Raw genomic sequence first — 55458 nt, 5'->3', positions numbered from 1 at the left:
ACCGTCAAAGACCGGAATCATGGGCCTGTCCTTATCCTGTTCGTGCTGCACCATGCGCCCGAAGAGCCGGACCCGCAACCGGCGCGGATTTCTCTGGCCCCGTGGGGCGGCTGCGTTATCCTTGGGACAAGCCAGGCAAAGGGAGGCCACGCCATGACCCAGATTTCCGCCGCATTCCAGGGGCAGACCGTGATCTGCACTTTCGAGGTCACGCCGGGCAGCGCCCATGACGTGATCGACGCGCTGAGCGCCGCCTATGAGCAGGTGATCAGCCGCCAGCCGGGCTTCATCTCGGGGGCGATGCATCTGAACGACGCCCAGACCCGGATCGCGACCTATTCGCAATGGCGCGACCGGCGGGATTACCAGGCCATGCTGCGCAGTCCCGAGATGCGCGGTCGCAACCGCGAGATCAACGCCATGTGCCGCCATTTCGAGCCGGTGATGTATGAGGTCGCCGGCATCTGGCAATCCTAGACCGCTTTCGCGCCGCGGTCGCGAAAAGAGGGATGCAATGGCCCGGTCCACCCCCTAAGCTGTGCCGCAAGGCCGGCGGCAGGCCGGCATCTTCCAGTCGGGTAGGGGGCGGCAGGCATGGCGGGACGGATCATCACGGTGGCGCAGCAAAAGGGCGGCTCGGGCAAAACCACGGTCGCGGTGAACCTGGCGGTGGCGCTGCGCGGGCGCGGCCATTCGGTGGCGCTTCTGGATACCGATCCGCAGGGCAGTCTGGGCCGCTGGTTCCTGGAGCGGCTGGCCCGCATCGGCGAGGACGAGGCGCTGGAATTCACGACCTCTTCGGCCTGGGGGGCGAGCTATGAGGCCGAGAAGCTGAAGAAGCGTTTCGATTTCGTGCTGATCGACACGCCGCCGAAGATCGACAGCGACCTGCGCCCCGCGCTGCGCGCGGCCGATCTGGTGGTGGTGCCGGTGGCCACCAGCCAGGTCGATCTTTGGGCGACCGAGGGGGTTCTGGATCTGGCCCGGCGCGAGAAATGCGACACTCTGATCGTGCTGAACAGGACCCGGCCCAATACGCGCCTTGCCATCGAGATCGCCGAGAAGGCCGAGGAGCTGGGCGCCGAGGTGGCGAAATCCCAGGTCGCGAACCGCGTCGCCTATGCCGAGACCCTGGGCCAGGGCCTGGGCGCCGCCGAGGTGGGACGCACCCATCCCGCCCGCGCCGAGTTCGAGGGCCTGCTTGACGAGGTTCTGACCTGGCTGCCCTGAACCGCCCGCCGGGGGGATCGGATGGGGGCGGAAAGCTTTTCGGGCCGCGCGGTCGCGCTGCCGTCGCCTGGCCAGGGAGGTGCCTTGCGGTGACTTCCATTCTGTCCACTCTGCTTTTTGCGCCGCTGATCGTGGCCGGTTGCCTGCGCGCCAGGCGACCGATCCGCAGCCGCTGACAAAGGAAGCCGCCTGTAGACGGGCGCGTCCGGCCCTTGTGGCGATGAGGATGCGGAAGCATGAGTTGCGCGCTGGCGCCTATGGGCCAGCGGGTCCGGGCCGCGACAATTGGACCAAGGGAAATCGTCGCATAGTCCGAGGCCGTCTATTCCCGCATGGCCCAGGCGTGGAGAAACAGATCCCGGCGCCCAAATGCGGGCCACGTCCCTGGATGCAGGGCGGGCCTCATGATGGGATGCGCCGGGTCGATGCGTTGCCCCTTAGCTCCATAAAAGCAAGAGACCATCGGGATTTCCCGGCTCGGCCAGAGTTTCTCGTTGGTGCGAATGGCTCTTGCCGCCATGCCGCAAAAGAGCGAGGCGCCGCTGCGGCAAGAGCAGTCACTGCGAAATCGGTTCGATCCTGCCCATGCCTCATGTTCAGGAAGCCTCTGCCCGATAATAAAGCCGTGGAATTGCGTGCCAGGGATCATCAGGCGCTTGTCGTTGAGGTCGTCGCCCGGATTGCACGGCGGCTTGGAGTTCAGGCCGCTTGCTGCCCCGGCGCGGCCACCCCCAGCTTTCCCAGGAGCGTCGCACGGATCCGGGCAAAGCGCGGGTCGGCGTGATCGCGAGGGGCGGGCAGGTCGATGCGCAGATCCTCGATGAACCGGCCGTGATCCAGCACAAGGATGCGGTCGGCCAAGGCGATGGCTTCGTCCACGTCATGCGTGACCAGCAGCACGGCCGGGCGGTGACGGGCGCAAAGCTCGCGCAGCAGGCCATGCATCTTCAGCCGCGTCAGTGCATCAAGTGCGCCGAACGGCTCGTCCGCCAGCAGCAGGGCCGGGTCGCGCACCAGAGACCGGGCCAGCGCCACCCGCTGCTGTTCGCCCCCTGACAGTTCGATCGGCCATGCCTGTTCGCGCCCCGCAAGGCCCACTTCGGCCAAGGCGTTCCGCCCGGCCTCTTGCCCCTGCGCACCTGGCAGTCCCAGCGTCACGTTCTGGATTACGCTGCGCCAGGGCAGCAGGCGGGCATCCTGAAACACGACCGACAGCCTGTCGGGTGTTTGCAGCAGGCCGCTGCCCTTGACATCATGGTCCAGCCCCGCGAGGGCACGCAGGAAGGTGCTTTTGCCCGATCCGCTTTTACCCAGAAGCGCCACGAACTCACCGCGCGCGATGTCCAGATCCAGCCTGTCAAGGATGGTCTTGCCACCGAAATGGCGGTGCAGCGCGCGCACCTGGACGGCGGGTTCCGCGCTATCGTTCAATGGTCGAGCGTGCGGCGCCATGACAGCAACCTCCTTTGCAGCAGACGGACAGCACCGTCCGAAACCAGGCCCAGCACGGCATAGACGACAAGGCCCACGAAGATGATGTCGATCTGCCCATAAGAGCGGGCAAGGTCGATCATGTAGCCAAGGCCGTTCGTGGCATTGACCTGTTCAACGACCACCAGCGAAACCCAGCAAAGCGTGACGGCGAAGCGCAGCCCCAACAGGAATCCGGGCAAAGAGCCGGGCAGCACCACTTGCAGGATGAAATCCCTCTGACTCATCCGCAGGGTTTCGGCCAGTTCGACGTATCGGCTGTCGATGCTACGCAGCGCATTGTGGGTGTGGATGTAGATCGGGATCAACACGGCCAGCACGATGGTGATGATCTTCATGAACTCGCCGATGCCGAACCATAGGATCATGAGCGGGATCAGAGCCAGCGTCGGCACCGCGCGGTTGATCTGGACCGGGCCATCCACCAGCGCCTCGCCAAGGCGCGACAGACCGGCGATCAGGGCCAGCGTCAGCCCCACGGTGACACCTATGGCAAGACCAAGGAAGGCCCGGCCAGCCGAGACGGTCAGATTGTCCTGCAACCGCCCGTCGGAAATCAGTTTGCCGAAGGTGGCGATCACGGTCCATGGCGCGGGCAATGTCCGGTCATCGATCCACCCCAGCGCCGAGCCGGCAGTCCAGATGACAAGGATCAGGGCCGGTCCAAGGGCAAGGCCGAAAGGAATGGCCGGACCCGGCCCCAGCCTGCGGCGCACGCGTCTTGCGGGGGCATTATGCGGGCTGGCCGCGCCCGCCTCTGGCGCGGCCCCCGGCGGGGTATCGGTGGCTATGTCCGCATAGCTTGTCATCGTCAACTCTCCATCCGGCGGGGCTGCGCCCGGCCTTGCGGTTTCGGACTCATAGAGGGGAAGCCGCGGGTGTATAATCGGCAACCCCGGCCCGCGCGGCATAGGCTGCATAATCGTCCAGAAGCGTGCTCAGCCGGTCGGGTTCTTCGGCGGCCAGGTCATGCACCTCTCCGGGATCGCTGGACAGGTCGTAGAGTTGCCAGACGAAGGCGCCGTCCTGACCCTGCGTGAAGACGGCTTTCCAGTCGCCCCGGCGGATGGCGCGTCGGCCCCACATCTCCCATCCGGTGACGGAATCCTGGCCGTGAACCGTGGGCTCGGCGGCCTGCAACCACGGCAGCCAGGACCGGCCGAAGGGTTCGCGCACCTTGCGGCCACGGTATTCTTCGCCGGGATGCGCCACGCCGGCGATGTCCAGAACGGTGGGGGTGATGTCCATGGCGGTTACGAAATCATGCGCGATACCGTGCCGCCCGGTGATGCCGGGATGGTTGATGAAGGCCACGGTGCGGATGCCGCCTTGCGTGGTATATGACTTGTAAAGCCGCGAGGGTGCCGTTGCCGCCTGTGCCCAGCGGGGACCATACCAGACAAAGGAATTTCCCCGGCCGACATTTTCAAGGCTGTTGTCGAAATGATCGGCGATGACCTGCATGAAGTTGTCGCCAAAGACCGGCTTGGCTTCCAGCAGGGCGCCTTCGGCGCCGTTGTCGGACAGGAAGATGATGACCGTATTCTCGCGCTCACCCTTGGCCTCCAGCCAGTCCAGCACGCGTCCGATATTCCAGTCCATCCGGTCCACCATGCCGGCATAGACCTCCATCGCGCGGGCCGAGAGGCGCCTTTCCCCTTCGGTCAGTTCGTCCCAGGGGGGCGTATCCGCCACGACGGGATGTGCCTCGACCTCGGCGTCGATCAGGCCATGATCCTTCAGCGCCTGAAGCCGGACGGCGCGCAGGGCCTCGGGACCGGCATCGTAGCGCCCGGCATATTTCGCCACGCTTTCCTCGGGGGCCTGAAGCGGCCAATGCGGTGCGGTGAAGGGCAGATAGGCGAAGAAGGGCCGCGCATCGCCACTGTCGCGCAATTCGTCCAGATAAGTGATCAGCTTGTCGGCATATCCATCCGAGGAATAGAAACCCTCGGGCAGTTCCTTGATGTATTCGTCATTCTCGATATAGATCTGCGCGCTTTTGCGCATCAGGAAAGGTTTTTTCTCTACCGTGTCGGGAATGTCATATTCGTAATGATTGGCGGCTCCGGGCAGAAGCGCAAAGCTTTTCTCAAAGCCGCGGGTCGCCGGGCGCGACAGGTCATTTTCGCCCAGATGCCATTTCCCCGCCATCAAGGTGGCATAACCCGCATCGCGCAGGATTTCCGGCAGGGCCACGACCGAGCCGTTCAGATAGCCCTCATAGCCCGGCAGTCCGGCCAGTTCCGGCGGCACGCGCCCCATATAACCCACGCCGGCAACATGGTTGTCCGTGCCGGTCAGCAGCATTGCGCGGGTGGGTGCGCAAACGGGCGCGGTATGAAAGCCGGTCAGCCGCACGCCCCCCAGTGCCAGGCGATCCAGGTTCGGGGTGTCGATCTCGCCGCCAAAAGCGCCGATATCGGAAAAGCCCAGATCGTCGGCCACGATCAGCAAGATATTAGGGGATGTCATTCGTCATGCCTTGGTGCAGAATTGAAGGGGCTGCGCTGATGGGTTCAGCGCGCGCGATGCGTTTCTGTTTTTCTGGATGGATGCCGCGTCATTGCCCGGCAGCGCCCGCTTGCAGCGCATCAGAGGCGATATGCTCGAACCGGCGATCAAAGTTCACGGCGGCGTCATAGACCTTGTTCCCGGTTGTCTCGGCCAGAAGCTCGATGGTTTTTTGATGCAGGGAAATCACCTCGTCCCAGTTTTCGGGATAGGCGTAAAAGCCGTTGGCCTTCACCAGATAGGCGCCCGACTCGGCATCAAGGCCCTCCTTGGCCACCAGGTATTCCTTGATCCAGGTCTCTGGGTTGCTCTGGATCCAGATCGTCGCTTTGGCGCGCGCGGCAAGATATTTGGCCAGAGCGGCGGCTTTTGCCGGATCCTCAAGCGTTTTCTGCGGCGAATAGAAATACGAGATGTCGTCACGTTGCCCATGCGAAAACAGCTTGGCCCCGTCCCTTTCATAAAGCTTCATGTATCTTGCCGTCAGGATCCCATGCAGAGGCGCAATATCAACCTGGTTATTGGCCAGGCTGACGACATAGTCGTCGCCCTTGCTGGGCAGTTCGATCAGGGTCACGTCATCACGCGTCAGCCCGGCCGCAGCCAGCGCGCGCAGTACGACGACGCCATGGATCTGGCTGGGACTGTAGGCGATGCGCTTTCCCTTCAAATCGGCAAGGCTGTTGAATTCGACCCCAGGGGCGATGCCGAATGTCGTGAAGGGGTTGGCGATGGGATCGGTCTTGACCCGGACATCCACCACACCCACCGGCAGGTTGGTCCATGTGGCATGGATCGCGGGAATATCGGCGATCACCGAGCCGTCCAGCGCGCCCGCCCGGAATGCCTCAAGCGATGGTGGACCGCCCGAGATATTCGCCCATTCAATGTCGAACCCCAGATCATCGCCCAGCTCGGTCAGTTCAAATGCGCGCTGCGTGGCCGGATCGCTGATCCGCAGAACGGTGCCTGCGGGCACCTCGTCAACCAGTGGCTGCAGATCCAGCGCGTTCGCGCCATGGGCCGCGCCAAGCAGGGCCAGCGCGGCAAGGGCGGATCGGATAGGTCGGGGCAGAGCCATGGCGGCATCCTTCATTGATTTGCCAAGGACGTTATGGAGCAGATACCGGAATGTCGATAGAGATACTGTAGAATTAAAGCCCATATCGCCGCTATCCGAAGTCGTAAAATTCCCGTCCAGCAGTGCGCGGGGGATCTTTCTTCTCAATGCGGAAAATTGTCTTATATGTCCTTTAGGCGTGGTCCTGGTCAGGAGCGCCAGAGGAATCAAAGGCCAGCCAGCGACGCCGCGCCGTCAGGTCTTGGCGTCATGTGTGTCGCAATGTCCGCAAAGCTGTCGCTGTTTCACAAAGGCCTGTCGCGTAAAATTGACTTTCGCACCTGGCTTTTGCGACGGAATTCCTCCTGTGTGTCATTTCCCATAAATGACTTCAGCAAAAGACCTTTGATTTTGCAGGAAGCGCGGTGCCACACTTCGCTTCAGCAGCGCCCGGATTGCACAGAGGATCGGTCTGCATTTCCAGATATAGCTTCAGCATCGTGCGGATTTGGACCCGGCATGGTGGATTTGGCGACGATTTCGGAGACGCAGTGGATAGAGGCTCGACGCCGCGCTGAATCCGGTCGGCCGCACGGGAGCTTGGGATCGGAGCGTCACGTCTATACGCTGGTGCGGCGCATGAGGGAGGCCGGCGGCGCGGTCAGTGCGCTTCTGCCGAAGGATGGCCGGGGCAGCCGGGGCCGTCTGGCGCATCCGGTGGATCATACCCCGATCTGTCTTATTGTGGTCGATCCCGTCGGATGGCTGCCGATTGGCCGGCCCTATCTGACGGCTATGATGCCACTGGTAGCTTCTTGAGTTTCGGAACCCGTGAGCCGCAGATGGTGAGCAGTTGGATCAGAAAGCCACCTGTCGCCACCCACAGGCAGGCTTCGGCGCCCGACCGGGTGGCCACAAGAGCGCCCAGGGCCGCCCCGATCGGTCTGGCTCCGAAGGTGACGGTCATGATGAGCGCCGAGACGCGCCCGAGCATCGCATGCGGCGTCACGGTCTGCCGCAAGGTGGTGGTGGCGATGCTCCAGAGTATCGGTCCCGCTCCAAACAGGACAAAGCTTATGGCAGGCAGGAAACCACCTGGCATCCAGATCGTGAGCAACATGACGAGCGCGGCGGAGAAACCGCAGAGCGGCCCGATCACGATCACCATGCCGAAGGACAGTCTTCGTGCCACGACAGGGGCCAGAAGCGCCCCGGTCAGCATGCCGCCGCCATAGATTCCAAGAGTGACACCGACCTCCACGGGCGACAAGCCGAGGTGCTGGACGGCATAGGCCACATAGATCGCCTGCAAGACGAACCATGCCGTATTGAAGAAGATCGCGGTTATCATGATCGGTCTAAGCAGGTCGTGGTTCGTGACGAAGGCTACGGCCTCCTTCAACTCGTAAAGCGGGCCGCGCGCGCCTTTTCGACCGGGCAGGCGGCTATTGGGCAGACCGCGCAAAAGCATGACGGCGAGAATGGAAAGGATGGTGGCAAGTACATAGGCGGCCGGCGCTCCGGTCCATCCCACGACTGCGCCGCCGATTGCCGGTCCACCAGCATATGCCGCGCTGCGCGCTAGTTCCAGCCAGCGGTTCGCGTTCCCAAGCTGCGCGCCTGGCACAATGGACGGTATCATTGCCGGCGCCGCGACATTGTAGCAGACAGTGCCGATCGCCCCGAGAAAGCCCAAGCTGGCGAGAAGCGGCAGGTTAAGCAGGCCAGAGGCGATCAATCCCAGGATCGCAGCCAGGGAAACGGCGCGCAATGCTTCAGACCCCACCATGAGCGTGCGGCGCGACGCGTGATCGACCAGAAGTCCGGCCGGGATCGACAGCAGCAAAAAGGGCAGGGTTTGCGCGGTTTGCAACCATCCTGTTTCAGCCGGACCAGCCGAGAGCAGCAACACGGCCGCCAGAGGTGCGGCGGCCAGCGCGATCTGTTCCGAGAACTGGGCGAAGAAATTTGACCAAGCCATGTGCCGGAAAGCCGCCGGTAGTGCCGCGCCGGTTGTGCTTTGCATATCGATCCCCATCATATCGAAGAATGAGCGATCATAGATCACGGCGGAATCGGGCGATGCGATCCGTTTCCTGCTTTCAAATCCTGATCCGTCGCGAAATCATTCCCGCCGAAGATCTTGGAACTGCGCCGTTCCATGGCCGGACGGGGCCCCATCCAGACCTGCGATTGCGACAGGCCACGGATAGGGCTTGTGTCCCATGCCGCTTGGCCAGCCGCTTTCCTGCCGAGGTTTTCGACCACGCCCATCGCGATCACCGGATCGCGATGGGGATCGGCGGCGCCGATGCGGACCTGACCTGCACCTTCGACGGGCAGATCCAGGCATGACGATCCGGCCCGCGTCCAGAAGCGGATTCCATTTGGTGCCGAAGCGCGGAATGTGCATTCTGCTTGGGAAGCAAAGCGATATCGGTGGTGGCCAGCACGGAGCGCCGACAGCCCGTTGCCACCCGGATGCCGCCCCTTTCGATGAATGCGAGCGGAGACCTCATGCATTCCCTGAACGTGAGACATGTCTTGATACTTGGCACGGTATGCGCATTTCTTCCTGCCGTCGGGCTGGCGGAGGCGGTCAGCGAAGGGCCGCGTCGGCCTTGAGGATTTCGAGCGTGCCGTAACCGCCATCCCCGAGGTGCAGGTGGTCCAGCATGTCCTGGGCCAGTTCGATTATCGGCTGCGCATCCATGCCCGCGACATCGCCGATTTCGAGCGCATCCTGCGCCGCCGCATCATGACCCTGCCGAGCGTGGGCCAGGTCGAGGCGAACGTCATGCTGTCCGAGGAACGCCGTCCCGGCCCGCTATAGTCTCGCCGTGATCACGGGGCAGTCCCGGCTTGCCAATCAAGCCCTTTGCTGGAATAATATTCCTGCGGCGCGGTGGGGAGCCACCGCATTTTCAGGGTAAGCGGATATGCCCGGCCCAAGCCGGGTCAGCCGGGTTTAAACGGGAGGGAACCTATGCCTGTATTCAGGGAAATCATCGGCACCGAAGGCGACGACCGCCTTTCCGGCAGATTCTGGCCAGAATATCATACCGAGACCTGGGATGACTATATCGACGGATTAGGCGGAAATGATCGCCTGAATGGCCGCAGGGGCGACGATTATATCCTTGGCGGCGATGGTCACGACACTCTTCTGGGCGATCGGGGATCCGATACGATTTTCGGCGGAGACGGAAATGATGTCATCAGGGATATATCCCGCGAGGAAGACTATACCGGATCCTGGGATTTCGCTGGCCCCGGCGGGCATAACGAACTTCATGGCGGCGCCGGAAATGACCAGATTATACTGGAATTACATTTATTTGATATTTTTTCTGGATTGTCCCGGAACAACAGCATCTATGGCGATCAGGGCGACGACACGATCCGTGTCCTCGGCGCCTCGGCTTACATCGACGGGGGCGACGGGAACGACCGGATAACGTTGCTGGGTGACGGCATTTATGACAATGGGGGAAGTGTCGTGCATGGCGGTGCCGGGAACGACAAGATATTCCTGAGCGGCTACGGATCGGTTTCCGTTTATGGCGGCGATGGCGACGATATTATCTACGGGGCCGCGCGCGACCGGCTGACCGAGGCCGTCATTTGGAACAAATACTCTCCGGGCGGATTGCAGGTCATCGATGGCGGCGCCGGACGCGACCGGATCTTCTGCTTTTCCTATACCCAGGACACCATTGTCATGGATTTCGGCGGCGGCCGCGACGTGGCGCGGAACTTCAACGCCGATCCGGGTGAGGAGTTCGGACCCGTGGATCTGATCGACTTCACGGCCTTTGATCTTGACCTGACCCCCGAGGAGTTCATCGCCACCCGCGTGACCTCGCGCGGCGACCGGGTCGTCCTGCGCCCGGACGAGAGTGCGACGCTGGTGATCTGGGGCGTCGAGGCCGAGGATCTGGTCAATTCGCTGCTGCTTTAGGAACGCGCGCGCAAAGCGGTCACGGCCTTGTTGGCTTGCAATATCCGCGTCTTCGGGCCAAGCAGGCGCGGTCCAACCACCAGGTGAGCGATGGCCAATCCCCGCCCGTTTTCGCGTTATGAGTTCATGATCGCCTGGCGCTACCTGCGCGCCCGCCGCGCCGAGGGCGGGGTCAGCGTGATGACCTGGATCAGCCTCATCGGCATCACGCTGGGCGTCATGGCGCTGATCACCACGCTGGCCGTGCGCGCTGGGTTCCGCGGCGATTTCGTCGACACGATCCTGGGCGCGAACCCGCATAGCACGGTCTATTACGCGCCCACCACGATCTATAACGACCTGACCGAAGAGACCTATGTGACCCATGGCGGGATCCAGGATTACGAGGCCCTGGCCGCCAAGATCCGCAAGATCCCCGGCGTGCTGCGCGCCGATCCCGCCGTGCGCGGCCAGGTCATGGCCCAGGCGAACGGGCAGGCGGGGCTTGGCGATGTCTATGGCGTGACGCTGGACGCGCTGAAGGCGATGCCGCGCATCGCCGATTCCACGACAGCGCAGGGCGATCCGGCGGATTTCGACCGGGGCGTCGCCATCGGCATGGGGCTGGCGCGCGATCTGGGCGTCTTGGTCGGCGACAAGCTGCAACTGGTGTCGCCTGACGGGGCCAAGACCGCCTTCGGCACCACCCCCCGGATCGAGAGCTATGAGGTGGTCTATATCTTCTCGGCCGGGCGCTATGACATCGACAAGACGCGCATCTACATGCCGCTGGCCGAGGCGCAGAGCTATTTCAACCGCGAGGGCGAGGCCAGCGAGATCGAGGTCTATGTCGACAGGCCCGAACAGGTGGATGACTGGACCATGCCGCTTTTGCAGGCCGCGGGCGAGCGGGGGCAGGTCTGGTCCTGGCGCGATGCCTCGGGGTCGTTCCTGGCGGCGCTGGACATGGAGGACGACGTGATGTTCATCATCCTGTCGATCCTGGTGCTGATCGCCTCGATGAATATCACCTCGGGGCTGATCATGCTGGTCAAGAACAAGGGCCGCGACATCGGCATCCTGCGCACCATGGGTCTGACCGAGGGCGCGATCCTGCGGATCTTCTTTCTGTGTGGCGCCTTTACCGGCGTGATCGGGACGCTGGCCGGGCTGGTCCTGGGCGTGGCGCTGTCCCTGAACGTCGATCATGTGATGGCGGCGCTGAACGCGCTGACCGGCGGAAATGCCTGGCAGCCCGAGGTGCGCGGCATCTATGCGCTGCACGGCGAATTGCGCGCCTGGGACATCTTCCGCGCCGTGGCGCTGTCGCTTGGCCTGGCCTTCCTGGTCACGATCTTTCCCGCCCGCCGCGCGGCGCGGATGAACCCGGTCGAGGCTTTGCGCTATGAGTGACATTCTGGTTCTAGACGGGATTTCAAAGACCTACGGCAAGGGCGGTCCGGCCCCCGTGCCGGTTCTGACGGATCTGTCGCTGTCGGTCGCGCGGGGCGAGGTGGTGGCGCTGGTCGCGCCCTCGGGTGCGGGAAAGTCCACGTTGCTGCATATCGCGGGGCTGCTGGACGCCGCCGACGCGGGCCGCGTGCTGCTGAAGGGGCGCGACATGACCGGGCAGGGCGACCGCGCCCGGACCGAGGCGCGCCGCCGCGAACTGGGTTTCGTCTATCAGTTCCACCACCTGCTGCCGGAATTCTCGGCCGAAGAAAATATCGTTCTGCCCCAATTGGCTGACGGCGTTTCCCAGACGGCCGCGCGGGCGCGGGCGGCGGATCTTCTGGGCCGGGTCGGGCTGGGTCATCGCGCCGATCACCGGCCCGCGCAGCTTTCCGGGGGCGAGCAGCAGCGCGTGGCTTTTTGTCGGGCACTGGCCAACCAGCCGGCGCTGCTGCTGGCGGACGAGCCGACCGGGAACCTGGATCCGGCGACCTCGGATAAGGTGTTCGACGTGCTGATGGGGCTGGTGCGGGATACGGGTCTTTCGGCGCTGATCGCCACCCATAATATGGAGCTTGCGGGCCGCATGGACCGGGTGATCCGGCTGGGGGCCTAGATGCGTGCGGCATCTGTCAGGGGCAGGGCGGTTCACCCTGAAATCACTTGGTTTTCCCGTGTGATCCGCATGCAGCGCCTGTGCGCCGGGCGTGCACCGCGCGTCGGACGAACACGATGCTGACGCGCGCCCTGCCGCTTATGGCCGCCCTGGCCTATTCCGGCCCGGCCCATTCCGACCCGTTCGAGCAGTTCGGCACGGCGATGAAATACGGCCTGCCGCTGGCGGCGGCGGCCTGCGCGGCCGATCAGGACCGGCTTGAGGATTTCGCCGTCCGGGGCGTTTTGCAGGCGGCGCTGGTCTGGGGGATGAAGCAGTTCTTCGACGGCCAGCCTATCTCGCGCCGCCCCTCGGGCGAGGGCGAGGGGTTTCCGTCCGGGCATACGGCGGCGGCCTTCTTCGGCGCCTCGGACCTGGCCGGGAAATGTTTCGAGGATCGCCCCTGGGCAGGCGCGGCGGCTTACGGCGCGGCGGGTCTGACCGGCTGGAGCCGGGTCCATGCGGGCGAGCATACGCCGCAGCAGGTGTTCACGGGCGCACTGATCGGGGTCAGCTTTGGGGCGGCAAGTTTCGGGGTCGGGACCGAGGGGGTCGGGTTCCGGTGGGGGATGCGGTTTTAGGTGAATGCAAATTAAGAATTTAAAATTATATGAACTATGTAGTATCGAGTCCGGTGGTGGCGTGGTTTTTATAATAAAAAATATTGGCGTTATTTATTTTTAATTCCGGCCCTGTCATGGAGTATGACGGGAAGGTATTTTAATTTAATAAATATACTCAGTCTTGATTATCTTTGAAATCCCTTAATATTTCATCGACTCTATTTTTTCCTGAAGGTTTGGACGGCAAACTCATGGTGGTCCATGAAGGAACGTCGCCTGGCTTGGTGCCGCCATTGAGTTGCGCGGTATATTTATTTTTGAACTTAACGACAATTGTATTCGATCTCTCGTTATGTCATCCCCGTCCTGCCTCAATATTGGTGCCCAATGTTCCGCCGGACAGAACCGGAGGAGATACATCTTTAGTATCAACTACGATCTTATTGGATCCATCTCTTGAGCTTGTAATATTTAATGTCAGCTCAATTTCATCCAACAGAAGCCCGTTGTTAACCCCTGCTCGTTCATTTATGGCGCGGAACGATGTCAAGCCATTGGCTATATCGGTCAACGCCGCATCCACCGTCACTGTGTCCGGTTTTTGGCCAAGGAATGAACTCTGCGGTCCGCAACTGGATAATGCAGCAAAAAATGTTAAGAGGACCGCCCTGCGCATCATACCCCTCCTGAGTTAATGCATTAAAAGGAGGGTAACGGAAAATCTATTTTTGCATGGGCCTATTTTTCTTGGCCTTAAATTTACATCTTTCAAGTGATTTTTTGAAATAATAAGTTTAGCTCTCTCGTCCCCGGCCAGTAAATCTCAGCACATGGGCACCTGCCCCTCGGTCAGCCTTAACCATGCCCGGAAGGCGAAAGCGGCCTTAGGAAAGCGCCGCCCGCATATGGATGCGAGCGGGCCGGCAAGGGTCACAAGTCCAGCTCGTCCGCATCCGCGAATTGCGCGTTTTCCTGGATGAACTGGAAACGCAGTTCGGGTTTCTTGCCCATCAGCCGCTCGACCAGATCGCCGGTCTCGCCGCCCTCATCCTCGTCGATCGAGACGCGGATCAGCTTGCGCGTGCGCGGGTTCATCGTCGTGTCCTTCAGGTCCTTGGCGTCCATCTCGCCCAGGCCCTTGAACCGCTGCACGTCGATCTTTCCCTTGCCGCCCAGGCCCTTGGCCAGCATCGCCTCTTTCTCGGCATCGTCGGCGACATAGATGCGATGCGCGCCCTGGGTCAGCCGGTAAAGCGGCGGGCAGGCCAGATAAAGGTGCCCCTTGTCGATCAGGGGCCGCATCTGGGTAAAGAAAAAGGTCATCAGCAGGCTGGCGATATGGGCGCCGTCCACATCGGCATCGGTCATGATGATGATCTTGTCATAGCGCAGATCATCGACGTTGAAGCGCGTGCCCATGCCGACCCCCAGCGCCTGGCAAAGGTCGCTGATCTCCTGGTTGCTGCCCAGCTTGGAACTGGCCGCGCCCAGCACGTTCAGGATCTTGCCGCGCAGGGGCAGAAGCGCCTGGGACTGACGCTCGCGGGCCATCTTGGCGCTGCCGCCGGCCGAATCGCCCTCGACGATGAAAAGCTCGGTCCCCTCGCGATTGGTGGCCGAGCAATCGACCAGCTTGCCGGGCAGACGCAGCTTCTTGGTCGCGGTCTTGCGGGCGGTCTCTTTTTCCTGGCGGCGGCGCAGGCGTTCCTCGGCGCGCAGGACCAGGAAATCCAGGATCGCGCCCGCCGATTTCGTGTCGGCGGCCAGCCAGTTGTCGAAATGGTCGCGCACGGCGCCCTCGACCAGGCGCTGCGCCTCGGTCGTGGCCAGGCGGTCCTTGGTTTGGCCGACGAATTCCGGCTCGCGGATGAAGCAGGAAACCAGCGCGCAGCCGCCCGTCACCAGATCGTCGCGGGTGATGTTGGCGGCCTTTTTGTTGTTGATCAACTCGCCATAGCCGCGAATGCCCTTGAGGATCGCGGCCCAGAAACCCGCCTCATGCGTGCCGCCCTCGGGGGTGGGGACGGTGTTGCAATAGGACTGGATGAAGCCGTCGCGGGCGGGGGTCCAGTTGATCGCCCAGTCGACCTTGCCGGGCAGGCCGAATTTCTCTTTGAAATCGACGCTGCCGGCGAAGGGACGGTCGGCATAGGTGGAGCTGCCGGTCAACTGCTCGTTCAGGTAATCGGCCAGGCCGCCGGGGAAATGGAAGGTCGCTTCCAGCGGGGTTTCGCCGTCCTCGATCTCGGATTTCCAGCGGATCTCGACGCCCGAGAAGAGATAGGCTTTGGATTTCACCATCCTGATCAGCCGCGCGGGCTTGAAACGGTGATGGCCGAAGATCTGTTCGTCGGCATGGAAGGTGACGGTGGTGCCGCGCCGGTTCGGGGCGGCGCCGATCTTCTGGACCGGACCCAGCGGGATCCCGCGCGAGAAGCCTTGCTGGAACAGTTCCTTGTTGCGGGCGACCTGCACCACCATGCTGTCGGAAAGCGCGTTGACGACCGAGGCGCCGACGCCATGAAGCCCGCCCGAGGTCTGATAGGCGTCGCCCGAGAACTTGCCGCCCGCGTGCAGCGTGCAAAGGATGACCTCCAGCGCGGATTTGCCGGGGAATTTCGGGTGCGGGTCGATGGGGATGCCGCGGCCGTTGTCGCGGATCACGACGCTGAAATCGGCCAGAAGCTCGACCTCGATGCGGCTGGCATGGCCGGCCACGGCCTCGTCCATCGAGTTGTCCAGGATCTCGGCGACCAGATGGTGCAGCGCGCGTTCATCCGTGCCGCCGATATACATGCCGGGGCGCTTGCGGACCGGCTCCAGCCCTTCGAGCACCTCGATGGACGCGGCTGAGTAGCTGTCACTGGCCTTGTCCGATGTGGGAAAGAGATCGTCTGCCATGCGCCTGCCCGCCTTGTTCTTATGGGGTGGCGTTATCTCATGCCCGGCCGGGCGGGGGCAAGGGAAAGTATCGCGGGGCGTGTGGACCGCAAGGGCTGGTGGAGGGGGCACCTCAAGGCAAATGCGACAAAATGCCTTGGATTTGACACGCATCAATGTCGGGGCGGGACGGGCATGGGAAAATTGCGTGTTTCAAAGATGGTTATTGGCGAGGAGCATGGAGATGCGAATGGAAAGTGATCGGATCGTGGGCGAGTCGGCCCTGGAGATCGAGGAGCCGGTGGCGGCGGAACTGGCCGAGATCGGGGCCGAGATTGTGGCTGAGGTCGGGGCGCAGGCTGGCCCCGAGGTTGAGACGCAGGCTGAGGCGCAGGCTGGGGCCGAGGCTGGGGAGGCGGCTGGGGAGGCGGCTGGGGAGGCGCCCGCCGCCGAGCCGGTCCAGAAATCCGCCGCCGAAGCGCCGGCCGGGCCGCGAAGCTTTCCCAAGATCGACAGCAACGAGATCCGGCTGGCCTTCGAATCCGGCCGCTATCCCTATGCCCGCCGCATGGGGCGCAGCGCCTATGAGCAGGAGAAGGCACGGCTTCAGGCCGAATTGCTGAAGGTGCAGATCTGGGCGCAGGAGACGGGGCAGAAATTCGTTATCCTGTTCGAGGGCCGCGACGCCGCCGGCAAGGGCGGCACGATCAAGCGTTTCAATGAGCATTTGAATCCGCGCTTTGCCCGCGTGGTGGCCCTTAACAAGCCCAGCGAGCAAGAGCGTGGGCAATGGTATTTCCAGCGTTACGTGCAGCATCTGCCCACCGCGGGCGAAATGGTATTCTATGACCGCAGTTGGTATAACCGCGCCGGGGTCGAACGGGTGATGGGCTTCTGCTCGCCCACGGAATACCTGGAATTCATGCGCCAGGCCCCCGAGATGGAGCGGATGCTGGTCCGCTCGGGCATCCGGCTTTACAAATACTGGTTCTCGGTCACGCGGGGCGAGCAGCGCCGCCGCTTCGAGGCGCGCGGCACCGACCCGCTGAAACGCTGGAAGCTTTCGCCCATCGACGTGGCCTCGCTGAACAAATGGGACGACTATACCGAAGCGAAGGAGGCGATGTTCTTTTACACCGACACCGCCGACGCGCCCTGGACCATCGTGAAATCCAACGACAAGAAGCGCGCGCGGTTGAACTGCATGCGGCATTTCCTGTCCTCGCTGGACTATCCCGACAAGGATCTTGAAATCGTGACCCCGCCCGATCCGCTGATCGTCGGTCATGCCAGCCATGTGGTCTATCAGGCCGAGCACATCCTGGGCAACGCGCTGCATCCCGCGCAGCGCAAGGGGCAGCAGGGCTGAAGCCGGCCCTTTCCGGCTCTCTGGCAGGGCGCCGCGCGGTGGGATGTCGCGCGGCTGACCCGGTGTGATCGGGACCCGTGGGGGCGGCCCCAGCGTATCGGCCGGCATGTGAAGCTTGGTGCTCGGCCCGTCTTGGGAACGCTCCGGCGTTTGATCCCTGGCGCCCTTTTTCCGCTCGCTGCCCGCTGATGCGCGCGAAGGATGGTGCCGGCGACAGGATCGTGGCTGTTCCAATGCGCCCCGGAACGGGGAATCCAGGGGCAACCGCTTGCTTGCAGGCGGTTGTCCAGGCCGGATCTTCCCCGGATCACCGACCTGCCCGGCGAAAGCATCGCAATCCTCGCCCGCCGGGCGTCATTCGATTTGCGGCGTTTCGCGACCATCGCCGCCGTCATGGCAAGACATGGAAGCCTGCGACGCGCTCGAATTCCTCCAGTGGGGGTGAGGTTGTGCCGGGACTGGCTCGCTAGGCCGGTTCGGCCTCGCGCTCTTGCCACATGCGTTGAAAGGCCGGGCGGGCGTGGCAATCGGCCAGCCAGGCGCTGACCGCCGGGAACTGCTGGAACAGGGCGTGGTGGCCGCGCGCATAGCGGACCGCCTCGGCCATGTTCAGATCGGCCACGGTGAAGCGGTCTCCGACCAGATGGCCGTGTCGCGCGAGATGGTCCTCCAGCACCTTCAGCGGACGGATCAGCCGCTGGGCGGCTTCGGCCACGGCGGCCTGGTCGGCGCCGTCCTGTGCCTGGCCGGGGCGGTGGCGCTGCATGATCAGAAGTGCGTCGGCCTCGACCGAGGCGGCGGCGTAAAAGCTCCATTGCTGCATCAGCGCGTCCTCGGCCGCATTCGCCGGCCCGACCGTCCCGCCATGGCCGCGCGCGAGGTGCAGGGTGCAGGCGAAGCTTTCCGTCAGCACCAGATCGCCGTCGCGGATGACCGGGATCGCGCCCTGCGGCGAGATTTCAAGGAAGGCGGGCGTCGCGGTGTTCATGGGCGCGTCCGGCGCATGCGGATCGGCCAGGCGATATGCCTGGATCACCGGCACCTGTTCGAAGGGCAGGGCGATCTCATGGCAGAGCCAGATGATGCGCGAGGCGCGCGAGCGGGTGACGCCATAGATGGTCAGCATGATTTCCCTTCGGGTTTGGTCGGCGCAGGGTGCCGCCTTCAGAGCGTCTCGGCAAGATAGCGCATCATGTTGCCGCCCATGACCTTGGCGATCTGGTCCTCGGTCAGGCCCTGGTCCAGCAGCGCCTGGGTCAATTCGACAAGATGCGCGGCGTCGAAGGGTGTATCGACCGCGCCGTCGAAATCCGAGCCGAGCGAAACGCGATCCTCGCCCACCAGGGCGATGGCGGCCCTGATCGAGGTCGCGACATGGATCGCGTGCGGCCCGCAATTCACCTCGGTCCAGAAGCCGATGCCGATCAGCCCGCCCTTGGCCGCGATGGCCCGCACCAGATCGTCGGGCAGGTTGCGGGGGCTGGCGCAATTGCCGCGGATGCCGGTGTGGGAAAGGATCGGCCGGGTTCCCGGCATGGCCAGCACGTCGCGCACCATCCGGGGGCTGGCATGGGCCAGGTCGATGATCATGTGCCGGGCCTGCATCTCGGCCACGACCTGGCGGCCGAAATCGGTAAGGCCCTCGCCCTCGCCCGTGCCTTCGCCGTGCAGGCTGCCGCCCAGTTCGTTGTCGAAGAAATGGGTCAGCCCGATCAGCCGGAAGCCCGCGCCGTAAAGGACGCGCAGGTTGGCGATGTCGCCTTCCAGCGGATGGGCGCCCTCGGTGCCGAGGATGGCGCCCAGGATGCGGGTGCCGTTCCGGCGGGCCGCGAGCAGGGCGTGCAGGTCTTGGGCCGAGCGCAGGATCGTGAGCCGGTCCGGTGCCGCGCGGGCGGCCCGGTCCAGCGCGCGGGCCTGGGTCAGAGCGCGTTCCTTGAGGCTGAACCAGCTTGGCGGCGGGCGTAGCTGGCCGATGAAGAGGGGGGTGATATTGTCCGCCGCCTCGGCCGAGTTATGGCCGTAATTCTGCCCGCGCGGGCTTTTCGTGACCGTGGTGAAGACCTGCACCGCGACATTGCCCTGGATCAGGCGGGGGATGTCGCTATGGCCGCGATCCGATTGCGTGAGCAGGTCGCGGTCCCAGAGAAGGGCGTCGGAATGCCAGTCTCCGATCACCAGCCGGTCGTGCAGCGCCCGCGCTTGGGGTGAGACCGGGTGGGGGGCTTGCACGATGCTGCGGGTGTTGATGCGCCGCTCGACATATCCCGGACCCCAGATCGCGATCATGGTCGCAGCCAGCACGGCCAGCGCGGCAAGACCGATGAGAAGGCGGCGGATCAGCCGCAGCATGGCGTGCCCTTTCTGCTTGGCCGCAGGGTGGCGGCTTTCGGTCAGCATAGGCGCGGGAGGCGGGCGGAGGAAAGGATGGAAGCGGGGCCGGGGGCTTTGCCCCACGCGCTCGCGCCCCCTCAATGGGGGCGCGAGCGCGTTCCCCCAGGATATTTGAGCAAGAAAGAGGGTGGAAGACGAAGGCAGGGCCGCCTGGGCGCGCCGCCGGGGTCGGGCAGGATCGGGGGCGTGCCCAGGCGGGGCCGGGTGGGTTACGCCTCCATCGCCTCAAGCTCGTCTATGAGCTTTTCGATCATCGAAAGTCCCTTGTCCCAGAAGGCCGGGTCCGAGGCATCGAGGCCGAAGGGCGCGAGCAGTTCCTTGTGGTGCTGCGATCCGCCCGCCGAAAGCATGGCGAAATATTTCTTCTGGAAGTCGGGTAGCCCGTCCTCATAGGCCGCGTAGAGCGCGTTCACCAGCCCGTCGCCGAAGGCATAGGCATAGACGTAGAAGGGGGAATGCACGAAATGCGGCACATAGGTCCAGAACGTCTCGTAGCCTGGCATGAATTCGAAGGCGTCACCCAGGGATTCTCCCTGGACCGACATCCATAGCGCGTTGATGTCCTCGGGGGTCAGTTCGCCCTCGGCGCGGGCCGCGTGCAGCTTGCATTCGAAATCGTAGAAGGCGATCTGGCGCACGACCGTGTTGATCATGTCCTCGACCTTGCCGGCGATCAGCGCCTTGCGGGCGGCGGGATCGGTGGTCTTGGCGAGCAGCGCGCGGAAGGTCAGCATCTCGCCGAAGACGCTTGCCGTCTCGGCCAGGGTGAGGGGTGTCGAGGCCAGCAACTCGCCCTGAGCCGCCGCCAGGCGCTGATGGACGCCATGGCCCAGCTCATGTGCCAGCGTCATCACGTCGCGCGGCTTGCCCAGGTAGTTCAGCAGCACATAGGGATGCACGGTCGTGACGGTGGGATGGGCGAAGGCGCCCGGCGCCTTGCCGGGTTTCACGCCCGCGTCGATCCAGCCCAGATCGAAGAACGGCTCGGCCAGTTCCGCGAGCTTCGGCGAGAAGCTGGCATAGGCGTCGAGCACCGTCTTGCGCGCCTCGGGCCAGGGGATGTCCCTGGGCATCTCGGTCGGCAGCGGCGCGTTGCGGTCCCAGATTTGCAGCTTTTCCAGCCCCAGCCATTTCGCCTTCAGCCGGTAATAGCGATGCGAGAGGCGGGGATAGGCGGCCTTGACCGCGTTGCGCAGCGCCTCGACCACCTCGGGTTCGACATGGTTCGAGAGATGCCGTCCGGTCTGGGGCGTGGGCATCTTGCGCCATTTGTCCTCGATCGCCTTTTCCTTGGCGAGCGTGTTGTGGATGCGGGCGAAAAGCTTGATGTTGCTACCGAAAACGGCGGCCAGGGCGCGGGCGCCCGCCTCGCGCCGGGCGCGGTCGTGGTCCGAGAGCAGGTTCAGCGTCGCTTCGATTCCCATCTCGTCGCCCTCGACATCGAAGGTCAGGCCGGCGGTCGTCTCGTCGAACAGGCGGTTCCAGGCGGCGGCGCCGACCACGGAATTGTCGTGCAGGAAACGCTCAAGCTCGTCGGAAAGCTGATAGGGGCGCAGCGCGCGCATGCGGTCGAAGACCGGCTTGTAGCGGGCGGGGCCGTCGGGCTGGGCAAAGATCTCGTCATAACGCTCATCCGAGATGCGGTTGAACTCCAGCGAGAAGAAGACGAGCCTGGTCGTGGCCTGGGTGATGCGGTCTTGCAAGTCGCTCAGCAGTTTCGCCCGCGCGCCGTCTGTGGTGTTCTGGTAATAGCGCAGCCCGGCATAGGACATGATGCGCCCGCTCAGGATGTCGATCCGCTGATAGCGTTCGATGCAGTCGAGCATCTTGGGCCCGTCGAGCGAGGCGAGGCGGCCGTCGTAATCGCGGGCGAACTGGCAGCAGGCGATTTCCAGCGTGGTCAGATCGGCCTGAAGCTCTGGCGCATCCGGTGCCGGGTAAAGGTCGTCCAGGCTCCATTCCGGCAACTCGCCCAGATCGGGCTGGGCGGCGACGACGGGGCGGGCGTTTTCATCGCGCACCGGCGCCTTGCCTGGGCGCGGTGCGAAGGGAAGGTGGGAATGCGAGATGGTCATGGTCGATCCTTTCGGTTGACCAAGATGTGTCTCTTTACGGCCCAGGCTTCAACCCTTGGCACGCGGGCTTCAGCCCGGCGGGCCGAAATGTCGCAGGCAGGCTTGCATGAACTCCTCGCGCAGGCGGGGCTTTTCCATCATCGGTTCGTGCCGGCAGGCGGGCAGTTCCAGAAGCCGGGCGCCGGGCCAGGCGGCGGCGCGGTCGCGGATGGCCTGGGGCGAGACGATCTGTTCCTCGGCTCCCAGGGCGACCAGCATGGGCAGGCCGGGCGAGGGCAGCGCGGCCAGGCGCCGGCATTCGTTCAGCGCCTGGAGCAGCCAGTGATAGGTGACGCCGCCGATGGCATGGTCGGGCCAGGCCGCCGCCTCGGCAACCCTGCGGCCCCAGATCTGCCCGTCCGTGGTCAGCGGGTTGTCCAGGAACCCGTGCTGTAGCACGAAAGGCTCATGGCTGCCCGAACCCATGGCGATGCGGTGCTGGCGGCGCGCGGCGCAGGACAGCACCGCCATGCCGCGGGCGATACGGGTCATCGCCTTGCCGAGGTTCAGCCCCCACATGGGCGAGGAAAACACCGCAGAGTCGACCGGCAGCCCGCCTTCCAGCGCCGCCAGGCCGATGGCGCCGCCCATGGAATGGGCCAGCAGGTGCCAGGGCCGGGGCAGGTCCAGCTCCTGCGCCGCGACGATCAGTTCGACCACGTCGCGCTGGTAATCGGCGAAGCTTTCGACATGGCCGGGCCGGGGATCGGGCAGCAGCCGGTCCGACATGCCCTGCCCGCGCCAGTCGAGGCTGAGCACGTCCAGGCCCGCCGCGTTCAGATCCAGCGCCACGGTGTCGTATTTCTCGATGTATTCGGTGCGGCCGGGGAAAAGCAGGACCGAGCCTTGCGCCCCTCCGGCCGCCCAATGCGCCGCGCGCAGGCGCAGCCCGTCCTCGGTCCGCAGCCAGAAGGCGCGGGCAAGGGGGGGCGGGTCGCCCGGCAGTGTGTTGAAGGGCGCCGGCGTCATCGTGGCGCTAGCCCAGCAGCGCGCCCAGTTTGATCGCCGTGCCCATCGCGCCGTCCACCTTCAGCTTGCCGGTCATGAAGGCCATGGTCGGGTTCACGTCGCCCGAAAGCAGGCCCTCGAAGGTTTCGCGGCTGGCGGTCAGGGTCACTTCGGCCTCGTCATCGGCGGCGCGGGCGCCGGCGGCGTCGATATAGACCGCGCCTTCGCCCTCGATCACGAATTTGGCGGTGCCGTCGAAGCCCTTGGCCTTGGGATCAAGGGCCGCCACCGCGGCATCGACCACTTTGCTCATTTTCTGTTTCCTCGTTCTGTCTCTGGAAATGGGTTGGGTGGAAAGTTACATAGGCATCATGCATTGGCCAGTCCCCCATTTCCAGAATGCCGTGACGGCAGGGTTGATCCTGGGATCGCTTTTGGTTCCGGCTTTCGCCCAGGGTGACCCGCAGCCGCTTCGGGTCCAGGCCGAGGCGCCCGACGCGCAAGCGCCTGACACACAGCCCCCCGAAGCGCAGGACCCCGAATCGCGGGCCGGTCGCTCGGCGCTGGAAACCCCCGCCGCCCCCGACGAGCCGACCGCCGAGGCCCGGCTGCGCGCGCGCGAGGATCTGGATGCGCTGTTCGCCGAACTGGCCCAGCCCGAGGGCGATGCCTGGGCGCGGGCCGAGGCCGACATCCTGCGCATCTGGTCGCGCTCGGGTTCGGCGGCGATGGACCTTCTGGCCAAGCGCGGCGAGGCGGCGATGGATGCGGGCGACCTGGACGCCGCCATCGGCCATCTGACCGCGCTGACCGACCACGCACCCGACTATGCCAATGGCTGGTATCTGCGCGCCGTCGCCTATGAGCTTTCGGGCCGGACTGGACCCGCCGTCGCCGATCTGGCCCAGACCCTGGCACTGGAGCCGCGTCATTTCCCCGCGCTGACGCAACTGGGCGCGATCCTGGAGGAGCTGGGACAGGAAAGCCAGGCTCTGGCCGCCTATCACGCCAGTCTGGAAATCAATCCACATCAGCAGGATGCCGGCGATTCCTTGAAACGGCTTGAAGCCAGCGGCAAGGGCACGGACGCCTGACATGACGGACGCCTGACATGGGGGACAGATCACGGGTCACGGCCGTTCTTGGCCCGACCAATACCGGCAAGACCCATTACGCCATCGACCGGATGCTGGCCCATCGCACCGGGGTCATCGGGCTGCCGCTGCGGCTGCTGGCGCGCGAGGTCTATGACCGTATCGTCAAGGCGCGCGGCCCCAGCGTCGTGGCGCTGATCACGGGCGAGGAGCGCATCGTCCCCGAGCGGGTGCGGTATTGGGTCGCCACCACCGAGGCCATGCCCGAGGTCGGCGCCGATTTCGTCGCCGTGGACGAAATCCAGCTTTGCGCCGATCCCGAGCGCGGCCATGTCTTCACCGACCGGCTGCTGCATATGCGCGGCCTGCACGAGACGCTGTTTCTGGGCAGCGACACCATGCGCCCCGCCATCGCGGCGCTGGTGCCCGGCGCGCAGTTCATGCGGCGCGAGCGGTTTTCGGCCCTGTCCTGGGCGGGGTCGAAAAAGATCAGCCGGATGCCGCCGCGCTCGGCCATCGTGTGCTTTTCTGTCGATGAGGTCTATGCGACGGCGGAACTGATCCGGCGCCAGAAGGGCGGCTGCGCGGTGGTGATGGGGGCGCTTAGCCCGCGCACCCGCAACGCCCAGGTCGCCATGTATCAGAACGGAGAGGTGGATTACCTGGTCGCGACCGACGCGATCGGCATGGGGCTGAACCTGGACATCCGGCATGTCGCCTTCTCGGCCACCGAGAAATTCGACGGGCGGCGCTATCGGCCGCTTTTCCCCCATGAGCTGGGCCAGATCGCAGGCCGCGCCGGCCGCCATACCGAGCCTGGCACCTTCGGCGTGACCGGTGATGCCGGCCCGCTGGACGAAGGGCTGGTCGAGGCCATCGAGAACCACCGCTTCCAACCGATCAGCCGGCTGATGTGGCGCAACCCGGCGCTGGAATACGGCACGGTCGAGCGGCTGATCCAAAGCCTGGAAACCTCGCCGGAAAGTGAGTGGCTGGCGCGCGGGCGCGAGGCGGACGACCTGCGCGCGCTCAAGGCACTGTCGGTCATGCCCGAGATCCGCGACCGGCTGCGCCATCCCAGGGACGTGCGCCTGCTGTGGGATGTCTGCCGGATCCCGGATTTCCGCTCGATTTCGCCGGTCGAGCATTCGACGCTGCTGGCGCGGATCTTCGGCTTTCTTCAGGATGGCGGCGTGCCCGGCGACTGGCTGGCCGAACAGGTTTCCCGCATCGACCGGGTGCAGGGCGACATCGATACTTTGTCCAAACGTTTGGCATATATCCGCACCTGGACCTATGTGGCGCAGCGTTCGGGCTGGGTTTCGGACGAAAGCCATTGGCGCGTCGAGACGCGCGCTGTAGAAGATCGCCTGTCGGACGCGTTACACGCGGCGCTGACGCAAAGATTCGTGGACCGGCGCACTTCTGTGCTGCTGCGCCGGCTCAAGCAGAAGGAGAGCCTTTTGGCCGAGGTGAATGACAAAGGTGAAGTGACGGTCGAGGGCGAGTTCGCCGGCCGTCTGGAGGGATTCCGCTTCCGCACCGATCCGAATGCGACCGGGGAGGAAGCGAAGATGCTGTCCCGCGCCGCCTATGAGGCGCTGCGCCCCGAGTTCCATCTGCGCGCCGACAGGTTCTACAACGCGCCGGATACCGAACTGGACTTTACCGAGCAGGGCGGCCTGATGTGGGGCGCCTCGGCCGTGGGCAAGCTGGTCAAGGGCACCGAGGCGCTGAGGCCCGGCGTCGAGCCTTTCGTCGATGAGGAGGCCGGTCCCGAGATCGCCGAGAAGGTCCGCCGCCGCTTGCAGCACTTCATCGACCGCAAGACCGCCACCGCCTTCGAGCCGCTGCTGGCGCTGAAGAACGACGAGGCGCTGAGCGGCCTTGCGCGCGGCTTTGCCTTCCGCCTGGTCGAGGCGATGGGCGTGCTGCCGCGCGAGGGCGTGGCCACCGAGGTCAAGGAACTGGACCAGGAATCGCGCGGCCTTCTGCGCAAGCATGGCGTGCGCTTCGGTCAGTTCACCATTTTCCAGCCCGCGCTGCTGAAGCCGGCGCCGACCCGGCTGCGGCTGGTGCTGTGGGGCCTGGACCAGGGCCTGAGCGAGTTCCCCGAAAGCCCGCCCGCCGGGCTGGTCACCATCCCGAACCTGGCCGATGTGCCCAAGGGCTATTACACGCTCTCGGGCTATCATCCGGCGGGGGAACGGGCGATCCGCATCGACATGCTGGAACGGCTGGCCGACCTGCTGCGCAACCAGGACAGCCGCGCCGGGTTCGAGGCGACGCCGGACATGCTCTCGATCACCGGGATGACGCTGGAGCAGTTCGCGGGCCTGTTGCAGGGCCTGGGCTACCGTGCCGAGAAGGCCGAGCGTCCGAAGGCCCGTCCCGATGCCGCCGCCGCGCCGGCCCCCGCGCCCGAAGCCACGGATCACGAGCATCCGCTGACCGAAGAGGAAAGCGTTCTGGTCGCCGAGACCCGCGCGAAGTGGGAGGCCGAGCAGGCCGCCCGCAAATCCGCCCAGGACGAATCGGGCGACGAGGCGACGTCGGAGCCTGCCGCGCCCGAGCTTGAGACCTTCTATACCTTCACCTGGGCGCCGCGTCCGCGTGGCCAGCGCCGCCCGGAACGTGGTGAGCGCGGGGGCGAGCGTCCCGAGCGGCAGGCAACTGGCGACCGCCCGGATCGCGGCCCGCGCCGTGAGAACCGGGGCGAAAACCGCAGCGAAAACCGGGGCGAGCAAAAGAGCGAGGATGGCGGGCGTCCCCGCTTTGAGGGCAAGCGCCGTGACGAGAATCGTGGCGAGCGCGGTCCCAAGGGCAAGCCGCATGGCGGCAAGGGCGGCAAGCCCCGCCACGAAGGCCCGAAAAGCTTCGAGGCGCGGCCGCCCAAGGCCGAGAAGAAGATCGATCCCGACAGCCCCTTCGCGATTCTTGCGGCGCTGAAGAACAAGTCGTGATCGGACCCGGCGCGTGAGCGTCCCACAAGCGGCAGCCGGCATCCGCCTGGATCGTTGGCTGCATCACGCACGGTTGTTTAAGACCCGGACGCTTTCGTCCGAGGCGATCCAGCATGGCGGCATCCGTGTCAATGGCCGGCCCTGCACCAAGCCCGCCCAGATGCTGTGTCCCGGCGATGTGATCACGGTCTCGGCCCATGGGCGGGTCCGGGTGCTGCGCGTGGTCGATCTGGGTGAAAGGCGCGGTCCCGCCACCGAGGCCGCGGCACTTTACGAAGAGGTCGCGGACTAGGCACCGGGTGCGCGCGCCGGAATTTCGTTCCGGTCGCGCCGTGCGATTCGGAACGGGCATTCGCTGGGCTGGCCGGCCTCTCGGATGCGGGTCTTTTCGTCGCTGCCGGCCTTGAATGATCAACCCACCGAGCGTAACTAGCCGGGCAGGAAACAGGAATAGACCCGCCATGACCTATGTCGTCACTGATAACTGCATCATGTGCAAATACACCGACTGCGTCGAGGTGTGCCCCGTGGACTGTTTCTACGAAGGCGAGAACACGCTTGTCATCCACCCCGACGAGTGCATCGATTGCGGTGTCTGCGAGCCGGAATGCCCGGCCGACGCGATCCGCCCCGATACCGAGCCGGACATGGAGACATGGGTCGAGTTCAACCGCAAATATTCCGAGCTTTGGCCCGTCATCACCCGCAAGAAAGACCCGATGCCGGGCTATGAAGAGATGGACGGCCAATCCGGCAAGCTGGAAAAATACTTCTCGGAAGCGCCCGGCGAAGGGGATTGAGCTTCTGCCGTGACGTTGCGGAACAGCGATCACCGATGATTGAAGATCCGTTGATTCGTCGTCGGTGCGTCATCCGTGGTGTCGATATATCTTGTGCAATTCATTGAATCTCCATGCTAATATAGTGTTTTTTCAGGGCCGGGGCAGCTTTGTTCATGCGCTTTGATTTCAGCCGGAATTTATGCTAAGTATGTGACATAGACCGCAATGTGGCTGCTTTCGTGGCCCGTTTGGCGGTGCTACTTGTCTTGGCTGTCTGCCCGGCCCGGACCTGACATTAACATAAAGTGGCCCATAAGGACCGGACAACCGGCTCTGGGGGCTTTTTGCGCCCTGATCGGCGCCGCTGTGAAGGAAGTTCCATGTCGAAAGCCAAGAAGACCGAGTTCCGCCCCGATGATTTCGTGGTCTATCCGACCCATGGCGTGGGTCGGATCGTGTCCATCGAAGAACAGGAAATCGCGGGTCTGCGCCTTGAGATGTTCGTGATCTCGTTCGAGAAGGACAAGATGACGCTTCGTGTGCCGACCTCGCGCGCGACCGAGATCGGCATGCGCGGCTTGGCGACCCCCGACCTGATCGACCGCGCGCTTGAGACGCTGAAGGGCAAGGCCCGCGTCAAGCGTGCCATGTGGTCGCGCCGCGCCCAGGAATACGAACAAAAGATCAACTCGGGCGACCTGATGTCCATCGCCGAGGTGGTGCGCGATCTGCACCGCAACGACGACCAGCGTGAACAGTCCTATTCCGAGCGTCAGCTTTACGAGGCCGCGCTGGACCGCCTGACCCGCGAAGTCGCCGCCGTCTCGGGCATGGATGAGGCCGGCGCCCAGAAAAAGGTCGAGACCGTCCTGACCGCCCGCGCAGCCTGATCCGGCCCGCGCCGATGTCTTCCAGGGCGTCCCACGGGGCGCCCTTTTTCATGGAGTCCGAAATGTATGTCCCGCCGCATTTCCAGCAGCTCGATCCCGCGCGGATCGAGGGCATCGTCGGGGCCGCGCCCCTGGCCTGCATCGTCGCCCAGACCGGGCAGGGCCTGGTCGCGAACCATCTGCCGCTGCTTTCCGCGCCGGGCGCAAGGCTGATCGGCCATGCGGCGCTGGCCAACGACATGCACCGCCTGATCGCCGAGGGGCAGGAGGTGCTGGCGATCTTTCGTGGCGAAGACGGTTATGTCTCGCCGAATTTCTACCCCTCGAAGGCGGTCCATCACAGCCATGTGCCGACCTGGAACTACGAGGTCGTGCATATGCATGGCCGGATCTTCTTTCAGCACGACGACCATGCCAAGCGCGCCGCCGTGGGCCTGCTGACGCGCAGCCACGAGCGGCGGCTGAACGGCGCCGCCGCCTGGCGCATGGCCGATGCGCCCGCCGATTATTTACAGGGGATGCTGGGCAATATCGTGGCGCTGCGGATCGAGGTCTCGCGGGTTCTGGCCAAGTCGAAGCTGAGCCAGAACCGCACGCCCGAGGATCTGGAGGGCGCGATCCAGGGAATGCGCCGCTCGGGCCAGCAAGAGATCGCCGCGCGTATGCAGAGCGCCCGCGAGGGTTGACGCAGCGGGCCGGAGGCGACGGTCCTCGTGTCCCATGCGTCGGGCTGTCGCCTGCGTTGGAACCCGTGATATTTCCGGTATCGGCGGCGGTCGATCCAGACCGGCACGGGCAATATCGCGGACAGCAGGGTATCGCCCGCATTCTGGGAGGGGTGCCTGCGGTCCGCGTCCCTTTCCCCAGAGGTATGCGGGGCCGACAAAAGGTGTCCCGCCGCCGCCCATGTCGCCACATGAGTCCCGCAGAAAACCCGCAAGAAACCCGCGATCAATCGGCGAAATTCTGGAAGCCGCAGATCGGCGGGATGGCAGAGATGGCGCCCATGCCGCCGACCCGCAGGCCGGCAACCGCGATCCAGACAGGCGGTGCAGGCCCCGGCGCAGGGAACCCGCAGCCCTTGGGGCAAGGGCTTGATCTTGCGATCTGCCCGCCAGCTTGAAAAAGCGGGCCAGATATGGGGAAATCGCCACGGACGGCTGATGATCCGGGCCGGAGCCAGTTTGGGGCGCCGAGGCCCGCGAGGCTTTTCGCCGGACAAGCGGGGGGCAGCCCAAGGCCGCCCCCGCGCGGCTCAGTCGTCGTCGCTTCCCGGCACATCGGCGATGTCGTCCAGCGACACGTCGCCATCGTCATCGTCGTCGTCCAGCAGATCGTCGTCCAGATCGCCGTTATCGGTATCCGAATCCAGATCCTCGTCATCGACCAGGTCGTTCTGGTCCGTGTCGCGCGCCGCGGTTTTTTCCGAGATCAGCGAGCGCGAGCGGCCATTGTTCAGACTGTCGGCCGTGAAGACATTGCCGCAGGCCGGGCAGGTCATCGGGTCGTTCGTCAGGTCATAGAAGCGGGTCGCACAATGGGGGCACTGACGCTTGGTGCCCCATTCCTCTTTGGGCATGGTTTTCTCTTTCCGCCGCAGTTAGGTAAATCCGCTGTCCCCTGCCACAGGTGGCGCAGGCTGTCAAAGCCTTTTCCCCTTGCGCGGCGGGCGCGGTCAGGCGCCAATAGCTAGGGCAATAGGGCCGGAGGTTCAAGGCAATGAGCGTGGAAAGCATCATCGTGGATGGCGATATCCAGGTCGATCTGCGCCGCTCGGCGCGGGCGCGGCGCATGGTGCTGCGGGTGACGCGGGCCGAGGGCAGGGTGGTGCTGACGCTGCCCCCGCGCGTGACCCTGGCCGAGGGGCGCGCCTTCGCCCAGTCCCGCGCCGAATGGCTGCGCCAGGCGCAGGCCGAGATGCCACTACGGGCGATGGTCCAGCCGGGCGCGCTGCTGCCGGTCGAGGGGCGCGCGCTGCGCCTGACGCCGGCTCCGGTCCGCGCCGCCCTGATCCGGGACGACGCGCTGCTGCTGCCTTGCGCCGCCGATCCCGGCCGGGCTGCCGCCGCCTTCCTCAGGCATCTGGCCCATGCGCGCCTGCTTGCCGCTTGTGATCGCCATGCCGCCGCCCTAGGCCGCGACTTTCGCGCGCTGACGCTTCGCGACACCCGTTCGCGCTGGGGAAGCTGCACCCAGGACGGGCGGCTGATGTTCTCCTGGCGGCTCGCCATGGCACCGCCGGGGGTGCTGGATTACGTTGCCGCCCATGAGGTCGCGCATCTGGCCCATATGGACCATTCGCGGGCTTTCTGGGCCGCCTGCGCCCGCCTGATGCCAGGTTTCGCCCCGCATCGGGCTTGGCTCAGGACCCATGGCCAGGAATTGATGGCCTGGCGCTTTCAGGCGGATTGACGATTGACGCCGCCCGCGCCCGTGATCACAAATATCGCCATGAACATACACCCGAAACGCCCCACCGAGACCGCCGCGCATGAGCGTCTTTATCGTGGCCTGCGCGGCCGGATCATGCTGGGGGAGCTGGCGCCGGGCCAGGCGCTGACCCTGCGCGGCATCGCTGCCGAGCATCGCGTCTCGATGACCCCCGCGCGCGAGGCGGTGCGCCGCCTGGTGGCCGAGGGCGCGCTGACGCTTTCCTCCTCGGGCCGCATCGCCACGCCGGAGCTCTCTGTCGAGCGGATCGAGGAACTTGCCGCGCTGCGCGCCCTGATCGAGCCGGAGCTTGCCACCCGCGCCCTGCCGCGCGCGCATCTGGCGCTGATCGACCGGCTGGCGCTGATCAACGCCTCGATCGGCGAGGCGGTCGAAACGCATGACGCGGTGGCCTATATCCGCACCAATCTGGAATTCCACCGCACGCTTTACCTGCGCGCTCAGGCGCCGGCGATGCTGGCGATCCTGGAAACGGTCTGGCTGCAACTGGGGCCGACCATGCGCGCGCTCTATGGCCGGGTGAAACGGCACGAGCCGCCGCGCCACCATCGCATGATCCTGGCCTCGCTTCGCGCGGGCGACGAGCCCGGCTTGCGCCTGGCCGTGCGCGCCGACGTGACCCATGGCCTGCGCCACCTGTCGCCGACCTGACGCGCGCGTTCCCGGCGCCGTTTTCCGAATACCTTCGCGACCGCGCCCAAGTTGCCCGCATCCCGATGTCTTTAGACCGCTCGCCGGATCATTTTCCGATCATATCGGAACATGTCCTGCCGCCGCGAAGCGGTTTCGGCATTGGTCCGGCCAAAGGTCGATGCCAGCGCCGATTTCGTCCCGGCGGCTTTGCCGGACAGGGTCATGGCGCTTGCAGGCGGTCGTCCCCGCCGGTGGTTCCTCTTGCCGAGGAAAGCAGTCCTCATCGTTGCCGTCGGTCCCGGCGCCTCTCGGAGCCTCGCGCCGGGCCGTGATGGCCGGCGGCGCCTTGAAGACGGCGGCCAAGGGGGGGGCAGAGAGGGGCGGGCATCCTTGCACCGCTTCGGCAGGCGGGGTTCTGCCATTTCGCGGGATGATGGGCGGCGGCGGGATGACAGGGAACCCCACGCTTCCTATCTGGGTTTTCAGATGGCGCCTCTCGCAGCCGGCGCAGCAGGAAAGGACAAGGCAGTCCCAGATGACCCAGCATACCCCGATCCCGGCCCGCCAGGCGGTCCTGCCGCCGATCACCGATCCCACCGTCCATGCCGAGATCGACCGGCTGGCGCGGCGCTATCTGAAGGCCGGGGGCGTCGCGATGGAGCTTCTGAACGCCGTCGGCGGCCGCGCCGAGGGGCTGATCGAAAAGCTGCCCGCGCCGGTGCGCAAGCGCATGGACGGCGTCACCCATGCGGCGCTGGACCGTGCCTTCGACGCGGCCTCGCGTTCGCGCGGGATGGTTCGCGACCGCGGCGACTGGTTCAACCGGGTGCTCTCGACCGCCTCGGGGGCGGCGGGCGGGCTTGCCGGGCTGGCCGGGGCGGCGATGGAATTGCCGGTGACGGTGACGCTGCTTCTGCGCGCAATCCTGGACATCGCCGCCGAGCATGGCTTCGACCCCGACAGCGATGCGGTTCGGCACGAGGCGCTGCATGTCTTCGCCTCGGCCGGGCCGCTCGCGCAGGATGAGGGCGCGGATCTGGGCCTTCTGGCGGCGCGGATGACGATCACCGGGCAGACGATCCAGACGCTGATCGCCAAGGTGGCGCCGCGCCTGTCGGCCTCGTTGGCGCAGAAACTCGCCGCGCAGGCGGTGCCGATCCTGGGCGCGGTCGCTGGCGCGGGGATCAATTACAGCTTCACCCGCTATTATCAGGAGATTGCCCGCGTCCAGTTCGGCTTGATGCGGCTTTCCCAGGAATCCGGCCTGCCGCGCGAGGCCCTGGTCGAGGCGCTGATCCTGCGCATGGAGCAGATCCGCCCCGGCTCGACCCGGCGCGGCCTGCCGCATCGGCGCTAGCTGACGCATTCCCTACGTGCTCCGCGCCATTGCCCAAGGGATGCCGGTGATGGCGTTTTCGCGGCGCTGAAGAATTATATGTAATAATTTGATCTTTTTAAATAAATTATCGACTTGATGTCGCTCTTCGTGGGGCGCGGGGCGGGGACGACTTTCCGCATGGCCTTTGCTGCGCTCGATCCGGGGCGCTGACTCACTGACCCACTGGGTCGCCGGCGATGAAGCGCGGTGCCCCTATTCTCTTCGGCATTCGCGACGGCATGGCCAAGCGCCCCTCGTCACTTGGTATGGGGGCTCGATCATCGTGAAAAGCCGCTTGTCCGCATCTGCGCGGTTCCGATCCCCGGCTTTGCCGGACAGATGCGTGCCTGCCGGTCCATGGGCAAGCGTCCGCTTTCTCCAGGATCGTCCCCCCTCCGCGATCTCGCGGCGGCACTGGGCAAGGATCGAATCCTCGAATGAAGATGCCGCCTAGTCGTCGGAAGCCAGTTCCAGCGTCGAGGGCGCGCTTTCCAGATGCGCGATTCCCAAAGGCGCGCCTGGCCGTGCCAGGCGGGCGCGCACGACCCAGTGAAGACGCTCCTGCGCGCGGGTGATCGCCACATAGGTCAGCCGCTTCCAAAGGGGAATGCCCGCCTCGGTCCGGTTCGACCAGGCGGCGGCGGCAATGTCGGGTGCAAAGACCTGGACATCGGGCCATTGGCTGCCCTGGGCCTTGTGGATCGTCACCGCCGCGCCGTGCAGGAAGGTGGCGCCCATGCGGGCGGCATAGGGGATGAAGGGCTCTTCGACATCCGGTATCTCGATCTTGACGATGCTCGCGGCCGACAGGCGCGGATCCTCGGCCCCGACCACATGCAGCCGCGAAAAGCCGGGCTTGCGTCCAGGTCCCAGATAGACCACCTGCGCCCCCTTGATCAGGCCGCGCGCCTCCAGGTCGATGCGCTTCTTGCGATGCTTCAGGGGTAGCTCAAGCCCGTCGCAGATCAGCGGCTCGCCCGGCAGCAGCGCGTCGCCCGGCGCGCCATAGGCGGAACGGAATGCCTGGATCAGCTTGATGCGGGTGACGTTGCGCCAGACCAGGACGGGGCTTTGCGCCATCAGGTCCGATTCGACCCGCTCGGCCCAGATTACACGCGGATCGCGCCGCGCGGCATCCTGCACCATGCGCTCGAAGGCGGGGAAATCCAGGGCCGGATCGGCCAGGGCATGGGCGAGATCCAGGATCGGGCTGTCGTCCTTCTGGCGGTGGATGCGGTTCAAGACCAGCTTTTGCGGCGCGGAAAGCCGGTCGAAGACCATCTCCCCCGATTGCCCCACGGGCGCAAGCTGCGCCGGATCGCCGAACAGGACCAGAAGCGGAAAGATCTCGCGCAGATCATCGAACTGCCGCTCGTCCAGCATGGATGCCTCGTCGATCAGCCCGACATCCAGGCCGTCCTCGCGCCGCTTCCAGCCCCGGATGAAGTCCGAGCCGCGCAACCCCGCCGCGGCCAGGGCGCCGGGGATCGAGGCATGCTGTTCGTAAAACGCCTTCGCCCGGTCCAGCGCGGCATCTGTCAGCCCGGCGACGATTCCTTCGACCACGGGACGGTCTCCCGCTCCGGTCAGCCAATCCGCGATCCGCTCGTAATCGGGATCATAGACGGGGGTATAGAGAATACGGTGGATCGTCGTTGCCGGCACCCCGCGCATGCGCAGCACGAATGCCGCCTTGTTCGTGGGCGCAAGGATCGCGACGGTCCGCCGCTCCTTGCGCTTCCTGCCTTCGTAATCGCCCGAGATCAGCTCGACCCCCGCCGCGCGCAGCGCCTTGGTCAGCCCCGCCAGAAGCAGCGTCTTGCCCGAGCCGGCCTTGCCGATCACGGCCATGACCCGTCCCTTGCCATCGACGGCCGGGGCGACCTCCTCGGACAGCAGATCGATCCCCGCCGCATCCAGCGCGGCGGCAATGGCATCCCAGGCTTCGGCCTGGTCGGGGGAAAGGACGGGCAGGGTCATACGCCCTTGTTAGCCCGTGGCGCGAGGGGCCGAAAGCCCGTTCGGATGGCGCCGCCGCGTTCTGGGTATTTGGAAAACGAAGAAGCACAGGCGCCGCGCCCATGATCCTTCTTCGTTTCTCAAATACCCATGCCAAGCCTGCGGCGGGGCGGGGTCGCGGCCGGTTCAGGCGCGTTCGTCCTTGGGCGAGTTCATCACCACATGCGTCGTGATGGTCGAGATCTGTGGAAAAGCTCCCAGCACCTCGTTGTGAAAGCGGCGATAGGCTTCCAGATCGCGGACCTCGACGCGCAGAAGATATTCGACCGAACCGGTGATGTTATGGCATTCGCGCACCTGCGGCGCGGCCATGCAGGCATCTTCGAACGCCTTCTGCGCCTCGTTGGAATGGCGCGACAGGCCCACCATGACATAGGCGGTAAAGCCCGCCTCGCGTGCGGCGGGATGGATCACGGCGCGATAGCCCATGATTGCACCCCGGCGCTCCAGTTCCTGCACCCGGCGCAGGCAGGCCGAGGGGGAAAGTCCGATCTCGGCGGCCAGTTGCTGGTTCGGGATGCGCCCGTTGCGCGCCAGCACCGCGAGGATGCGGGCCGAGATCGGGTCTTTCTCGGGGGCGGGTAGGTTCATCTGGCGGTCCGACGGCAAGGGCCTTTCGGGGGATGATGGCGCGGAACCCAGGCCCCGTGCAAGCGGCGTGATCAGCCGCTGATCGCGATCAGGGCGGCGACGCCCAGCACGATCAGCGCCATGCCCAGGATCTGGCGGGGGCCTGCCCCTTCGCGCAGCACCCGCCCCGAGACGATCTGGGCCATGACCACCTCGACCAAGGCAAGCGTGCGCACGTTCGCGGCCGAGGTCAGCGCGAATCCCAGGAACCAGAAGAGCGAGGCGAAGGCGCCCAGGAAGCCCGCCCGCAGCGACGGCTTCCAGGCGCGCGCGATGCCGCGCAGGGCCGCGCGGTCGCCCAGGCCCAGCCAGGCCAGCATGGTCGCGCTTTGCAGGCTCAGGCTGATCAGCAGGATCGTTGCCGCGCGCGTCGGTTGGTCGCCGAAGGGCAGCGCCAGGATCGCGCCGCGAAAACCGATGGCCGACAGCCCGAAAAGCCCACCGGCCAGCACGCCCAGGCCCACCGCCCGCCAGCCCGCGCCGCGCCAGTCGGTCCCGGACATCAGCACGACGCCCAGCGTCGCCGCGCCGATGGCGGTCAGGCGGGCCGGTCCCAGCGGCTCGGCCAGGACCAGGCCGCCGATCAGGGCCAGCGTTACCGGCTCGGTCTTCAGAAGCGCCGTGGTCACGCCGAAGCCGCGGCTTTTCATCGTCACCAGCATCAGCGCGGTCGCGGCGATCTGCGCAAGGCTTCCCAGCGCGGTCCAGCCCAGCACCTCCAGGTCGGGCGCGGGGACGCTGCGATACAGCGACCACAGCGCCAGGAACGCCGCCGCGAAGGGCAGCCCGAACAGGAAGCGCACCGCCGTCGCGCCCATCGTGCCGACCTGCGCGGTCAGGCTGCGCTGGGCCGCATTGCGCGCCGTCTGCGCGGCGGCCGCGATCAGGGTCGCGAGGATCCACATGAGTTGCTTCCCTTGGGATCAGCCCCGGATCGCCGCGAGCATCAGATGCACGTTCTCGGGATCGGCCTCGGGGGTGATGCCATGGCCCAGGTTGAAGATATGTGGTCCGCCCGAAAAGGCCCGGACGATGCGTCGCGTTTCGGTCCGCAATTCATCCCCGCCCAAGACCAGCAGGCGCGGGTCCAGATTGCCCTGCACGCAGGTGTCGGGCTGGACATGTTCGGCGGCCCAGTCGGCGCCGACGGAATTGTCCAGCGCCACGCAATCGGCGCCGGTCGCGCGGGCGAAGCCCTGATAGCGCGGCCCCGCCTCGCGCGGGAAGGCGATGACCGGGATGCCGGGATGGCGGGCGCGCAGGGCCGCGATGATGCGTCGCGTCGGCGCCAGCGCGAAATCGTCGAAATCCGCGCCTTTCAGCGAGCCGGCCCAACTGTCGAAAAGCTTGACCACCTCGGCCCCGGCCTGGATCTGGGCCGAGAGATATTCGATCGTCGCCTCGCTGATGCGGTCGATCAGCGCCGCGAAGGCCGCGCGGTCGGCTGTCTTGAAGGCATGCGCCGGGCCTTGGTCCGGCGTGCCGCGCCCGGCGACCATATAGGTCGCGACCGTCCAGGGCGCGCCGGCGAAGCCGATCAGCGTGGTTTGGGGCGGCAATTCGCGGGCCAGGATCCGCACCGTCTCATAGACCGGGGAAAGGGTGTCATGGATCGCCTCGACCGGCTTCAGGGCAGCGACCTGCCCGGCATCGGTCACGGTCGAAAGGCGCGGCCCCTCGCCCGTGGCGAACCACAGATCCAGTCCCAGCGCCTGCGGCACCAGCAGGATGTCGGCGAACAGGATCGCCGCGTCGAAGCCATAGCGGCGGATCGGCTGCAAGGTGACCTCGGCGGCCAGGTCGGGCGTATAGCACAGCGACAGGAAATCCCCGGCCTGCGCCCGCGTCGCGCGATATTCCGGCAGATAGCGCCCCGCCTGGCGCATCATCCAGACCGGAGGAGTAGGCAGGCGCTCGCCCGCCAGGGCGCGCAGGATCGGTTTTTGGGTCATGTTCACCTCGCTCGTGCCCTTCATGGCGGGCCTGTCCCCGATGTCAAGCGGCGAGCCATGCCAGAAGCGCCAGTCCCAGCATCGCCATTGCCCGGCGGTAAAGCGCAAGGCCGCGCCGCAGATCCCGCGGGCCGGGATCGCGGGCCGTGCCGTTCAGCCATGGCTCGGGGGTCTCGACGCCGCCATAGCTGCGCGGGCCGGACAGGCGCACGTTCAGCGCGCCGGCCATCGCCGCCTCGGGCCAGCCCGCGTTGGGAGAGCGGTGGCGGCGCGCATCGCGCCGGACCACCTGCCAGGCGCGCCCCTTGGCCGGGGACGCGGCCAGCAGGAACAGCAACGCCGTCAGCCGCGAGGCGGGTAGGTTCACCAGATCGTCCAGCCGCGCCGCCACCCGCCCGAACAGCAGATGGCGCGGGCTGCGATGGCCGATCATCGAATCGAGTGTGTTGATCGCCTTATAGGCCGCGATCCCCGGCAGCCCCGCCACGGCGGCCCAAAGCACCGGCGCGACGACTCCGTCCGAGGTGTTCTCGGCCAGGCTCTCCAGGGCGGCGCGGGCGATGGGCGCGGGAGCGTCGGAGAGATCGCGCCCGACGATCATCGCCACCGCCCGCCGCGCGGCCGGGGCGTCGCCCGCCGCCAGGGGGTCGGCCACCGCCCTCACATGGTCATGAAGCGAGCGCGTGGCGACCAGCGGCCAGCCGAGCAGCCCCAGCAGCACCGCGCCATGGGGCAGGGGGGCCAGCCACGCCGTCAGCGCCAGCGCCGGCAGAACCGCCGCAAGGATGATCACCGCCACCGCCGCCGCGCCACGCAAGACGCGCGCCCCGCCCCGGTTCCAGCGGCGGTCCAGCGCCCCGATCAGCGCCCCGATCCAGACCACGGGATGCGAGATCCGGCGGTAAAGCCAGCCCGGCCAGCCGATCAGCGCATCCGCGCCGAAGGCGATCAGGGCGACGGTCAGGGTCTGGGACGAGAGGATCATGGGGCGATGCGGTTGACGGCCTCGACCGCCCAGCCGCCGGGGCTGCGCGTCAGGATCGTCAGCGACAGGGGCGCCACGGCGAAGGACAATGCTTCCGGCCCGACCGCCAGGGCCAGCGCCGCGCGCACCGTGCCCGCATGGGCGACGATGCCGACAGTTCCCGACTGGCGCAGCAGCACCGGCTGGACCCGCGCGGCCATGTCGAGAAAGCTTTCTCCGTCCTTGGGGCGATGGGCGGCCAGAGCCTTGGGCGGCAGGGGGCCGAGATCGGGAAAACCCTCGGTTTCCCAGAGTCCGAAATCCTGTTCCCACAGGTCCGCGACTGGCTCGGCCTCGCGTCCCATGGCGGCGACGGTCTGGCGGCAGCGCAGGGCGGGGCTGCACAGCAGGGGCAGGCCGGAAAGCTGCTTGCCCAGCCAGTCCAGCCCCGCCCGGTCGCCGCAATCGGCGGGCAGATCGCGCCGTCCCGCAAGCCCCGGCTGGGCAAGCGGCGCATGGCGCGCGAGCAGAAGGCGGCAGGCGGTCATTTGGCACCCCGAAACAGCGCCCCTGCTTGGCCCGCCCCGCTTCCGCTGTCAACTTGCCGGATGGCCCCGCCCGGCGCGGCGTTCTCTGGATGCTTTCGGCGCAGCGGGCCGGCCATGGCGTGGGCCGAGGGCCTAAGGATGCGATCATCAGCCGCCTTTTCGGCGATGCCAAGCTGATGGGATCGGGGCCGGAACCCTGGAAATCCGTCGCATGCTGTTCGGGGATCAACCGATGGAGATCGCCCGATGCGCCCGTTCCTGCTTCTTGCCGCCCTTGCCCTGCCGCTTTCCGCATGGGCCGGGGGCCAGTCTATGACGACAGGATCCTGCCCGTCTGCCTTATCGGCGAGGCGGCGACCGTCTGCGTGGCCCGGCCGGGCGGCGACACCACGGCGGGCATGGTCGATTGCCTTGCCGTCGAGGGCGCGGATTGGGACAAGCGGCTGAACCTCTTTTACGAGCGGGCAATGAAGCAGGCCGCGCCGACCGCGCCGGTGCTGAAGGCATCCCGGCGCGACTGGCCTGCCTATCGTGATTGCAGTTGCCATTTCCAAGCCATCCGCTTTCGGGGCGGCACCAAGGGCGGTTCCGTCGCCGCGACCTGCCCGATGGAACTGACCGGGCTTTGCCGGGCGGCGCTTCGGTCCGGGACGTGGTGAAGGCCCGGATCGCGGCCTAGAACTTCATCACATAGCTTACGCCCGCAACCAGCGGATCGACATCGACCTTGCCGATCTTGGCGCCGTTCAGTTCGACATCCGCGCCGATATCGACCCAGCGCAGATCGGCCCGGATCGCGGCGCGGTCGCTTATCCAGTAATCCCCACCCAGATGCGCGGCCAGGCCCCAGCTGTTCTTGACGCGCAGCCTGCTGCCCGAAAGCGGCCCCTTCGCCTCGCCATCCCAGAAGCCGGTGAAGTTCACGCCGATCCCCACGAAGGGCTTGAAACGCGGCGTGGCGTCGAAGTGATATTGCAGCGAGATCACCGGCGGCAATTGCTTGACCGTGCCGATCTGGGTCCCGTTCGAGCGGATCGCGTGCTTGAAGGGCAGCGCCCCCAGAACCTCGATCCCCAGATTGTCGCGGATGAAATATTCGAAGGTCACGGTGGGGCGGGTGCTGTCGCCGATGCGGGCCGGAACCGTGCCTTCTGCCAGCGCGCCATTGTCGGATTTCGGGTTCACATTGGCGATACCCAGCCCAAGGGTCCATTCCCCCTGCGCCTGGGCCAATGCGGGGCCGGCCAGGGCGACCAGCGCGGTCGCAAGCAGCATCTGTTTCATGACTGTCCTCATCTTTTGTCTTGCGGCGCGAGACATGGCATCGCGCAGGCCGGCCTAGCCTTGATCTGCGTCAAGCCCCGGCCGTCATGCCTGCGTCAGTTTGGCGCGGTTCATGGGGAGGGCGGCGAAGATGAGGCCCGCCACCTTGCTCCTGCCCTTGTCCGAAGGTTTCCGCGCCAATCGCGCGGCGCATCCGGCGATGCTGGATACTGTCGCCGGGGGGCTGGATGTCGTGCAGGACGTGATCGCCAACCGGGGCGAGATCGCCGGCCCATCGGCATCCGCATTGCCTTGATTCAACCCTGGGCCGCCCGCCATGTGGCCCCGGTCGATCACGCCGTCCGGGGCTGAAAGAGAAGCGGCTTCGGCCTGAAGCATATCGAGACGGATCACGGGGCTGCATTCCTCGATGATTTGCCGAATCTTCTTCGCACGGGGACAGTATATCGTGACCGCCAGGGGCTTCCGAAACGCTATATCGTTGACGACGCCGATCCGGCGCACGTAGCGGTTTTGCGCGAGAAATGGGACGATCAGAAGAAAAACTGGGTGGTCACCAGCTTTGATGATGATGTCGGGGATTTTGCTGATCGGTCCCAGTGGGAAGCGTTCCGGGTCACTGAGCCTGGCGAGGAACGGACTCCACCCCCGACCGATCAATCCAAGGATAATCCATCACGCGCAACAAAATCAATCTGATGATGTCGATCAGGCAATGCAGCAGGCCAAGCGCAATGAACCAACTGCCGACTTTGGCGACGGGAAGGGGCCGCGCTCCATTGCTTCTGTTCTTGATGAACTGGATGCCGACGACGAATTCGCTGCGGTGATCGACCTGTGCGGCAAGGGTCGCATGAAGAAGGGGGAAGCCTGATGAGTTTTTTCGATTGTGTCGCGGCGGCGGTCGCAGATGGTCATGCTGACAAAGAGCGCGGGGCGCGGGCGCAGGGCCTTTGGCAGGAACTGAAGGATCGCTATGTGCAGCAGGGCCATCCCGAGGACGTGTCCGATGCCATGGCGGCAGAGGATGTGAGGCGCGCGCTGAAGAAGGAGGCCGGCGACAAGCGGCACACCTATCTTGCACGCGTAAAGATCATGCGACGACTTGAGGCGGATGTGAACGGCGCGGTCGATCTTGCCACGCTCGCCACTAACAAGATCGAGCATATGGCGGCAGGGGCAAACCCTACCACTCCTGGCGGATGAGGGGAAAAAGCTTCCGCGCGAATGGGGATCCGGTTGCTTCGTGCTCGGGCAAGGGCGCGCGTCAGCATTGCGCCTGCTGCATGGCGGCTCTGCGGCGGGTTGTGCATGACGGCGGGCGGGCGCATCTGTTAACGCAACCATATCATATTCCGCCCCCTCACTTGCCCGGAAAGACCCGATGTCGCCCCAGCCGAACCTCAAGCTTGCCATCCTGGCATTGGCGCTTGGCGCCTTTGCCATCGGCACCTCGGAATTCGCCGCCATGGGGCTTTTGCCCTGGTATGCCCTGGACCTGGGGATCAGCGAGCCGCAGGCCGGCCATGTCGTCAGCGCCTATGCGCTGGGCGTGGTGGTGGGCGCGCCGGCCACCTCGATCCTGGGCGCGAAACTGCCGCGCCGGCGCTATCTGGCCGGGCTGGTCGCCGCCTACGGGTTGATGAACCTGCTGGCGGCGGTGCTGCCGGGCTATGGCAACCTGGTCGCCGCCCGCTTCCTGGCGGGGCTGCCGCATGGCGGATTTCTGGGCGTGGCGATGCTGTTTGCCGCCGACGCGATGCCGCGCGAACAGCGTGCCAAGGGCGTGACCCAGGTTTTGCTGGGCCTGACGGTGGCCAATATCGCCGGGGTGCCTTTGGCGAGCGCGCTGGGGCAGGGGCTGGGCTGGCGCTGGGGCTTTGCCCTGCCGGGCGTGCTGGCGCTGCTGGCTGGCTGGCTGATCCTGCGCGTCGCGCCCCGCGTCGGCGCCGATCCCCATGCCAGGCCCATGGCCGAGTTGCGCGCATTGGGCAATCCTGCGGTGATGCTGACGCTGCTGGTCGGCGCCATCGGCTTCGGTGGGCTTTTCGCGGTCTATTCCTTCCTGTCGGCGGCGATGCTGGCCACGACCCAGCCGCCCTCCTGGGCGGTGGCGGTGCTGCTGGGCGCTTTCGGCGTTGGCGGGACGCTGGGCTCGCTTCTGGCGGCGCGGCTTTCGATCCGGTTGGGGAACTTCCGCGCCGCGCTGGTGCTGATGCTGTTCATGGCGCTGACCCAGGCGCTGGCCTCGGCCGCGGTGGGGAACTGGGTGCTGATGATCGGCTCGTCCTTCCTGCTGGGGCTTGGCTCGGGCATGGTGGTGCCCTTGCAGACCCGGCTGATGGATGTCGCGGGCGAGGCGCAAAGCATGGCCGCCGCGATGAACCACGCCGCGTTCAATGCCGCGAACGCGCTGGGGCCTTGGCTTGCCGGGCTGGCGTTGGGCGCAGGCTGGGGCTGGCGCAGTTCGGGCATGGTGGGGGTCGCGCTGTCCCTGGCCGGGATCGCCGCGCTGGGACTGGCCTGGTGGCAGTCGCGCGGCGAGCTAGAACCGTTGCATCACGACCCGGCGCGAGCCTGAGGCGAATTCACGCCGCAGCGTGATCGCCAGGACCGTGCTGGCCGAGACGAGCAGCGCCCAGGAACCGACCAGCCAGCCAAGCGCCCCCAGCGCGAAATAGACGCAGCGCAGGCCGGAATTGAAGCTTTTCGCGGCGGTGATATTGATCTCGGCCGCTTGGCGCGCGCGGGGATAGGCCAGCGGATCCTCGGGGTCGTTCGGGACCGCCGCCATCAGGATGGCGCAATAGCCGAACAGGCGATGCGCCCAGATGAAACGCAGCAGCGCCACCGCCACGAAGAACAGCACGACGACGATCTTGATCTCCCAAAGCAGGGTCGGGATATGCGCCATGTCGAACTGCCGTGCCACGCCGGCGATCTGGTCGGTCTTGCCGATCAGGGCCAGTCCTCCCCCGATCGCGATCATGCAGGCCGAGGCGAAGAAGGCCGTCCCCTCGCGCAGGCTGCTGAGGATGTTGCCGTCGAAGATGCGCGGCGCGCGCGTGACGAAATGCCGCATCCATTCGCGGCGATAGTCCTTCATCAGCACCGAGACCGAGGGCCGGCTTTTCGGCGGATGCTCGATGATCCAGGTCGAGCCTAGCCAGGACAGGAAAAGCCAGGCGACCGCGATGAGATCGACAAGCGTGAAGGCGGCGCTGAGCGAGACGGTGCTATCCATGCCCATGTTCTAGCCTGCCCCATGGCCGGTTGCCAGATCCGCGTGCGAAGGCTATCCCTCGGAACGGCCCCCTTGCCTTTGGAGAAAGCACCATGGCGGCACCGCACGCAATTCACGAAGAGTTCCCCGATCAGGCCGGGCGTATCCACGAACTGAAGCTGAAGGATGCGCATTTTCAGCGGTTGCTGAACGAATATGACGCGGTCAACGACCAGGTTGCCGGGGCGGAAAGCCGCCAGACGCCGATGTCGGACGAGGCCGAGGCCGGGCTGCGTCGCAGCCGGGCCGCGCTGAAGGACCAGATCGCCCGCATGCTGGCCGGGGCGCATTGATGCGGATGCCCGCGCCCGATCCCCAGGTGCTGGCGCGCCGCGCGGCGATTGCCGGGCGGCTGCGCGCGGTCCTGCCGGGCGCGGTCATCGACGATCCGGCCGAGACGCGGGCCTATGAATGCGACGCGCTTTCGGCCTATCGCTGCCCGCCTTTGGCGGTGGTCCTGCCATCCACGACCGAAGAGGTCGCGGCCGTGCTGCGCATCTGCCATGACGAACGCGTGCCCGTGGTGCCGCGCGGGGCGGGGACCAGCCTGGCCGGCGGCTCGATGCCCACGGCGGATGCGGTGGTCGTCGGGCTGGCGCGGATGAACGCGGTGCTGGAAACCGACCTTCAGGACCGCTTCATCCGGGTGCAGGCGGGGCGGACGAACCTGTCCGTTTCGGGCGCGGTGGACGCGGCGGGGTTCTTTTACGCGCCCGATCCGTCAAGCCAGCTTGCCTGCGCCATCGGCGGCAATATCGGCATGAACTCGGGCGGGGCGCATTGCCTGAAATACGGCGTCACCACCAACAACCTGCTGGGCGTCACCCTGGTGCTGATGGATGGCTCGGTCGTCGAACTGGGCGGTCCCATGGGCGAGGCGCCGGGGCTGGACCTGCTGGGCGTCGTCTGCGGCTCGGAAGGTCAGCTTGGCATCGTGACCGAGGCCACGCTGCGCATCCTGCCCAAACCCGTGGGCGCGCGGCCCGTTCTGGTGGGCTTCGACGCCTCGGAAACCGCCGGGGCCTGCGTCGCCGCGATCATCCGCGCGGGCGTGCTGCCCGTCGCCATCGAATTCATGGACCGCCCCTGCATCCGCGCGACCGAGGATTTCGCTAAGGCCGGCTATCCCGATTGCGAGGCGCTGCTGATCATTGAGGTCGAGGGCACGCCCCCCGAGATCGACGAACAGCTGCGCCTGATCCGCGCCATCGCCGAAGGCTTCGCCCCCGTCGAATTCCGCGAAAGCCGCTCCGAGGACGAATCGCGCCGCATCTGGCTGGGCCGGAAATCGGCCTTCGGCGCCATGGGCCAGATCAACGATTACATGTGCCTTGACGGCACCATCCCGGTTTCGGCGCTGCCGCGGGTGCTGGCCGGGATCGCGCGGCTCTCGGGCGAATTCGGGCTGGACGTGGCCAATGTCTTTCATGCGGGCGACGGCAACATGCATCCGCTGATCCTTTACAACGCCAACACGCCGGGCGATCTGGAACGCTGCGAGGCGCTGGGGGCCGAGATCCTGAAGCTTTGCGTCGAGGTCGGCGGCTGCCTGACCGGCGAACATGGCGTCGGCGTCGAAAAGCGCGAACTGATGACGACCCAGTTCAACGCCGACGACCTTGAGGCGCAGATGCGCGTCAAGGACGTATTCGATCCGCACTGGCTGATGAACGCGGCCAAGGTGTTCCCGCTGGCCGTCTCGGCCCCGCGCCGCGAGGCGATCCGCAATGCGGCCTGAATCCGAGGCCGAGCTGGCCGACATGATCCGCGCCGCCCGCGCGCCCCTGTCGCCCTTGGGCGGCGGCACCCGCCTGCGTCCGGGCGAGGGGGCGGGCACGCCGCTGGACCTGTCGGCGCTGTCGGGCGTGGTGCTTTACGAACCGGCCGCGCTGACGCTGGTGGTCCGCGCGGGCACGCCGCTTTGCGAGGTGCGGGCGGTGCTGGCCGAGGAACGCCAGATGCTGGCCTTTGAACCCGACGCGCGCGACGGCTCGACCATCGGGGGCGTGGCCGCCGCCAACGCCAGCGGTCCGCGCCGGGTGCAGGCGGGGGCCTGCCGCGACGCCATGCTGGGCCTGCGCCTTGTCGACGGGCAGGGGCAGGTCGTCAAGAACGGCGGCCGGGTGATGAAGAACGTGACCGGCTATGACCTGGTCAAGCTGATGGCGGGATCGCGCGGGCAACTGGGCGTGCTGACCGAGATCGCCTTCAAGACCGCGCCGATGCCGCCCTGCGCCCTGACGCTGGCGCTGCCGGCCCTGGACGCCGCCGGTGCCGTGCCGGCCCTGACCGCCGCGCTGACCGGGCCCTATGACGTTTCGGGCGCGGCCTGGCTGCCGGGGCAGGGCGCGCTGATCCGGCTGGAGGGGCTGGCCGGCTCGGCCGCGATCCGCCGGCAGGCGCTGGAGCAGCGGCTGGCCCCCTTCGGCGCCGTGGCCGAGGGCGACCCGGCGGCCTGGGCGCAACTGGTCCCGCGCGAGGCGCCCGGCGATCTGTGGCGCATCCTCTGCCGCCCGTCCGAGGCGCCGGCGCTGCTGGCCGCCCTGCCGGCGCCGCTGGCCCTGGACTGGGGCGGGTCGCTGATCTGGGTCGCCCTGCCCCCCGGCCAGCCGCCGCGACTTCCCGCCTGGTCCGGCCATGCCACCCGCGTGACCGGCTCCGCCCCCCTGACCCTGCCCGCGACGAACCCGGTCGTCGCGCGGCTGAACGCCAGCCTCCGCGAGCGGTTCGATCCGCGCGCCATCCTTGCCAGCGACGGATCATGCAAACCCATTTCACAGATGAGCAGCTAAAGGACCCGCTGGTCGCGCGGTCGAACAGGATCCTGCGGGCCTGCGTCCATTGCGGTTTCTGCACCGCGACCTGCCCGACCTATCAGGTGCTGGGCGACGAACTCGACAGCCCGCGCGGTCGGATCTACCTGATCAAGGACATGCTGGAAAACGGCAGGGCGGCGGATGAAAAGACCGTCAAGCACCTGGACCGCTGCCTGTCCTGCCTGTCGTGCATGACGACCTGCCCCTCCGGCGTCGATTACATGCACCTGATCGACCACGCCCGCATCCATGTCGAGCGCACCTATCGCCGGCCCTGGCGCGACCGGGCGCTGCGCTGGCTGCTGGCGCGCGTGCTGCCCCATCAGGACCGTTTCCGGCTGGCGCTGCGGGGCGCGCGGCTTGCGCGGCCCTTCGCGCGGCTGATGCCGGACGCGCGGCTTCGGGCGATGCTGGACATGGCGCCCGCGCGCATCCCGCCCGCCAGCCCGAACGATCGCGGGCAGGTCTTCGCCCCCATCGGCGCGCGCCGTGCCCGGGTCGCGCTGATGCCGGGATGCGCGCAAAGGGCGCTGAACACCGACATCAACGACGCGACCATCCGCCTGCTGCGCCGCGCGGGCTGCGAGGTGGTGATCCCGGAAAGCTTCGGCTGCTGCGGCGCCCTGACCCACCATATGGGCCGCGAGGAGGACGCGCTGCACGCCGCCCGCGCCACCATCCGCGGCTTTCTCAAGGCCGATGCGACAGCGCCGCTTGATGCGATCATCATCAACACCTCGGGCTGCGGCACCACGATCAAGGATTACGGCAAGATCTTCGCGGGCGATCCGATGCAGCCCCAGGCCGAGCATGTCGCCCGCCTGGCCCGCGACGTGACCGAGTTCCTCGACGCGCATGGCCTGCCCCAGCGCCCCGCGCCGGGCGCGCTGCGCGAGGAAGAGCCGCATTTCCCCGATCTCGACCATGCCGCCGCCACCCTGCGGCCGTCCATGGCGCATGGGCAGGGGATGCGCGTCGCCTATCACGCGGCCTGCTCGCTCCAGCACGGCCAGCAGATCCGCTCGGCCCCCAAGGCGCTGCTGGCGCAGGCCGGCTTCCAGGTGGTCGAGCCCGAGAACCCGCATCTCTGCTGCGGCTCGGCCGGAACCTACAACCTGCTTCAGCCCAAGCTTTCGGGCGAACTCAAGCGTCGCAAGGTCGCAACGCTTCAGGCGACGAAGCCGCAGGTGATCGCCGCCGGAAATATCGGCTGCATGATGCAGATCGGCACGGGCACCGCCCTGCCGGTGGTCCATACGGTCGAGCTTCTGGACTGGGCGACCGGCGGTCCAAGGCCGCGCGCGCTGGCACCGTGATCGGCTTCTTCGTTTTCCAAATACCCAATCCCGCCCGCGCCGCAGTCCCGAAGCCGGGGTCTTGAAACCGCGCTTTCCGCCTCCCAGATTCCTTGCGTCGGAAGGCCGCCAGCGGCGCCGATCCTCGCCCCGCCAGGACTGGGGGGCAAGAGCTTGTATCGCTTTACGAAAAGGATGCGAAAATGCGCAACTTCGATCTGACCCCGCTTTATCGTGCCAGCGTCGGCTTCGACCGCATGGCGGATGTCATGGACCGTGCCCTGACCGCCGATATTGCCAGCTATCCCCCCTATAACATCGAGAAGACCGGCGAGAATACCTATCGCATCGCCATCGCCGTCGCGGGCTTTTCCGCCGAGGACCTGACGGTCGAGGTCAAGGATGGCGCCGTCATCGTGTCGGGCCGCAAAGCAGGAGACGAGGATGGCCGTACCTTCCTGCATCGCGGCATCGCCACCCGCGCCTTCGAGCGTCGCTTCACCCTGGCCGATCATGTCCGCGTCGAGGGTGCGAGCCATGTGGACGGCATGCTGAACATCGACCTGCTGCGCGAGATCCCCGAGGCGCTGAAGCCGCGCCGCGTCGAGATCGCGAAGCCCGCGAGGGCGGTCGAGAAGCTGGACGCCTGAAAGGGCCGAGCGCCCGAGAGGTCGGGGGCTTTGCCCCTGACCCTTTGGAAAGCGGCCGTATCTCGGGACGACCCTGATCGTGACGGGCCAAAGCCCGATAGCCGGTGGCCAAGGCGTTCCTGGGGATGATCCCTCACGGATCGGCTTTCGGCTGCTGGCCGCGCGTCTTGCAGGATCACGCGTCTTACAGGATCACGGGCCGTCGCCATGCGCCGAATTTCACCCGATTGTAATCGACGAGGCCGGTCAGGATCCGCACCCCGCACCCGCCATGTCGGCCAGGGCCATGCCGCAATCGCAGGCCCAGGCGGCTTCTTGCGGCGTCAGCCTCGTGCCGTAGCGCATGCGCCGGGCCTTGCCGCCGATGATCGCCTTTGCCGGGATCGCATGGGATTGCTTCGCTGGCGGGATTTCCCGATGACATCCCGCGACGGCGGGGTCGGGGGCGCCGCCGCGATCACGGCGCCCGCCGTCCGGGGAATGGCGCGGCTGATGTGGCGCGGCCCCAGTGATCAGAACTTGCGGCGCGCGCGCAGGGCCGCGGTGATGGTGCCATCGTCGAGATAGTCCAGTTCGCCGCCGATGGGGACGCCCTGGGCAAGGCCGGTGACGGCGACGCCGGTGGGGGCGATGGCCTCGGCGATGTAATGCGCGGTCGTCTGGCCCTCGACCGTCGCCGAAAGCGCAAGGATGACCTCGGCGATGTTTTCCTCGGCGATGCGCCCGATCAGTTGCGGGATGCGCAGATTCTCGGGGCCGATCTCGTCCAGCGCCGAAAGGTTGCCGCCCAGAACATGGTAGCGTCCCCGGAAGGCGCGGCCGCGTTCCAGCGCCCAAAGGTCGGCCACCTCGGTCACGACGCAGATCTCGCCGGTGGCGCGGGCCGGGTCCTGGCAGATCGGGCAGATATCGGCGCCAGTCACATTGCCGCAGACCAGGCATTCGCGGGCATGTTCGGCCACATGGGCCATAAGGCCCGCCAGTTGCGCCATCTGGCCGCTGCGGCGCCGGATCAGGTGCAGGACCAGGCGGCGGGCCGAACGCGGACCCAGGCCCGGCAGGCGGGCCAGGGTGGCGATCAGCGCCTCGATCTGGTCGCCGGACGCGGCGCCCGAGCCGGTCATGTCAGAAGGGCATCTTCAGATCGGCGGGCAGGCCCATCTCGCGGGTCAGGCGGGCCATTTCCTGCGCTGCCTTTTCCTGCGCGCGGCGCTGCGCATCCTTGATCGCGGCCAGGATCAGGTCCTCGACCACCTCCTTGTCCTGCTCGCGGAAGATCGAGGGGTCGATGTCCAGCGCCGTCAACTCTCCCTTGGCGGTGGCCGTGGCCTTGACCAGACCCGCGCCGGCCTCGCCGGTGACGGTCAGGCGGGTCAGCCCCTCCTGCATCTCGGTCATCCTGGTCTGCATCTGCTGGGCCGCTTCCATCATCTTCGACAGATCGCCCATGTCGCCCAATCCCTTGAACATCGCTTATTCCTCGTCCTCGAAGGGGTCCCATTCCTCGACCTCGGCCACGGGGCCTTCGGTCAGCTCATGGGGGGATGTATCCTCGCCCACGGGCTTTTCAACCGCGACCGGCTGCGGCACGGGGCGGATTTTCGTGATCTTGGCGCCGGGGAAGGCGGCGAAGATGGCCTGGACGGCGGGGTTCTCCATCACGCGGGCGCGGGCCTGGACCTCGCGCGCGGCGCGCTGTTCGCTGATCGTGGGACGGCCGGGTTCCGAGACCACGACCACCGCCCAGCGTCCGCCGCCGGTCCAGCCGCGCAGGCGTTCGGCCAACCGCTGGGCGAAGTCGCGCGGAGCATTGTCGGTGGGCTGGAACTCGATCCGGCCCGGCGCGTAGCGGACCAGGCGCAGGTGATCCTCGACATCCAGCAGCAGCTTCATGTCGCGCATCCGCCGGATCAGTTCGATCACCGATTCGAAATCGGGATAGGCGGCCAGGGCATCGGGCGAGACGGCAATGGCCGCCGCCGCGCCATCGGGGCGGAGGGCGACCGGCGCGCGCGGGGCCGAGGCGCGGGGCGCGTCGGTCCGGCCCGCCGAGGGGGCGCGGGTGAATTCGCCCGCCGCGACGCTGGCCTGGACCTTGCGGATCAGCGCCTCGGGGTCGGGCAGGTCGGCCACATGGGTCAGGCGGATGATCGCCATTTCCGCCGCCATCATCGCGTTCGGGGCCAGTCCCACCTCTTCCAGGGCCTTCAGCAGCATCTGCCATAGCCGGGTCAGCGCGCGCATCGGCACCTTTTCGGCGATCTGCTGGCCGCGCGCGCGTTCGTCGGGGCCGATGGTCGGATCGTCCAGCGCCTCGGGGGTGATCTTGACGATGGAAATCCAATGCGTGATCTCGGCCAGGTCGCGCAGCACGGCCATCGGATCGGCGCCATCGGCATATTGCGCCTGCAATTCGGCCAGCGCCTCGGCCGCGGCACCGCGCAGGATCATGTCGAACAGGTCCAGCACCCGGCCGCGATCCGCCAGGCCCAGCATGGCGCGCACCTGCGGCGCGGTGGTTTCGCCCGCGCCGTGGCTGATCGCCTGATCCAGCAGGCTGGTCGCGTCGCGCGCCGATCCTTCGGCCGCCCGCGTGATCAGCGCCAGTGCGTCCTGGGTGATCTGGGCGCCCTCGCGCCCGGCGATCCTGGACAGCAGGCCGATCATCACCTCGGGTTCGATCCGGCGCAGGTCGAAACGCTGGCAGCGCGACAGCACCGTGACCGGCACCTTGCGGATCTCGGTGGTGGCGAAGATGAACTTCACATGCGGCGGCGGTTCCTCAAGCGTTTTCAGAAGCGCGTTGAAGGCGCTGGTCGACAGCATGTGCACTTCGTCGATGATATAGATCTTGTAGCGGGCCGAGGCCGCGCGATAGTGAACCGATTCGATGATTTCGCGGATGTCGTTCACGCCGGTCCGGGATGCGGCGTCCATCTCCAGCACGTCGACATGGCGGCCCTCGCTGATCGCCACGCAATGCTCGCAGATGCCGCAAGGCTCGGTGGTGGGGCCGCCCTTGCCGTCGGGGCCGATGCAGTTCAGGCCCTTGGCGATGATGCGGGCGGTGGTGGTCTTTCCGGTGCCCCGGATGCCGGTCATGATGAAGGCCTGCGCGATCCGGTCGGCGGCGAAGGCGTTTTTCAGCGTGCGCACCATCGCATCCTGGCCGACCAGGTCGGCAAAGGTTTCGGGGCGGTATTTCCGCGCCAAGACTTGATAGTGCTGATCGTCGCTCATCGTCCGGTCCTGCTTGGTCGGCGAAGCTTAGCGGCGCGGGACGGGGGCGGCAACCAGGTCAGGGCTTCCAGTCGAAGGCCAATTCCTCGCGGAAGGCGAAGCGGGCGATGTGACTGTCCACGATATGGCGCATATGGGCGGTGGTCTCGGCCGGGGCGTGCAGCACGATCTCCAGCGCGGCCGGGGTCGCGGTCAGGGTCACGGCGCGGTCCTCGGGCATCACGATGCGGCCCTGATCGGCGTCGAACTGGACCTGGAACTTATGCGCCCAATGCTTGCAAAGCTGTTGCAGATAGCGGCTGGCATGTTCGGTGGCGACGGTGCAGGTCGAAGTGGTGCAGGTCGAAGTGATGACGGTCATGGTCGGTCCTGTCCTTGCGGAGGCGGCGTGCGGTCCGGCTGGCGGCGGCTGGCAAGACGGGAGGTGCCGCGCGAAGGAGAAGACGCGGCGGTTCCGATATAGCCCCGATCCGTCCCCGTGCAAGGGCGCCCCCCCCTTGAAGTGCCCCCCTTGAAGTGCCCGGCTGTCGCGGCCCGTTGACGCTGCATCCGGCGCGGCCTATCTGGCGGGGCATGGCACGCGCACCGCTTTTGCAATTGACCGACATCTCGCTGACCTTCGGCGGCACCCCCGTTTTCGACGGCTTGAACCTGACTGTCCAGCAGGGCGACCGCGTGTCGCTGGTGGGGCGAAACGGCTCGGGGAAATCCACGCTGATGAAGGTCATGGCCGGGCTGGTCGAGCCCGACGCCGGCCAGGTCATCACGCCCGCCGGGGTCAAGGTCGGCTATATGGAGCAGGACCCCGACCTGTCGGGCTTTGCCACGCTGGGCGATTTCGCCCGCGCGGGCTTGGACGACGCCGAGGGCTACCGCGTCGAGATGGCCGCCGAGGGGCTGAAATTCGATCCAGACCGTCCCGTCGCCACCGCCTCGGGCGGAGAGCGCCGCCGCGCCGCGCTGGCGCGCCTGCTGGCCGAGGCGCCGGAACTGATGCTGCTGGACGAGCCGACGAACCATCTGGACATCGAGGCCATCGGCTGGCTGGAAGACCAGCTTTCGACGACCCGTGCCGGTTTCGTGCTGATTTCGCACGACCGCGCGTTTCTGCGCGCGCTGACCCGCGCGACGCTGTGGATCGACCGGGGCGAGGTGCGCCGGCAGGATCGCGGCTTTGAGCATTTCGAGGATTGGCGCGAAACCCTTTGGGCGGCCGAGGATGATGCCCGCCACAAGCTGGATCGCAAGATCAAGGCCGAGGCCCGCTGGGCCGTCGAAGGCATCAGCGCGCGGCGCAAGCGCAACCAGGGCCGCGTCCGCGCCTTGGCCGCCTTGCGCGACGAGCGCGCGGGCCAGATCCGCCGCCAGGGCGCGGCGGCGATGGAGCTGGATTCGGGCCAGCAATCGGGCAAGCGGGTGATCGACGCCAAGGGCATCGCCAAGGCGTTCGGGGACCGGGTGATCCTGAAGCCCTTCGACCTGCGCGTGCTGCGCGGCGACCGCGTGGCCTTTGTCGGCCCGAACGGCGCCGGCAAGACCACGCTGATCAAGATGCTGACCGGCGAGATCGCCCCCGATGCGGGTGAGATCAAGCTGGGCACCAATCTGGACGTGGCGATTTTCGATCAGGCACGTTCTGCGATTGATGAGACCGTCAGCCTGTGGGACGCGCTGGCGGGCGATCCGGCGATGGGCGTCTCGGGCCGCGCCGATCAGGTCATGGTGCGGGGCAATCCCCGCCATGTCGTCGCCTATCTGAAGGATTTCCTGTTCGACGAGGCACAGGCCCGCGCCCCCGTGGGCAGTCTGTCGGGCGGCGAGAAGGCGCGGCTTTTGCTGGCGCGGATCATGGCGCGGCCCTCGAACCTGCTGGTGCTGGACGAGCCGACCAACGATCTGGACGTGGAAACGCTGGACCTGCTGCAAGACCTGCTGGGCGAATATGACGGCACCGTGCTGCTGGTCAGCCACGACCGCGATTTCATCGACCGCGTGGCCACCAGCACCGTGGCGATGGAGGGCGACGGGCGCGCGGTGATCTATCCCGGCGGCTGGTCGGATTACCGCAGCCAGCGCCCCGAGGTGGTGGCCGAGGCCGAGGTTATGAAGCCAGCCGTGGCTGCAAAGCCCGAAGTCAAAGCCACGTCCGAGCGGTCTGGCCTGAGCTTTACCGAGAAAAAGCGCCTGGACGCGCTGCCCGGCGTCATGGAGCGCCTTGAGGCCGAGATCGGCAAGCTGGAGGAGTTCCTGGCCCAGCCCGACCTGTTCCAGACCGCGCCCGCGAAGTTCCAGAAGGCGAGCGAGGGTCTGTCAGAGCGCCGGACCGCGCTGGCCGCGGCAGAGGAGGAATGGCTGGAACTGGCCGGGAAGGATGAGGGTTAGGGCGCTCTGGTCGGCTCGGAGACAAGAGCTTGTCGCTTTGAGCCCTTAGCGGACGGTCAGGTCGGTTTCCTGCGCTTGGACCGGTAGTCGCCTACCTTGCCTGGATATGCTGTGTTTTGTCGGGCAGCCATGCCGGACGCTTATCCGAGGTTACCAGTATCGAGACCTGAGCGAGAGGGGCGATACCCCATGGGCTGACCCTGCCCAGCTTGTCGGAGGTCGCCAGAACGACAGTTTCTCCGGCCGCTTCGATCAGCATCCGCTTCAGTTCCGCCTCGTCGCTGTCGCCTGTGGTCAGCCCGATTTCCGGGTGAACGCCTGTGACACCCAGAAGGCAAAGATCAACCTTCATGCGGCCATAGGCGCGTGCGGTTTCCGGGCCTAATGCCACCATCGAATGGCGAAAGAGCCGCCCGCCCATCAGGATGATGTCGATCTTTGGATGGAGCTCGAAGCTGGCGGCCACAGATGGGCTGTGTGTGACGATGCTGCATTGCCGGGTCTGAGGAATGGCCGCGGCAAGGTTGAGATGCGTTGTTCCACCGTCGACGATCACGATCTGGCCGTCGTTGATAAGACGAGCTGCCGCCTCGGCAAGCGCGGCTTTCTCCGCCTCATGCAGGCCCCGTCTTGCTGCCAGCGGCAGATGGGTCGGGGAGGCTGGCAAGGCGCCGCCATGCACGCGCACCAGCTTTCCTGCCGATGCCAGATCACGCAGATCCCTGCGCAAAGTGTCTTCAGAGAGACCCAGTTCGATGGCGAGAGGGGTCACGATGAGCTGGCCGTCACGTTCCAGCCGATCCAGAAGCAGAGCTTTTCGTGCTGTTGTTAGCATAGCCATTCTGCATGAAGTTGCGCTATACTGAATGATATTGCACGAATCGTGACATATCAAGACGGAGTCCAATATGACCAAATCCATGATGATCCTGATAGCTGGCCCCTACCGGTCCGGTACTGGCGACGATCCCGACAAAATGGCCGCCAATCTGGCCCAGCTGGAAAGCATGGCGCTGCCAATCTTTGACAAGGGGCACGTTCCGATGATCGGAGAATGGGCGGCCCTGCCGCTGCTACATGCTGCTGGCGGCGGCCAGCCCGGTAGTGCGGCCTACGACCGCATCATGCACCCGACCGCCCATCGGCTCCTGACCAAATGCGATGGAGTTCTGCGCCTGCCTGGTAATTCAACCGGTGCCGACAATGATGTTCGCATCGCGCGTGAGCGCAATATCAATGTCTGGTTCGACGTTAACGACATCCCGGCAGCTGGTTGATAACGCACGGACCTGCAACGACCGCTTCGTCCGCATAACTGCCACGTCGTAACTTTACCACGCATCCCCAAACGAAAAGGCCGCCCCTTGCGGGACGGCCCAATCTTCATCCTAAGCGGATGCTTACATCATGCCGCCCATGCCGCCCATGTCGGGCATACCGCCGGCCGGAGCCTTGGGCTCGGGCTTTTCGGCGATCATCGCTTCGGTGGTGATCAGCAGGCCGGCGACCGAGGCCGCGTCTTCCAGCGCGGTGCGCACGGCTTTGGCCGGGTCGATCACGCCGAACTTGAACATGTCGCCATATTCCTCGGTCTGGG

Annotated in this window: 56 protein-coding genes and 3 pseudogenes (1 of these 59 only partly in view); 29 read left to right on the top strand and 30 right to left on the bottom strand. The window is 66.2% G+C overall.

Annotated elements, in window-relative coordinates; genetic code table 11:
* Window positions 1-21, bottom strand: partial view of a dipeptidase gene (locus QM682_RS12100; RefSeq protein ID WP_415130055.1) — the beginning only. It extends 1029 nt beyond the left edge of the window; only the first 21 of its 1050 coding nucleotides appear in the window; the start codon lies at window positions 19-21; its stop codon lies beyond the left edge, outside the window.
* A 132-nt stretch (window positions 22-153) separates the two neighbouring features.
* Here QM682_RS12100 and QM682_RS12095 point away from each other — a divergent pair, with 132 nt between their 5' ends.
* The 3 genes and pseudogenes from QM682_RS12095 to QM682_RS12085 all read left to right on the top strand — a co-directional run.
* Window positions 154-477, top strand: a complete 324-nt coding sequence (locus QM682_RS12095; RefSeq protein ID WP_415130053.1) for an antibiotic biosynthesis monooxygenase family protein — start codon at window positions 154-156, stop codon at window positions 475-477.
* Between the two features lie 117 nt (window positions 478-594).
* Window positions 595-1230 carry a ParA family partition ATPase gene (gene parA, locus QM682_RS12090; protein WP_415130051.1) on the top strand — a complete coding sequence of 212 codons (636 nt, stop codon included), beginning with the start codon at window positions 595-597 and terminating at the stop codon, window positions 1228-1230.
* Between the two features lie 172 nt (window positions 1231-1402).
* Window positions 1403-1607 (top strand): annotated as a pseudogene (locus tag QM682_RS12085) (IS110 family transposase); the annotation flags it as partial.
* A gap of 322 nt (window positions 1608-1929) precedes the next feature.
* Here the strand turns inward: QM682_RS12085 and QM682_RS12080 are convergent.
* The 6 genes from QM682_RS12080 to QM682_RS12055 all read right to left on the bottom strand — a co-directional run bounded on the left by QM682_RS12080 (window position 1930) and on the right by QM682_RS12055 (window position 8818).
* Complete coding sequence (locus QM682_RS12080) at window positions 1930-2682, bottom strand: ABC transporter ATP-binding protein (protein WP_415130049.1); 753 nt, start codon at window positions 2680-2682, stop codon at window positions 1930-1932.
* Window positions 2658-3530: an ABC transporter permease gene (locus QM682_RS12075; protein WP_415130047.1), complete on the bottom strand. Its 873-nt coding sequence runs from the start codon at window positions 3528-3530 to the stop codon at window positions 2658-2660. Before QM682_RS12075 ends, QM682_RS12080 begins: the two co-directional genes overlap by 25 nt.
* Before the next feature lie 49 nt (window positions 3531-3579).
* Window positions 3580-5196 (bottom strand): arylsulfatase, encoded by a 1617-nt coding sequence (locus QM682_RS12070; protein WP_415130045.1) that lies wholly within the window; start codon window positions 5194-5196, stop codon window positions 3580-3582.
* Window positions 5197-5284: 88 nt separating this feature from the next.
* Window positions 5285-6526: an ABC transporter substrate-binding protein gene (locus QM682_RS12065; RefSeq protein ID WP_415130043.1), complete on the bottom strand. Its 1242-nt coding sequence runs from the start codon at window positions 6524-6526 to the stop codon at window positions 5285-5287.
* 562 nt (window positions 6527-7088) lie between these two features.
* Complete coding sequence (locus QM682_RS12060) at window positions 7089-8363, bottom strand: MFS transporter (protein ID WP_415130041.1); 1275 nt, start codon at window positions 8361-8363, stop codon at window positions 7089-7091.
* A complete protein-coding gene (locus QM682_RS12055) occupies window positions 8360-8818 on the bottom strand; it encodes a hypothetical protein (RefSeq protein WP_415130039.1) in 459 nt (152 codons plus the stop codon). Before QM682_RS12055 ends, QM682_RS12060 begins: the two co-directional genes overlap by 4 nt.
* 76 nt (window positions 8819-8894) lie before the next feature.
* Between QM682_RS12055 and QM682_RS12050 the strand changes: the two are divergent.
* From QM682_RS12050 to QM682_RS12030, 5 genes and pseudogenes are all read left to right on the top strand, one after another.
* Window positions 8895-9128 (top strand): annotated as a pseudogene (locus QM682_RS12050) (Lrp/AsnC ligand binding domain-containing protein); the annotation flags it as partial.
* A 153-nt stretch (window positions 9129-9281) separates the two neighbouring features.
* Window positions 9282-10256: a hypothetical protein gene (locus tag QM682_RS12045; protein ID WP_415130089.1), complete on the top strand. Its 975-nt coding sequence runs from the start codon at window positions 9282-9284 to the stop codon at window positions 10254-10256.
* A 90-nt stretch (window positions 10257-10346) separates the two neighbouring features.
* A complete protein-coding gene (locus tag QM682_RS12040) occupies window positions 10347-11648 on the top strand; it encodes a lipoprotein-releasing ABC transporter permease subunit (RefSeq protein WP_415130037.1) in 1302 nt (433 codons plus the stop codon).
* On the top strand, window positions 11641-12303 hold the full coding sequence (locus QM682_RS12035) for an ABC transporter ATP-binding protein (RefSeq protein ID WP_415130035.1): 663 nt from the start codon (window positions 11641-11643) through the stop codon (window positions 12301-12303). Before QM682_RS12040 ends, QM682_RS12035 begins: the two co-directional genes overlap by 8 nt.
* Window positions 12304-12419: 116 nt before the next feature.
* Window positions 12420-12923 (top strand): phosphatase PAP2 family protein, encoded by a 504-nt coding sequence (locus QM682_RS12030; RefSeq protein ID WP_415130033.1) that lies wholly within the window; start codon window positions 12420-12422, stop codon window positions 12921-12923.
* A 337-nt stretch (window positions 12924-13260) separates the two neighbouring features.
* Here QM682_RS12030 and QM682_RS12025 read toward each other — a convergent pair whose 3' ends face one another.
* Window positions 13261-13581, bottom strand: coding sequence for a hypothetical protein (locus QM682_RS12025; RefSeq protein WP_415130031.1), 321 nt, complete (start codon window positions 13579-13581; stop codon window positions 13261-13263).
* A gap of 254 nt (window positions 13582-13835) precedes the next feature.
* Window positions 13836-15806 (bottom strand): DNA topoisomerase IV subunit B, encoded by a 1971-nt coding sequence (gene parE / locus QM682_RS12020; protein ID WP_415130029.1) that lies wholly within the window; start codon window positions 15804-15806, stop codon window positions 13836-13838.
* A 229-nt stretch (window positions 15807-16035) separates the two neighbouring features.
* Between parE and ppk2 the strand changes: the two genes are divergently transcribed.
* Entirely contained in the window at window positions 16036-17154 is a 1119-nt protein-coding gene (gene ppk2 / locus QM682_RS12015; RefSeq protein WP_415130027.1) for a polyphosphate kinase 2, read from the top strand.
* Between the two features lie 466 nt (window positions 17155-17620).
* Here the strand turns inward: ppk2 and QM682_RS12010 are convergent, their stop codons facing one another.
* From QM682_RS12010 to QM682_RS11990, 5 genes are all read right to left on the bottom strand, one after another.
* On the bottom strand, window positions 17621-18280 hold the full coding sequence (locus QM682_RS12010) for a glutathione S-transferase family protein (protein WP_415130025.1): 660 nt from the start codon (window positions 18278-18280) through the stop codon (window positions 17621-17623).
* Between the two features lie 38 nt (window positions 18281-18318).
* Window positions 18319-19503: a dipeptidase gene (locus QM682_RS12005; RefSeq protein ID WP_415130023.1), complete on the bottom strand. Its 1185-nt coding sequence runs from the start codon at window positions 19501-19503 to the stop codon at window positions 18319-18321.
* Window positions 19504-19754: 251 nt separating this feature from the next.
* Entirely contained in the window at window positions 19755-21620 is a 1866-nt protein-coding gene (locus QM682_RS12000; protein ID WP_415130021.1) for a M3 family oligoendopeptidase, read from the bottom strand.
* 69 nt (window positions 21621-21689) lie between these two features.
* Window positions 21690-22628: an alpha/beta fold hydrolase gene (locus tag QM682_RS11995; protein ID WP_415130019.1), complete on the bottom strand. Its 939-nt coding sequence runs from the start codon at window positions 22626-22628 to the stop codon at window positions 21690-21692.
* 7 nt (window positions 22629-22635) lie between these two features.
* A complete protein-coding gene (locus QM682_RS11990) occupies window positions 22636-22920 on the bottom strand; it encodes an SCP2 sterol-binding domain-containing protein (RefSeq protein ID WP_415130017.1) in 285 nt (94 codons plus the stop codon).
* A gap of 58 nt (window positions 22921-22978) precedes the next feature.
* On the opposite strand from QM682_RS11990, the gene QM682_RS11985 reads away from it, so the two are divergent.
* The 6 genes from QM682_RS11985 (at window position 22979) to QM682_RS11960 (ending at window position 29022) form a co-directional block, all read left to right on the top strand.
* Window positions 22979-23701 carry a hypothetical protein gene (locus QM682_RS11985; protein ID WP_415130015.1) on the top strand — a complete coding sequence of 241 codons (723 nt, stop codon included), beginning with the start codon at window positions 22979-22981 and terminating at the stop codon, window positions 23699-23701.
* 17 nt (window positions 23702-23718) lie between these two features.
* Entirely contained in the window at window positions 23719-26664 is a 2946-nt protein-coding gene (locus QM682_RS11980; RefSeq protein WP_415130013.1) for a helicase-related protein, read from the top strand.
* 13 nt (window positions 26665-26677) lie between these two features.
* Window positions 26678-26956 carry an RNA-binding S4 domain-containing protein gene (locus tag QM682_RS11975; RefSeq protein WP_415130011.1) on the top strand — a complete coding sequence of 93 codons (279 nt, stop codon included), beginning with the start codon at window positions 26678-26680 and terminating at the stop codon, window positions 26954-26956.
* A gap of 169 nt (window positions 26957-27125) precedes the next feature.
* Window positions 27126-27464, top strand: a complete 339-nt coding sequence (gene fdxA / locus QM682_RS11970) for a ferredoxin FdxA (RefSeq protein ID WP_415130009.1) — start codon at window positions 27126-27128, stop codon at window positions 27462-27464.
* A 362-nt stretch (window positions 27465-27826) separates the two neighbouring features.
* The gene (locus QM682_RS11965) at window positions 27827-28336 is read left to right on the top strand and encodes a CarD family transcriptional regulator (RefSeq protein ID WP_415130007.1); all 510 of its coding nucleotides are present in this window, start codon (window positions 27827-27829) and stop codon (window positions 28334-28336) included.
* 62 nt (window positions 28337-28398) lie between these two features.
* Window positions 28399-29022: an FMN-binding negative transcriptional regulator gene (locus QM682_RS11960; protein WP_415130005.1), complete on the top strand. Its 624-nt coding sequence runs from the start codon at window positions 28399-28401 to the stop codon at window positions 29020-29022.
* Window positions 29023-29591: 569 nt separating this feature from the next.
* Here the strand turns inward: QM682_RS11960 and QM682_RS11955 are convergent.
* Window positions 29592-29915: an FYDLN acid domain-containing protein gene (locus QM682_RS11955; protein WP_415130003.1), complete on the bottom strand. Its 324-nt coding sequence runs from the start codon at window positions 29913-29915 to the stop codon at window positions 29592-29594.
* A 140-nt stretch (window positions 29916-30055) separates the two neighbouring features.
* On the opposite strand from QM682_RS11955, the gene QM682_RS11950 reads away from it, so the two are divergent.
* The 3 genes from QM682_RS11950 (at window position 30056) to QM682_RS11940 (ending at window position 32777) form a co-directional block, all read left to right on the top strand.
* Window positions 30056-30748 (top strand): M48 family metallopeptidase, encoded by a 693-nt coding sequence (locus tag QM682_RS11950; RefSeq protein ID WP_415130001.1) that lies wholly within the window; start codon window positions 30056-30058, stop codon window positions 30746-30748.
* A gap of 39 nt (window positions 30749-30787) precedes the next feature.
* On the top strand, window positions 30788-31438 hold the full coding sequence (locus tag QM682_RS11945) for a GntR family transcriptional regulator (RefSeq protein ID WP_415130087.1): 651 nt from the start codon (window positions 30788-30790) through the stop codon (window positions 31436-31438).
* Window positions 31439-31955: 517 nt separating this feature from the next.
* Entirely contained in the window at window positions 31956-32777 is an 822-nt protein-coding gene (locus QM682_RS11940; protein WP_415129999.1) for an EcsC family protein, read from the top strand.
* A 471-nt stretch (window positions 32778-33248) separates the two neighbouring features.
* Here the strand turns inward: QM682_RS11940 and QM682_RS11935 are convergent, their stop codons facing one another.
* The 6 genes from QM682_RS11935 to QM682_RS11910 form a co-directional block, all read right to left on the bottom strand.
* Window positions 33249-34778 (bottom strand): ATP-dependent DNA helicase, encoded by a 1530-nt coding sequence (locus tag QM682_RS11935; RefSeq protein ID WP_415129997.1) that lies wholly within the window; start codon window positions 34776-34778, stop codon window positions 33249-33251.
* Window positions 34779-34943: 165 nt separating this feature from the next.
* Complete coding sequence (locus tag QM682_RS11930; RefSeq protein ID WP_415129995.1) at window positions 34944-35408, bottom strand: Lrp/AsnC family transcriptional regulator; 465 nt, start codon at window positions 35406-35408, stop codon at window positions 34944-34946.
* Between the two features lie 71 nt (window positions 35409-35479).
* A complete protein-coding gene (locus QM682_RS11925) occupies window positions 35480-36352 on the bottom strand; it encodes an EamA family transporter (RefSeq protein WP_415129993.1) in 873 nt (290 codons plus the stop codon).
* Window positions 36353-36370: 18 nt separating this feature from the next.
* Complete coding sequence (gene hemE, locus QM682_RS11920; RefSeq protein ID WP_415129991.1) at window positions 36371-37399, bottom strand: uroporphyrinogen decarboxylase; 1029 nt, start codon at window positions 37397-37399, stop codon at window positions 36371-36373.
* 43 nt (window positions 37400-37442) lie between these two features.
* On the bottom strand, window positions 37443-38384 hold the full coding sequence (cbiB, locus tag QM682_RS11915; RefSeq protein ID WP_415129989.1) for an adenosylcobinamide-phosphate synthase CbiB: 942 nt from the start codon (window positions 38382-38384) through the stop codon (window positions 37443-37445).
* Complete coding sequence (locus QM682_RS11910; RefSeq protein ID WP_415129987.1) at window positions 38381-38911, bottom strand: histidine phosphatase family protein; 531 nt, start codon at window positions 38909-38911, stop codon at window positions 38381-38383. Before QM682_RS11910 ends, cbiB begins: the two co-directional genes overlap by 4 nt.
* Window positions 38912-39204: 293 nt before the next feature.
* Between QM682_RS11910 and QM682_RS11905 the strand changes: the two genes are divergently transcribed.
* Window positions 39205-39570, top strand: a complete 366-nt coding sequence (locus QM682_RS11905; RefSeq protein ID WP_415129985.1) for a lysozyme inhibitor LprI family protein — start codon at window positions 39205-39207, stop codon at window positions 39568-39570.
* 16 nt (window positions 39571-39586) lie between these two features.
* Here the strand turns inward: QM682_RS11905 and QM682_RS11900 are convergent, their stop codons facing one another.
* Both QM682_RS11900 and QM682_RS11895 read right to left on the bottom strand, forming a co-directional pair.
* Complete coding sequence (locus QM682_RS11900; protein WP_415129983.1) at window positions 39587-40207, bottom strand: OmpW/AlkL family protein; 621 nt, start codon at window positions 40205-40207, stop codon at window positions 39587-39589.
* Window positions 40208-40279: 72 nt separating this feature from the next.
* On the bottom strand, window positions 40280-40855 hold the full coding sequence (locus QM682_RS11895; RefSeq protein ID WP_415129981.1) for a hypothetical protein: 576 nt from the start codon (window positions 40853-40855) through the stop codon (window positions 40280-40282).
* A gap of 55 nt (window positions 40856-40910) precedes the next feature.
* Between QM682_RS11895 and QM682_RS11890 the strand changes: the two genes are divergently transcribed.
* The 3 genes from QM682_RS11890 to QM682_RS11880 all read left to right on the top strand — a co-directional run bounded on the left by QM682_RS11890 (window position 40911) and on the right by QM682_RS11880 (window position 42776).
* Window positions 40911-41069: a hypothetical protein gene (locus tag QM682_RS11890; protein WP_415129979.1), complete on the top strand. Its 159-nt coding sequence runs from the start codon at window positions 40911-40913 to the stop codon at window positions 41067-41069.
* A complete protein-coding gene (locus QM682_RS11885; protein WP_415129977.1) occupies window positions 41069-41401 on the top strand; it encodes a hypothetical protein in 333 nt (110 codons plus the stop codon). The genes QM682_RS11890 and QM682_RS11885 overlap by 1 nt, the downstream gene beginning before the upstream one ends.
* Window positions 41402-41579: 178 nt before the next feature.
* The gene (locus tag QM682_RS11880; protein ID WP_415129975.1) at window positions 41580-42776 is read left to right on the top strand and encodes an MFS transporter; all 1197 of its coding nucleotides are present in this window, start codon (window positions 41580-41582) and stop codon (window positions 42774-42776) included.
* On the opposite strand, the gene QM682_RS11875 is transcribed toward QM682_RS11880, so the two are convergent.
* The gene (locus QM682_RS11875; RefSeq protein WP_415130085.1) at window positions 42741-43439 is read right to left on the bottom strand and encodes a DUF599 domain-containing protein; all 699 of its coding nucleotides are present in this window, start codon (window positions 43437-43439) and stop codon (window positions 42741-42743) included. The genes QM682_RS11880 and QM682_RS11875 overlap by 36 nt on opposite strands.
* A gap of 92 nt (window positions 43440-43531) precedes the next feature.
* On the opposite strand from QM682_RS11875, the gene QM682_RS11870 reads away from it, so the two are divergent.
* From QM682_RS11870 to QM682_RS11850, 5 genes are all read left to right on the top strand, one after another.
* Window positions 43532-43771: a YdcH family protein gene (locus QM682_RS11870; RefSeq protein ID WP_415129974.1), complete on the top strand. Its 240-nt coding sequence runs from the start codon at window positions 43532-43534 to the stop codon at window positions 43769-43771.
* The gene (locus QM682_RS11865) at window positions 43771-45216 is read left to right on the top strand and encodes an FAD-linked oxidase C-terminal domain-containing protein (protein WP_415129972.1); all 1446 of its coding nucleotides are present in this window, start codon (window positions 43771-43773) and stop codon (window positions 45214-45216) included. Before QM682_RS11870 ends, QM682_RS11865 begins: the two co-directional genes overlap by 1 nt.
* On the top strand, window positions 45206-46270 hold the full coding sequence (locus tag QM682_RS11860) for an FAD-binding protein (RefSeq protein ID WP_415129970.1): 1065 nt from the start codon (window positions 45206-45208) through the stop codon (window positions 46268-46270). Before QM682_RS11865 ends, QM682_RS11860 begins: the two co-directional genes overlap by 11 nt.
* Window positions 46240-47610 (top strand): glycolate oxidase subunit GlcF, encoded by a 1371-nt coding sequence (gene glcF, locus QM682_RS11855; RefSeq protein ID WP_415129968.1) that lies wholly within the window; start codon window positions 46240-46242, stop codon window positions 47608-47610. Before QM682_RS11860 ends, glcF begins: the two co-directional genes overlap by 31 nt.
* A 182-nt stretch (window positions 47611-47792) precedes the next feature.
* Window positions 47793-48239, top strand: a complete 447-nt coding sequence (locus QM682_RS11850) for an Hsp20 family protein (RefSeq protein WP_415129966.1) — start codon at window positions 47793-47795, stop codon at window positions 48237-48239.
* 512 nt (window positions 48240-48751) lie between these two features.
* Here QM682_RS11850 and recR read toward each other — a convergent pair.
* Genes recR through QM682_RS11830 form a run of 4 tightly spaced genes read right to left on the bottom strand, consistent with a single transcriptional unit; the run spans window position 48752 to window position 51840 of the window.
* On the bottom strand, window positions 48752-49363 hold the full coding sequence (gene recR, locus QM682_RS11845; protein ID WP_415129964.1) for a recombination mediator RecR: 612 nt from the start codon (window positions 49361-49363) through the stop codon (window positions 48752-48754).
* Between the two features lies 1 nt (window position 49364).
* Entirely contained in the window at window positions 49365-49709 is a 345-nt protein-coding gene (locus QM682_RS11840; protein WP_415129962.1) for a YbaB/EbfC family nucleoid-associated protein, read from the bottom strand.
* Between the two features lie 3 nt (window positions 49710-49712).
* On the bottom strand, window positions 49713-51479 hold the full coding sequence (locus QM682_RS11835; protein ID WP_415129960.1) for a DNA polymerase III subunit gamma/tau: 1767 nt from the start codon (window positions 51477-51479) through the stop codon (window positions 49713-49715).
* A gap of 58 nt (window positions 51480-51537) precedes the next feature.
* Window positions 51538-51840: a DUF2218 domain-containing protein gene (locus QM682_RS11830; RefSeq protein ID WP_415129958.1), complete on the bottom strand. Its 303-nt coding sequence runs from the start codon at window positions 51838-51840 to the stop codon at window positions 51538-51540.
* A gap of 212 nt (window positions 51841-52052) precedes the next feature.
* Between QM682_RS11830 and QM682_RS11825 the strand changes: the two genes are divergently transcribed.
* Complete coding sequence (locus QM682_RS11825; RefSeq protein WP_415129956.1) at window positions 52053-53861, top strand: ABC-F family ATP-binding cassette domain-containing protein; 1809 nt, start codon at window positions 52053-52055, stop codon at window positions 53859-53861.
* A 91-nt stretch (window positions 53862-53952) separates the two neighbouring features.
* Here QM682_RS11825 and QM682_RS11820 read toward each other — a convergent pair whose 3' ends face one another.
* Window positions 53953-54696, bottom strand: a complete 744-nt coding sequence (locus tag QM682_RS11820; protein ID WP_415129954.1) for a DeoR/GlpR family DNA-binding transcription regulator — start codon at window positions 54694-54696, stop codon at window positions 53953-53955.
* Window positions 54697-54769: 73 nt separating this feature from the next.
* Between QM682_RS11820 and QM682_RS11815 the strand changes: the two genes are divergently transcribed.
* Window positions 54770-55138, top strand: coding sequence for a hypothetical protein (locus QM682_RS11815; RefSeq protein WP_415129952.1), 369 nt, complete (start codon window positions 54770-54772; stop codon window positions 55136-55138).
* A 123-nt stretch (window positions 55139-55261) separates the two neighbouring features.
* Here QM682_RS11815 and groEL read toward each other — a convergent pair.
* A pseudogene (gene groEL, locus QM682_RS11810) lies at window positions 55262-55458 on the bottom strand (chaperonin GroEL); the annotation flags it as partial.

This window comes from Paracoccus sp. (in: a-proteobacteria), assembly GCF_047605025.1.
GTDB lineage: Bacteria > Pseudomonadota > Alphaproteobacteria > Rhodobacterales > Rhodobacteraceae > Paracoccus.
The sequence above is the reverse complement of the archived record's forward strand: the minus strand, read 5'-3'. Positions and strand labels throughout refer to the sequence as shown.

Bases quoted from the DNA above. Each gene is read 5' to 3' on its own strand.
- QM682_RS12095 (WP_415130053.1), top strand. From the start codon at position 154: ATGACCCAGATTTCCGCCGCATTCCAGGGGCAGACCGTGATCTGCACT.
- parA (WP_415130051.1), top strand. From the start codon at position 595: ATGGCGGGACGGATCATCACGGTGGCGCAGCAAAAGGGCGGCTCGGGC.
- QM682_RS12080 (WP_415130049.1), bottom strand. From the start codon at position 2,682: ATGGCGCCGCACGCTCGACCATTGAACGATAGCGCGGAACCCGCCGTC.
- QM682_RS12075 (WP_415130047.1), bottom strand. From the start codon at position 3,530: ATGACAAGCTATGCGGACATAGCCACCGATACCCCGCCGGGGGCCGCG.
- QM682_RS12070 (WP_415130045.1), bottom strand. From the start codon at position 5,196: ATGACATCCCCTAATATCTTGCTGATCGTGGCCGACGATCTGGGCTTT.
- QM682_RS12055 (WP_415130039.1), bottom strand. From the start codon at position 8,818: ATGCATGAGGTCTCCGCTCGCATTCATCGAAAGGGGCGGCATCCGGGT.
- QM682_RS12045 (WP_415130089.1), top strand. From the start codon at position 9,282: ATGCCTGTATTCAGGGAAATCATCGGCACCGAAGGCGACGACCGCCTT.
- QM682_RS12040 (WP_415130037.1), top strand. From the start codon at position 10,347: ATGGCCAATCCCCGCCCGTTTTCGCGTTATGAGTTCATGATCGCCTGG.
- QM682_RS12035 (WP_415130035.1), top strand. From the start codon at position 11,641: ATGAGTGACATTCTGGTTCTAGACGGGATTTCAAAGACCTACGGCAAG.
- QM682_RS12030 (WP_415130033.1), top strand. From the start codon at position 12,420: ATGCTGACGCGCGCCCTGCCGCTTATGGCCGCCCTGGCCTATTCCGGC.
- QM682_RS12025 (WP_415130031.1), bottom strand. From the start codon at position 13,581: ATGCGCAGGGCGGTCCTCTTAACATTTTTTGCTGCATTATCCAGTTGC.
- parE (WP_415130029.1), bottom strand. From the start codon at position 15,806: ATGGCAGACGATCTCTTTCCCACATCGGACAAGGCCAGTGACAGCTAC.
- ppk2 (WP_415130027.1), top strand. From the start codon at position 16,036: ATGGAAAGTGATCGGATCGTGGGCGAGTCGGCCCTGGAGATCGAGGAG.
- QM682_RS12010 (WP_415130025.1), bottom strand. From the start codon at position 18,280: ATGCTGACCATCTATGGCGTCACCCGCTCGCGCGCCTCGCGCATCATC.
- QM682_RS12005 (WP_415130023.1), bottom strand. From the start codon at position 19,503: ATGCTGCGGCTGATCCGCCGCCTTCTCATCGGTCTTGCCGCGCTGGCC.
- QM682_RS12000 (WP_415130021.1), bottom strand. From the start codon at position 21,620: ATGACCATCTCGCATTCCCACCTTCCCTTCGCACCGCGCCCAGGCAAG.
- QM682_RS11995 (WP_415130019.1), bottom strand. From the start codon at position 22,628: ATGACGCCGGCGCCCTTCAACACACTGCCGGGCGACCCGCCCCCCCTT.
- QM682_RS11990 (WP_415130017.1), bottom strand. From the start codon at position 22,920: ATGAGCAAAGTGGTCGATGCCGCGGTGGCGGCCCTTGATCCCAAGGCC.
- QM682_RS11985 (WP_415130015.1), top strand. From the start codon at position 22,979: ATGCATTGGCCAGTCCCCCATTTCCAGAATGCCGTGACGGCAGGGTTG.
- QM682_RS11980 (WP_415130013.1), top strand. From the start codon at position 23,719: ATGGGGGACAGATCACGGGTCACGGCCGTTCTTGGCCCGACCAATACC.
- fdxA (WP_415130009.1), top strand. From the start codon at position 27,126: ATGACCTATGTCGTCACTGATAACTGCATCATGTGCAAATACACCGAC.
- QM682_RS11965 (WP_415130007.1), top strand. From the start codon at position 27,827: ATGTCGAAAGCCAAGAAGACCGAGTTCCGCCCCGATGATTTCGTGGTC.
- QM682_RS11960 (WP_415130005.1), top strand. From the start codon at position 28,399: ATGTATGTCCCGCCGCATTTCCAGCAGCTCGATCCCGCGCGGATCGAG.
- QM682_RS11955 (WP_415130003.1), bottom strand. From the start codon at position 29,915: ATGCCCAAAGAGGAATGGGGCACCAAGCGTCAGTGCCCCCATTGTGCG.
- QM682_RS11950 (WP_415130001.1), top strand. From the start codon at position 30,056: ATGAGCGTGGAAAGCATCATCGTGGATGGCGATATCCAGGTCGATCTG.
- QM682_RS11945 (WP_415130087.1), top strand. From the start codon at position 30,788: ATGAACATACACCCGAAACGCCCCACCGAGACCGCCGCGCATGAGCGT.
- QM682_RS11940 (WP_415129999.1), top strand. From the start codon at position 31,956: ATGACCCAGCATACCCCGATCCCGGCCCGCCAGGCGGTCCTGCCGCCG.
- QM682_RS11935 (WP_415129997.1), bottom strand. From the start codon at position 34,778: ATGACCCTGCCCGTCCTTTCCCCCGACCAGGCCGAAGCCTGGGATGCC.
- QM682_RS11930 (WP_415129995.1), bottom strand. From the start codon at position 35,408: ATGAACCTACCCGCCCCCGAGAAAGACCCGATCTCGGCCCGCATCCTC.
- QM682_RS11925 (WP_415129993.1), bottom strand. From the start codon at position 36,352: ATGTGGATCCTCGCGACCCTGATCGCGGCCGCCGCGCAGACGGCGCGC.
- hemE (WP_415129991.1), bottom strand. From the start codon at position 37,399: ATGACCCAAAAACCGATCCTGCGCGCCCTGGCGGGCGAGCGCCTGCCT.
- cbiB (WP_415129989.1), bottom strand. From the start codon at position 38,384: ATGATCCTCTCGTCCCAGACCCTGACCGTCGCCCTGATCGCCTTCGGC.
- QM682_RS11910 (WP_415129987.1), bottom strand. From the start codon at position 38,911: ATGACCGCCTGCCGCCTTCTGCTCGCGCGCCATGCGCCGCTTGCCCAG.
- QM682_RS11905 (WP_415129985.1), top strand. From the start codon at position 39,205: ATGGGCCGGGGGCCAGTCTATGACGACAGGATCCTGCCCGTCTGCCTT.
- QM682_RS11900 (WP_415129983.1), bottom strand. From the start codon at position 40,207: ATGAGGACAGTCATGAAACAGATGCTGCTTGCGACCGCGCTGGTCGCC.
- QM682_RS11890 (WP_415129979.1), top strand. From the start codon at position 40,911: ATGCAGCAGGCCAAGCGCAATGAACCAACTGCCGACTTTGGCGACGGG.
- QM682_RS11885 (WP_415129977.1), top strand. From the start codon at position 41,069: ATGAGTTTTTTCGATTGTGTCGCGGCGGCGGTCGCAGATGGTCATGCT.
- QM682_RS11880 (WP_415129975.1), top strand. From the start codon at position 41,580: ATGTCGCCCCAGCCGAACCTCAAGCTTGCCATCCTGGCATTGGCGCTT.
- QM682_RS11875 (WP_415130085.1), bottom strand. From the start codon at position 43,439: ATGGATAGCACCGTCTCGCTCAGCGCCGCCTTCACGCTTGTCGATCTC.
- QM682_RS11870 (WP_415129974.1), top strand. From the start codon at position 43,532: ATGGCGGCACCGCACGCAATTCACGAAGAGTTCCCCGATCAGGCCGGG.
- QM682_RS11865 (WP_415129972.1), top strand. From the start codon at position 43,771: ATGCGGATGCCCGCGCCCGATCCCCAGGTGCTGGCGCGCCGCGCGGCG.
- QM682_RS11860 (WP_415129970.1), top strand. From the start codon at position 45,206: ATGCGGCCTGAATCCGAGGCCGAGCTGGCCGACATGATCCGCGCCGCC.
- glcF (WP_415129968.1), top strand. From the start codon at position 46,240: ATGCAAACCCATTTCACAGATGAGCAGCTAAAGGACCCGCTGGTCGCG.
- QM682_RS11850 (WP_415129966.1), top strand. From the start codon at position 47,793: ATGCGCAACTTCGATCTGACCCCGCTTTATCGTGCCAGCGTCGGCTTC.
- recR (WP_415129964.1), bottom strand. From the start codon at position 49,363: ATGACCGGCTCGGGCGCCGCGTCCGGCGACCAGATCGAGGCGCTGATC.
- QM682_RS11840 (WP_415129962.1), bottom strand. From the start codon at position 49,709: ATGTTCAAGGGATTGGGCGACATGGGCGATCTGTCGAAGATGATGGAA.
- QM682_RS11835 (WP_415129960.1), bottom strand. From the start codon at position 51,479: ATGAGCGACGATCAGCACTATCAAGTCTTGGCGCGGAAATACCGCCCC.
- QM682_RS11830 (WP_415129958.1), bottom strand. From the start codon at position 51,840: ATGACCGTCATCACTTCGACCTGCACCACTTCGACCTGCACCGTCGCC.
- QM682_RS11825 (WP_415129956.1), top strand. From the start codon at position 52,053: ATGGCACGCGCACCGCTTTTGCAATTGACCGACATCTCGCTGACCTTC.
- QM682_RS11820 (WP_415129954.1), bottom strand. From the start codon at position 54,696: ATGCTAACAACAGCACGAAAAGCTCTGCTTCTGGATCGGCTGGAACGT.
- QM682_RS11815 (WP_415129952.1), top strand. From the start codon at position 54,770: ATGACCAAATCCATGATGATCCTGATAGCTGGCCCCTACCGGTCCGGT.